The following is a 57,671-nucleotide window of genomic DNA, read 5'->3' as shown; positions in this document are numbered from 1 at the left end:
GATATGAGTCTTGTAGGAACAAGACCGCCGACAATGGATGAGTGGGATAAATATGAGCTTCATCACAGAAGAAGACTGGCAATCAAGCCGGGACTTACCGGTATGTGGCAGGTAAGCGGACGAAGCGAGATTACAGATTTTGAAGAGGTTGTAGAACTGGATACCAAGTACATTGAGCAGTGGTCAATCGGACTGGATATCAAGATTCTGTTTAAGACCGTAACGGTTGTTTTTACAGGGAGCGGAGCAAAATGAGATCCTCTATTTGGAAGAAAGGTCTTATTTGTCTGAGTGCAGTAATGCTTCTGGAATGCCCGGTTGGAGCACTTCCAGGAACTGCATATACAGCGAAGGCCGAAGAAACAGATGACAAGACAGACACCAGCAATATAAAGAGTATTTTGCTGATCGGACAGGACAAACGGGAAGGACAGTCCCGCCAGCGTTCTGATTCCATGATTCTTGCAACACTGGATAAAGATCAGAAGACCATAAGCCTTACTTCTTTTATGAGAGATCTTTATGTGGCAATTCCTGGATATTCCAGCACAAGGATCAATGCAGCTTATGCATACGGCGGCATGGATCTTCTGGATGAGACACTGACTCAGAATTTTGGAGTAGAGATTGACGGAAATGTGGAAGTGGACTTCGAAGTATTCCAGGTTCTGGTAGATAAGGTTGGCGGAATTGATCTGGAGCTTACCCAGGCAGAAGCAGATTACATCTGCGGACGTGACCAGAGTGTCCTTTATCCGCAGCCTCTTCGTACAGACTGGGACCTTCAGGAAGGCATGAACCATCTGGACGGAGAGCAGGCACTGATCCATGCGCGCAACCGTTCCATTGGCAATTCCGATTACCGAAGGACTGAGAGACAGCAGGAAGTGCTGATGGCAGCCTTTGAGAAAGTGAAGGACTTAAGTGCTTTTTCCATTGCAGGTCTTGTGAAGGATGTACTTCCTCTTGTTACTACAGATCTGTCTTTCACAGAGATCATCGGATATGTTATGGATGTGATGAGTATTGGAACTGGTGATATCGCCACCTACCGGATTCCGGAAGATGGTGCATACACCCCGCAGACTATAAGCGGCATGCAGGTTCTGGTACCGGATCTTGAACAAAATCGGAAATACCTTCAGCAGGTTTTGTATCACGCTGAAGCATAACTATGAAATCTTTTGGGCGGTTCGTTGGAACCGCCTTTTATCATAAGGGCACAAAAGGGATGAATTCTTTTGGGTGCGAGATCATAAAGGAGGCAGATGCAGATGGGAATTCTGGAATGGATTCAAAATATAGATGCGCAGATCCTGCTGTTTATCCAGCAATATATCCGGCAGGATATGATGAACTGGTTCTGGAAGGGCATTACATTTCTGGGGGATGGAGGCTGGTTCTGGATTGTGCTTGGTGTGGTCCTTCTGATCCCGAAGAAAACAAGAAAGTCCGGTTTTACCGCCCTTCTTGCACTGATCATCGGATCGGTAATCACCAATCTGGTGCTGAAAACTGCGGTGGCAAGGATTCGCCCCTATGATGCAGTGGAGGGGCTGGTTCCCTTGGTGAAGAAACTGAGAGATTACTCCTTTCCCTCCGGCCACACCTGTGCTTCTTTTTCCTGCGCAGTTGTATATTATAAAATGTATCCGGATATAAAAGGAAAGGGAGCTATGGTACTGGCCGTGCTCATTGCGTTGTCAAGACTTTATGTGGGCGTACATTATCCCACCGATGTTCTGGGCGGCGCCATAGTTGGATGGCTGTCAGCCATTCTGGCACTTAAAATATCTGTATTTACGGAAAAGAAAAAGGCGGCAGTTTAACAGAGATTTTACCTGCGTCAGACGATTGTCCGATATCTGACATGGTATCATTTCGCTGCTGCCTGTGAAGCAGGCAGCCATGACGCTATGAAGGAGAAGCAGATAAAATATGAGGGAACCTAAAAAGGCAGAAGAAAAACCAGCTGCAGTGGAGGAAGCGCAGCTGATTGAAAATATTAGAAAATCCATGGAAAAGGACCAGTATTATCTTCTTTGCCAGTATGCTATCAGCATTGTGGAGGCGAAGGCGAAGATCATAGATGAGCAGCTTTCCATGAAATATGGCAGAGAAATTATGAGAAGCGTAAGCGGCCGGGTAAAATCTCCGGAGAGCATTTATGCCAAGCTCATGCGGAAAGAACTGCCTGCAGATCTGGAAACTGCAGGGAAGAAGCTGAATGATCTTGTAGGCGTGAGGATTGTCTGTCTGTTTCTGGATGATGTGTACGAGATTGCGGAGATTCTGAAGAAACAAAGGGATGTAACCCTGGTAAAAGAGAAAGACTATATTGCGAAGCCGAAGAAAAATGGCTATATGAGTCTGCATCTTATTGTTGACATTCCCATCTATTTCGGGGATAATTTTCAGAGTAAACGAGTGGAAATCCAGATCCGTACTCTTGCCATGGACTTTTGGTCTGTGCTGGAATACCAGCTGATGTACAAGAAGAATCTGTCCGGAGCGGAGAAAATCGGAAAAGAACTGAAGAATTATTCTGAAGAGGTTGCGAATCTGGATCAGAAAATGATGAAACTGAGAAACAAAATAGATAAAATATAAGGAGCATGTATGGAGGAAAAGAAAAACGCACAGAAAGTCTGTCCGTATGCCAAAAAGTGCGGCGGATGCCAGTATCAGGGAATTCCTTACCCCGCACAGCTGAAGAAAAAACACAACCAGGTGCAGAGCCTTCTGAAAAGGTTTGGAACTGTGAAACCGGTAATTGGGATGAAGGATCCCTATTTTTACCGGAATAAGGTTCATGCTGTATTTGACCGGGACAGGAAGGGAAATATTATTTCCGGAATTTATGAGCAGAATTCACATAGAGTGGTTCCCATTGACCAGTGTCTGATCGAGGATGAAAAAAGCCAGGAGATTATCCGCACCATCCGTGGAATGCTGAAGTCTTTCAAGATTAAGACCTATGATGAGGATACCGGATACGGACTGCTGCGTCATGTGCTGGTTCGAAGAGGCTTTACCAGCAATGAAGTGATGGTAGTGCTGGTTGTGGCGTCCCCGATCTTTCCTTCTAAGAACAACTTTGTGAAAGCGCTTCGCAAGGTACACCCGGAAATCAGTACAGTTGTGCTGAACATCAATGACAAGAACACAAGCATGGTTCTCGGAGAACGAGAGATCATTCTCTATGGAAAAGGCTTTATACGGGATACCATCTGCGGCAAATCCTTCCGTATTTCTGCCAAATCCTTTTACCAGGTGAATCCGGTGCAGACAGAGATCCTTTACAAAAAGGCGGTAGAGTTTGCAGGACTTACAGGGAAAGAGAAGGTGATCGATGCTTATTGCGGAATCGGAACCATCGGTATGATCGCATCAGATAAAGCCAAAGAGGTGATCGGGGTAGAGCTGAATAAGGACGCTGTACGGGATGCAAGAATTAATGCCAGAGAGAATAAGGTAGTAAATATTTCCTTCCGCCAGGGGGATGCCGGAGAATTTATGGAAGCGATGGCAGCGGCAGATGAGAAGGCGGATGTGGTATTTATGGATCCGCCCCGTTCGGGAAGCAGTGAAAAATTCCTGAATTCCGTAACCCGCCTGGCACCCAAAAAAATCGTCTATATTTCCTGCAATCCGGAAACACTGGCAAGAGATCTTCTTTTCCTTACAAAGAAAAATTACGTAGTAAAAGAGATCCAGCCTGTGGAAATGTTCTGTTTTACAGACCATACAGAAGTGGTGACCTGGCTTGAGAAAGCTGCCCGTTAGAGCGGGAAAAAGGCTTTTTGCAGGACAGGATGTTCGGCATAGTTTGCAGAAAAGAGGTACTTTAAGATGGCAGAGATAACTGGAACAATGGAATGGATCCTGGAGAATATTGCAGGCCTTGCCATTGTGATCTTTGAATTTATCGGCGTGGCAATTATTATCTGGAGCGGTATTACCGGATTTCTCAAGTGGCTGAAGCACGACAGCAATACCGGCGTGTACCTTGCAAGAGGGCTTGCCATGGGATTGGAATTTAAGATGGGAAGCGAGATCCTGCGTACGGTTGTGGTACGGGAATGGAAGGAAATCGGCATTGTGGCGGGAATCATAGCCCTGCGTGCGGCGCTGACCTTCCTTCTTCACTGGGAAATCAAGGAAGAGGAAAAAAGCAGCGGACACAAGTGATTCTAATCAGGTGAAAAACAATGGAAAAAATTTATTTGTTCTACATGGTCATGGGATTTTGTCTGGGCAGTATTTTGTTTGCCTACGAGATTCCCAGAATGGTAAAGCATGTTGATATCCGCCAGATTTCTGAGGACGGAAACCCTGGAACCTTCAATGCGTTTGCGGCAGCGGGAGTGGGATGGGGAATCCTGGTGCTTCTTGCAGAACTGCTGAAAGGTTTTTTTCCCGTATATTTGTGCAGCAAAAGAGCGGGGCAGGATTCCCTGCTATTTGCGGGAGTGCTGGCTGCGCCTGTGTTTGGCCATGCCTTTTCCATTTTCCATAAGGGAAAAGGCGGTAAGGGAATTGCAGTCAGCTTCGGCGTGCTGCTTGGACTTCTTCCATGGTGGACGCCTGTGCTGACCCTGGCTGGCTTTTATATTTTCTTTTCCCTTGCAGTTCCGGTGAAATCCCATCTGAAAAGAAGCATTATTACCTTTGGCTGTTTCGGCGTGGCTTCCCTGTTTCCACAGTGGGAATTTTCTGTAAGAATGGGAATTCTGCTTTTGTGTATGGTGGTGGTGTATAAGCATGTGGAGGCTGCCAGAGAATTAGAGTTTGCAGACAAAAAGAAATGGAGAATCCAATGAAAGCGTTGATTTTATCCTGCAACACCGGAGGCGGACACAACTCGGCAGGCCGTGCTATTGCAGAGGCTATGACCTGGCGGGGAGATGAAGCCTATGTGCTGGATTATCTTACTCTTGCAGGAGAGGGTGTATCCAGAATTGTAGGGGACGGATACGTCCAGATCGTCAAGAAAACGCCCAGACTTTTTGGAATTGCATATAAGCTTGGAATGGGCGTAAGCCGCATTACCCGGAAATCCCCAGTTTATTATATGAACGGCCGCATGGCCAAATATCTGAACCAGTACATCCAGGAAAATCCAGTGGATGTGATTGTAATGCCCCATCTTTACCCTGCGGAAACCATTACGTATATGAAGCGAAAAGGCATGAAGCTTCCTCTCACTGTGGTAGTGATGACCGATTATACCTGCATTCCCTTCTGGGAAGAGACAGATGCGGATTACTATATCACTCCTCACGAAAACCTGATAAAGCCCTGTGTGAAAAGAGGGCTGAAAGAAGAAAAGCTGATCCCTCTTGGAATCCCTGTGTCCAGAATCTGCAGGCGTGAAATTTCCAAGGAAGCAGCAAGAGAGATACTGGGTCTTAAAAAAGATGAGAAATACATTCTGGCAGCCGGAGGCAGCATGGGCGCCGGAGATTTGAAGAAGCTGGTGGCGTGCATTCTGAAATCAACGAAGGAGGAAAAGCTGATCATTGTCTGCGGAAACAACGCCAAAGTAGAATCTCAGTTGAAAAAAGCCTTTTCCTCCTGTGACAGGGCAAAAATACTTGGCTATACCACACAGATGAATCTGTATATGAAAGCCTGTGATGTCCTTTTTACCAAGCCGGGAGGGCTGACTTCCACAGAAGGGGCAGTTGCGGGGATCCCCATGGTTCACACAGAACCCATTCCGGGATGTGAGACTGCCAACCGCAAATTTTTCGGAAGGCTTGGAATGAGCGTTTCTGCGAAAACGATAAAAGGACAGGTGCAGGCTGGCCTGAAATTGCTTTCTGACAAAGAAGCAGCGGATGAAATGATTCGAAGGCAGCAGAAAAATATCAACAAAATGGCAGCAGAAGATATCTGTGATTTTATAAAAGGAAAATTAACGGATGAAAAGGCACTGCTATAAAGTCCATATAGCAGATACTTGATTCGAGCGTTAAAAAGAACAGGAACCAGAGAATTATGGAAATGAAAGTAATCGCCCACATAAAAAGTGACTTTCCCACCAAGTTTGGGATTCCTCACCAGAGCGGCAGGATAAAGGAACTGAAGGCGGAGATTGTATTCGAGCCGGAATATCAGGTGGCGGAGGCCTTCCGGGGAATTGAGGAGTACACCCACCTGTGGCTGATCTGGGAATTTTCCCAGGCAGTGCGAAAGGACTGGTCGCCTACCGTGAGGCCGCCAAGACTTGGGGGAAATACCCGAAAAGGCGTTTTTGCCACAAGATCCCCTTTTCGGCCCAATCCCATCGGCCTTTCCAGTGTGAAGCTGGAAGGCGTGGAATTCACCAGCCAGGGGCCAGTCCTTCATGTGTCCGGTGCGGATCTGATGGATGGGACGCCGATTTATGACATTAAGCCTTATCTTGCCTATGTGGACAGCCACCCGGAGGCTTCCGGGGGCTTTACAGACCAGATACAGGATCATAAGCTGAAGGTGGATTTTCCTGCGGGGCTTCTGGAGCAGGTTCCAAAAGAGAAAAGGGCGGCACTTCTGGCCGTTCTTGCAAATGATCCAAGACCAGGCTATCAGAAGGATCCTGACCGGGAGTACGGAATGTCCTTTGGAAATCAGGACATTCATTTTAAGGTGGATGGAGAGCTTTTGCGGGTAATTCGTATTGATAATGAAAAAAAACTTGCAAAAAGTCGGATTTTCTCATAAAATGGAGAAAAAGTTTTTCGAGGAGCACAAGGATTATGAAAAAAGTAGTAAAGTTTGGCGGAAGCTCCCTTGCTAATGCGGAGCAGTTTGAGAAAGTGGGAGACATTATCAGAAGTGAGGAGAGCAGACGTTTCGTTGTTCCATCCGCACCTGGCAAGAGATTCGACGGTGATACCAAGGTAACAGACCTTCTGTACAGCTGTTATGATGCAGCTGCAAAGGATGGGGATTTCGAGAAAATTTTAGAGGAGATCAAATCCCGTTACAATGAGATTATTAAAGGTCTTTCCCTTACCTTTTCCCTGGATGAGGATTTCCAGGTGATCAAAGAGAACTTCAAGGCACAGATCGGCAGAGATTATGCAGCATCCAGAGGAGAATATCTGAATGGTAAAGTAATGGCAGCATATCTTGGCTATGAATTTGTAGATGCAGCAGATGTGATCCGCTTTGACAAAAATGGCAATCTGGATTCCGAGAAAACAGACAAGCTTTTGGGCAAGAGACTTTCCAAATGTGAGAATGCAGTAGTACCTGGCTTTTATGGTGCGAAAGAAGACGGAACTGTTACTACCTTCTCAAGAGGCGGTTCTGACGTAACTGGTTCCTTGGTTGCCAAGGCAATAAAAGCTGATATGTATGAGAACTGGACAGATGTATCCGGTTTCCTTGTAACAGACCCAAGAATCGTGAAGGATCCTGCAGTGATCGAGACCATCACCTACCGTGAGCTTCGTGAGCTTTCCTACATGGGAGCCACTGTCCTTCACGAGGATGCAATTTTCCCGGTAAGAAAAGAGGGAATCCCGATCAACATCCGCAATACCAACCGTCCGGACGACAAAGGTACCTTCATTGTAGAGAGCACCTGCCGTAAGCCGAAATACACCATTACCGGTATTGCAGGCAAGAAGGGCTTCTGCTCCATCAACATTGAGAAATCCATGATGAACAGCGAAATCGGTTTTGGCAGAAAGGTACTTCAGGTATTCGAAGATCAGGGAATCAGCTTCGAGCACGTTCCATCCGGAATTGATACTATGACAGTATACGTTCACCAGGATGAATTCGAGGAAAAAGAGCAGCAGGTAATCGCAGGAATCCATCGTCTGGTTCAGCCGGATTTCGTGGAGATGGAATCTGACCTGGCACTGATTGCAGTGGTTGGCCGTGGAATGAAATCCACAAGAGGTACTGCAGGAAGAATCTTCTCTGCACTGGCACATGCCAATGTAAACGTGAAGATGATCGACCAGGGATCCAGTGAGCTGAACATTATCATCGGTGTGGAGAACCGTGATTTTGAGAATGCAGTGAAGGCAATTTATGATATTTTTGTGCTGACACAGATGTAAGGCAGGTACAAAGTTTAAGAAAATAAAACAGGAGTTGTAAGCCTCCTTTCCCATCAGATGTGTGGAAATATTGGCTTATGGCTCCTTTTTTCGGCAGCAACAGGCGCCGGGATCAAAGACAGGAGCATGGGATGGAGAAACCAGTAACACGAATATCAGTGAGAAATCTTGTGGAATTTATATTGCGAAGCGGGGATCTTGACAGCCGCAGGGGAACCATGGACAAAGAGGCCATGCTAAAAGGCAGCAGACTCCACCGCAAGCTTCAGAAGCAGATGGACGGGGATTACCGGGCTGAGGTGGCACTGAAACGCGAGAGCAGCTATGAGGACCTTTCCATCCAGGTGGAAGGCCGGGCCGATGGCATTTTCACAGAGGAGGAAACCACCTGGATCGATGAGATCAAGGGAATCTACGGAAATGTGGAAAAGCTGGAGCAGCCAGTCGCTGTTCACAAGGCACAGGCCATGTGTTACGGTTATATTGTGGCCATGGAGGAGAATCTGTCTTCCATTGGAATTCAGATGACCTACGCCAATCTGGACACCGAAGAGATAAAACGGTTCCGCGAGGTTTTTTCCATAGAAGATTTGAGTGACTGGTACCAAAAACTTCTGGATGAATATCACAAGTGGCTGAGCTACAGCCTGAAATGGAAGAAGGAACGAAACGAATCCCTGCAGAATCTGGAATTTCCGTTCCCGTACAGGGAAGGCCAGCGGAAAATGGTGGGAAGCGTCTACCATTCCATCAGCGCTGGCAGGCAGATCTTCATCCAGGCTCCTACAGGCGTTGGAAAAACTATGTCCACTATTTTCCCGGCTGTCCGCGCTGTGGGCGAGGGAAAAGGGGAGACCATTTTTTACCTTACTGCCAAGACCATCACCAGGACAGTGGCAGAGGAGGCTTTTGCGGTTCTTCAGGAAAAAGGCATGAAATACAAGGTGGTGACCATCACGGCCAAGGATAAGCTCTGTTTTATGGAGGAGACGAAATGTGATCCTGCCCATTGTCCCTATGCCAAAGGCCATTTCGACCGGGTCAATGATGCGGTTTATGAGCTGTGGACCTCCTCTCATGTCTATGACAGGCAGACCATCCTTGGCCAGGCCGAGAAGCGGCAGGTGTGTCCCTTTGAGATGTGTCTGGATCTTGCGCTGTGGGTGGATGCAGTGATCTGCGACTATAATTATGTGTTTGATCCTACGGTGCATCTGAAACGGTTTTTCGGGGAAGGCGTGGGCGGAGACTATATTTTTCTCATTGATGAGGCCCACAATCTGGTAGAGCGTGGCCGTGAAATGTACAGCGCTGCCATCTGCAAGGAGGATGCAGTGCTGGCTCGCCAGAAAATGAAGGACAAGGCACCGAAGCTGTATCGGTCTCTTGGAAAGCTGAACCATCAGCTGAAGGAACTGCAGGAAGAATGCGAAACTTACAGAATCCTTCCGGGAACAGGCACCATTACTATGATGGCTTTGAAAATCCAGGGAGAATTCGATATGTTTCTGGAAGAACATAAAGATGCAGAACTGGAAGACGAGGTACGGCAGTTTTATTTTGATGTGCGGAATTTTCTGAACATTGCAGAGCTGGTGGATGAGAACTACGTGGTTTATGCGGAAAATGGAGCGGACGGGCGTTTCCGGCTGAAGCTGTTCTGTGTGAATCCGGCAGCCAATCTGGGAGAGTACCTGAAAAAAGGCCGCAGCGCTGTGTTCTTTTCCGCAACTCTTCTGCCGATGAGCTATTATCGGAAGCTTTTAAGCTGCAGGGCGGATGACTACGGGATTTACGTGGAATCTCCTTTTTCCCAGGAAAAACGCTGTATCCTGAATGCCTGTGATGTGAGCACCTTATACACCCGCCGCAGCTACGAGGAATACCGCAGAATCGCGGAATATATTGCAAAAACAGTGTGGCAGAAAAAGGGAAACTATATGGTATTTTTCCCATCCTACAAGATGCTGGAAGAGGTTTACCGGATTTTTGACGAAGAATTTTCAGTAAACTGGGTGCGCTGCATCTGCCAGAACAGCTCCATGAAGGAAAGCGAAAGGGAAGAATTTCTGGAAGAGTTCGAGCACAATCAGGATTCCCTTGTGGCCTTTTGCATTATGGGAGGGATTTTTTCAGAGGGGATCGACCTGATGGGAGAGAAGCTGATCGGAGCCATTATGGTGGGAACCGGGCTGCCCCAGCTGGGAAATGAAAGGGAAATCCTGCGTTCTTTTTACAGCGAAAAGGGAGAGAACGGATTCGATTATGCGTATCGCTATCCGGGGATGAACAAGGTACTGCAGGCAGCCGGCCGGGTGATCCGCACAAGAGAGGATAAGGGCGTGATCCTGCTTCTGGACGAGCGTTTCCGGCAAAGAGAGTACAGCAGCCTTTTCCCCGTAGAGTGGAATGACCGGAAAACCTGCACATTGTCCAATGTGGAGGAGCAGCTGAAACGGTTCTGGGAAATGGCAAAATAAAGAAACAGTTGCACTGTGGTGGAAAAACAGTTATACTGCCCTTAACCAAAAAGGAGAACAGAATGAAAAAAGTGCAGTATTTGAAAATTATGGCTGCGGCGATTCTGGGAATATCCGGAATGTTCGCGCCGCAGCCGGGAACTCTGACTGGGGAAAAGCTGACAGCCACGGTCTATGCGAACGGCGAGGATCTGTCTGTTTTTGAGAATAGCGGCAAATATATAAAAAAAGAGGACGACGGGCTTTACTGTGTGGACCAGGATGGTTCCCCGGATGTCCGATGCGCAGTTCATTATTTTGATCATTTTGCAGTAGACGGAAAGGTTTTGGACGGCTATTACTATCACGATGAGAGTGGACGGCTGGCGCTGGAAGGCGGCATTCACTATGTTTCCAGAATGCGGTGCCAGGGGCAGCTGTTTGACGGCTATTATTATTTTGATGAGCAGACCGGAAGCTTATCTTCTGGCGGCGTGACGGTTCAGGGACTGACCGTGGAGACAGATGGAAAAATAAAAGAGCTGGTAAAGCCAGGCACAGACAGTCTGGAAAAAAAGCTGGAAGAGCTGCTAAACGGTTTTGAAGGGCAGTGGAGCGTTTATGTGAAGGATTTAGGCAGCGGCGAACAGTTTTCCATCAACAATCAGTCTATGACCTCAGCGAGCGTGATCAAGGCATTTGTCATGGCAGCCAGCTATGAAAATATGGATCGTCTCCGTGTGCAGGAGGGAACAATCCTGAAAGCAGAACCCCTCAGCGATACCGTTCTGAACAAGCTGTATGCACTGACAGAGAACATGGTAACCTTCAGCGACAATGAATCCTTCAATGAGATGGTAAGGCTTCAGACTCCGTCCATGCAGTTTAATGCAGGGGCAAGGGTGATCAACCGTTTCCTTCGGGGCCAGGGCTATCAGGAAACCGCTGTGCTGCACACTCTTGCGCCTTCCAGTACAGAGCCGGTGGGACTGGGCGGCAGCAACACCACATCTGTGGAGGACTGCGGAAAACTGCTGGAGAGCATTTACCGGGGCGAGTGCGTCAGTGAGGAAGCCTCCAGCCAGATGCTGTCCTTCCTTCTTATGCAGGACACAAGAACCAAGATCCCAGGCGGTCTTACGGATTCCATCACCATAGCCAACAAAACCGGGGAAAACGACAGCAATCAGCATGACATTGCCATTGTATACGGAGACCGGACGGACTATGTTCTGTGCGTGATGTCGGAGAACGGAGGCACGGAAGAGACCGCTGTTTCCAATATCCGGATGATCTCGGCGCTGACGTACTATGCACTGAACTGGTAGTGAAAGAAATGACAGCTGCTATCCAAAAAAATTGCTTGACACTAACAAAATTTTGCGATAGCATGAACATAACAAGAGGCGATTTAGAAAGGAGATTTTTATCATGAAAGTAGTTTACACAGATAAGGCACCAGCAGCAATCGGACCATATTCACAGGCTATGATTTTAAACGGAGTATTATTTACATCCGGACAGATCCCGGTTGATCCTGCAACAGGCGAGATCAGCGGAGACACCATCGAGGTTCAGGCTGAGCAGGTTATGAAGAACCTGGGCGAAGTTCTGAAAGAAGCTGGAAGCAGCTTTGAGAACGCTGTCAAGACTACCTGTTTCCTTGCTGACATGGGAGATTTTGCCAAGTTTAACGAAGTATATGCGAAATACTTTGTAAACAAGCCGGCACGTTCCTGCGTAGCAGTGAAGACACTTCCGAAGAACGTACTCTGCGAGGTAGAGGTAATCGCAGCCGTTGACTGATGATTACATATGACGTTTGTCAGAACCATGCCGTATGATGGAACTTGGTTTTCACTGTACGGTTTAGAACGAGACCTTCCGGATTCACCGGGAGGTCTTTTTCCGTTGCTTTTTAAACGAAAATCATGTATAATAGCCAACGATAGCATGGGGATTTTTTGAACGGTTCAGGCAGCAGCCTGGATCACCAATGAGAAGAATCCTTTTTTATAAAAGAAAGGCAGGGCAAAATAGTGGAAAATCTTATGAGAGTTGGAATGGGATATGATGTACACAGACTGACAGAGGACCGGGACCTGATTCTTGGAGGCGTGAAGATTCCCTGGGAAAAAGGCCTTCTTGGACATTCGGATGCCGATGTTCTGATCCACGCCATTATGGATGCGCTTCTTGGCGCAGCAGCTCTTGGAGATATCGGACAGCATTTTCCAGATACAGACCCGGCATACGAGGGAATTTCCAGTGTGAAGCTTCTGGAGCATGTGGCAGCTCTTCTTGATGAGAAGGGATACGGTGTGGGCAATATTGATGCAGTGATCATCGCCCAGAAGCCTAAGATGGCACCTCATATTCCGCAGATGAGAGCAAACATTGCCAGAGCTCTTCACATGGATGAGGAATGTCTGAACATTAAGGCAACCACAGAGGAGAAGCTTGGCTTTACCGGAAGAGAAGAGGGAATTGCATCCCAGGCTGTCTGCCTTTTGTACAAGAAGAAATAAAGGACCGGAGGGAGAACTACAATGAAGATTTTTAACACACTGACCCGTCAGAAAGAGGAATTCGTACCCCTTGAAGAGGGAAAGGTAAAAATGTATGTTTGCGGACCGACTGTATACAATCTGATCCACATCGGAAATGCACGTCCGATGATCATTTTTGATACTGTTCGCCGTTATCTGGAATATAAGGGATATGAAGTAAACTACGTATCCAACTTTACAGACGTAGATGACAAGATCATCAAGAAAGCAATCGAGGAGGGCGTTTCCGCAGAGGAGGTTTCCACCAGATACATTGCAGAGTGCAAGAAGGATATGGCTGGCATGAATGTAAAGCCGGCTACCACACATCCTCAGGCAACCCAGGAAATCGACGGCATGATCAGCATGATCCAGACCCTTATGGACAAGGGCTACGCTTATGCGGCATCTGACGGAACCGTGTATTTCCGTGTGAAGAAATTTAAAGAATACGGCAAGCTTTCCCATAAGAACCTGGACGATCTTCAGTCCGGATTCCGTGCACTTCAGGTGTCCGGCGAGGACCAGAAGGAAGATCCCCTTGATTTCGTTCTCTGGAAGCCGAAGAAGGAAGGCGAGCCATACTGGACTTCTCCATGGTGTGACGGCCGTCCGGGCTGGCACATTGAGTGCTCTGTAATGTCTAAGAAATATCTTGGAGAGGAGATCGATATTCACGCTGGCGGAGAGGACCTGATCTTCCCGCACCATGAGAATGAGATCGCACAGAGCGAGTGCTGCAACGATAAGATTTTTGCAAGATACTGGATGCACAACGCATTCCTGAACATTGACAACCGCAAGATGTCCAAGTCCCTTGGAAACTTCCGCACTGTCCGTGAGATCAGCGAGCAGTACGATCTTCAGGTACTCCGCTTCTTCATGCTTAATGCACATTACAGAAGCCCGCTGAACTTCAGCGCTGACCTTATGGAATCCTCCAAGAACGCACTGGAGAGAATCACAGATGCAGCAGCAAGCCTGAAGGACCACAAGGACAATGCACAGGCAGCAGACCTGACAGAGCAGGAACAGGCACTTCTTGCAGAGGCATCCGGCTTTGTGAAGAAATTTGAAGAGGCAATGGATGACGATTTCAATACTGCCGATGCACTTGCAGCTGTATTTGAGCTGGTGAAATTTGCCAATACCAATGTAACAGAAGAGAGCAGCAAAGCATTTGCAGCAGGACTTCTTGAACTCCTTGTAAAGCTTTGCGATGTGCTTGGTATTATTGCAGTGAAGAAAGAAGAGATTCTGGACAAAGAGATCGAAGATCTGATCCAGGAGCGCCAGGAAGCAAGAAAGGCAAAGAATTTTGCAAGAGCAGACGAGATCCGCGATGAGCTTCTGGCAAAAGGAATTATTCTGAAGGATACACGCGAAGGAGTAAAATGGAAACGGGCTTAAATGAATTAAAAGAGCTGTTTGGCTTAAAAGACCGGGATCTGCGGACTTACTCCCCGCTGACACTGGCCTATATCGGTGACGGCGTCTATGAGCTGGTGATCCGGACCATCCTTGTAAAAAAAGGCAACTGTCCGGTCAATCAGCTTCATAAGCATGCAAGCAGCCTGGTGAAGGCAGGGGCACAGTCCAAAATGATGGAGACTCTGGAGCCCATTCTTACAGAAGAAGAGCTGGCCGTCTACAAAAGGGGAAGAAATGCACATTCCCCCACAATGGCGAAGCACGCCACAATGGCAGACTACAGAAGAGCCACAGGCTTTGAAGCGCTGATGGGCTATCTGTACCTGAAGGAGGATTATTCCAGAATTGTGGAGCTGGTAAGAAAGGGAATCCCGGAAGAGAGTTTATAGGAAAAACAGGAGGCTGCAAATGAGCGAGCAGATTGAAGGAAGAAATGCGGTACTGGAAGCATTCCGTTCAGGCAAATGCGTGGACAAGCTTTTCGTGCTGGACAGATGCCAGGACGGACCGGTGCGCACCATTATAAGAGAAGCAAGAAAAAAAGATACGATTATAAATTTTGTACAGAAGGAGCGGCTGGACCAGTTAAGCGAGACCGGTGCTCATCAGGGCGTGATCGCACAGGTGGCAGCCTACGAATATTCCACAGTGGAGGACATTCTGGAAAAAGCAAGGGAAAAGGGGGAGGCTCCTTTTGTTTTCCTGCTGGATGACATTGAGGATCCCCACAACCTGGGCGCCATCATCCGTACAGCCAACCTTGCAGGAGCTCACGGGGTGATCATCCCCAAAAGACACGCAGTAGGACTGACATCCACGGTTGCCAAGACATCTGCAGGTGCCCTGAACTACACTCCGGTTGCCAAGGTTTCCAACCTTGGACAGACCATTGAGGAGCTGAAAAAAGAGGGCATGTGGTTCGTATGCGCAGATATGGGCGGAGAACTGATGTACAACCTGAATCTCACAGGTCCTATGGGCGTCGTGATTGGCAATGAAGGAGAGGGCGTCAGCCGTCTTGTAAAAGAAAAATGTGACTTTGCGGCAGCCATTCCCATGAAGGGAGATATCGACTCCCTGAATGCGTCTGTGGCAGCAGGAATCCTTGCCTATGAGGTAGTCCGCCAGAGAATGAAATAAAATCCGGAGGAACTATGGGAAAGTTCGATAATATAAGTGATGAAGAACTGATCGCCCGTCTGCGGGATGGAGAAACCATTATTGAGGATTATCTCATGGAGAAATATAAAGGCCTTGTGCGTCAGAAAGCCAGGGCCATGTTTCTCATAGGCGGAGATACCGATGACCTGATTCAGGAGGGAATGATCGGGCTGTTTAAGGCAGTCCGTGACTTTCAGCCAGGCAGGGAGGCCACCTTTGCCACCTTCGCAAGAATGTGCATTGACCGCCAGATCTACAGCGCCATCCAGAATTCCAACCGCCAGAAGCATCTGCCTTTGAATTCCTATGTTTCGTTGAACCAGGAGGACGAGAGCAGTCCCATCTGGGAGCTTAGCGTGGAAAATCCGGAGGAGATCATCATTGACCAGGAAACCACCCGGGATCTTCAGCAGAAAATTTCTGACTATTTAAGCCCCATGGAGAATAAGGTGCTGGATCTGTACCTGAAGGGGGAAGGCTATGTGGAGATCGGCAGAATCCTGGGAAAATCCCCGAAATCCATTGACAATGCCCTGCAGAGAATACGGGCGAAAATCCGTGAAGTGATAAGTCAGAACAGGAAATAAAAAAGAGAAATGAAAAAGAGTTTATTTTTCTTTTAGATTTCCTGTCTTGACTTTTGAAAAAAATCTGTTATCATATCAAGTAATCAATGCGTCCGGGAAGGACGCGTCAGTAATATCTAAAATTCTAATTTATCAAATTTGTTATAAAATCCAATTTGCTTTTTTATTTAAATCCAGAAGAAATCAATTTATCTATTTTTTATATTCTATCATGTCAGCTTTTCTATTTTTATTCACATGATTTTATTCTCTAATTTATCATTCGAAGTCTGGAGGTGATTCCATTGTGCCAAGCAGCTTTGGGGCAAAAATTTGTCCCGGATATTTGATGTGACAACAGAAAATCCCCAAAGAAAGGAGTTGGCAGAAATTTTTTCTGCCAAAGCGGATCCATGAAGAAAAGATGGATGATTTTTGTACTTGCGTGCTGTCTGACTGCGGGAATTACAGGTTCTGTGGTATATGCCTATCTGATCGACCAAAAAGAAACGGTCAATCAGATTCGGATTTTGGAGAATACCACTCATATTGAGGAAGAATTTGAACCGCCGGATGAGGTAAAGCCCGGGCAGGTGATTAAGAAAAAGCCCTGTATTGCAAATGATTCTGGCTTCCCGGTATTTATCCGGGCCAGGGTGATTTTCAGCAATGACAGGGGAGAAGCACAGTGCCAGCCGCTAGAGATTGCAGACAGCTGGAAAAAAGGAGAAGACGGATACTATTATTATCAGAAAAAAGTGTTGTCTGGACAGCGTACAGATGTAATTTTTGATAAGATTGTTATAAAAAATACAGTGAAAAAAGATGAGTTGGTAAGTTTTGATATTCTGGTTTACGAAGAATCCGTCCAGGCAGAGGGATTTTCTTCCCCGGAAGAAGCCTTTGCCAGACTGTAAGGAGGGACAGATGAAGAAAAAAATCATAGTATGTTTAGCTGCACTGACCTGTCTGGCAGCAGGCGGGGGAACGGCCCTGGCTTATATCAGTGACAGTGCATATGTGTCAAATCAGCTGGCGTTTGCCGGGGAAAACGGGCTGAATGCCAGGCTGACAGAGCCATCCTGGAATCCGCGGAAGGGACTTCTTACAGTGCCGGGAGCGGTGATCCCCAAGGATCCTCAGGTGACCAATACCTCAGAACTGGATATGAATGAGCTGGTGGCGCTGAAATGTGAGTTTGTCTACACAGACAGCTGCCCGGATCCTTCGAAAAAAGGAAAGCTTTTGAGCGCTGCAGATATGAAAAAAGCAGTGGATGTATACCAGATCGATTACAACAGCGATGATCCAAAGAAGAGTGACTGGATTCGCTTTCAGAACCAGAAAGACACGGATCCGGTCCAGTGCTTTTACTATTCCAGAGTCCTGAAACGGAATTTTCCAGGAGAAGGGGAGACAACCGTTCCCTTATTTACCCAGGTATCTGTCGATAAAAGCGTCAATTATGCAAGGCAGAACAAAGTGCTGGAAATGGGCGGTGTCGAAATCCGGATTTCCGGGCACGTCCTGCAGCAGATGCCTGGAGAAGCAAGCTATGGACTGGACAACCCGAAGGCAGCTTATGAAGCCGGTTTGTTCCAGTTTCAGTAAAAATCAGCAAGAAAGGAAGAGAAAAAATGACGAATACAAAGAAAAGAAACTTACTGGCAGCAGGCGTGATCTTGTGCGCACTGCTTTCCGGAATCGGCACTACCATGGCTTATTTTACCGAGAGTGCCCAGGAAACAAATGTTTTTACAACCGGTGATCTGGATATTGGTCTGAAGGAACCGGAATGGGATCCAAAAGACAACGATGGAAAAAACATGTATCCCGGTTATACCGTATACAAAAATCCTACTGTGAAAAATATTACCTCAGACAAAAATGGGGAAGAACCCTGCTATGTGCGGATGATCGTGGACATTCTGGATGGAGACGGCGCAGATGTGACAGACAGCCAGGCGCTGAATCTGATCTACAAAACCATCTATTATGATGAAAGCTTTGATGGCGGATACGACAAAAAGGAAGGAACCTCAACCGGGTTGATCCAGGACCGGATTCCAGGCTACAGCCTTTCAGAGCTGGCGGCATACCCGATGGTGAATCCTCTTTGGGAAAAGGATACGGCAAGATCTACGGCGTCTAAGCTGGTATACAACTATATGGGCAAAAACGGAGATGGGATTCTGAATATCCAGGAGGAATCCACTCTGTTCACCAATGTGGTGATTCCCATCGACTGGAACCAGACGGAAATGAAAAAGGTGGGCAACTATCAGCTGAAGGTAACTGCGCAGGCAATTCAGAGCAAGGGCTTTGCCACACAGGCAGAGGCGTACCGCATGCTGGATGAGGAGATCAAAGGAGGCACTCTGCAGGAGATCAGGAGCGCTGGCGTGAACTGATCAGAAAGGAAGAGATGCTATGAAAAAGCATACGTTTACATGTATGGCCCTTCTTGTGTTTGCAGGAATGCTGTTTGTATGCGGTGCTGTGCTGGCTGCGTGGAATGTATCAGAATATGCCGAAAACCTGCTGTCTATGTCCTCCTACAAAAATTCCATACAGGAGAATTATATAAGACCGGATCATGTAGATCCCGGACAGAAAGTCGTGAAGGAAGTATTTATTAAAAATGAGGGAAATACGGACTCTTTTGTGCGGGTGAAGGTTACCAGCATGTTCGGGAGCGTGGATGAAGAGGGGAGCTTTCAGGAAGAGAAGGATCTGGATCCAGGGCTGATCGAAATTCACTACAATACGGATCTCTGGACGTTGGAGGATGATGGGTACTGGTACTACAAGGATGTTCTGCTGGCAGGAGAAAGTACCAGAAAGCCTCTGATGGACCGATATTATCTGTCCGAAAAAGCGGACAACCGCTACAAAAACAAAGAGGCCAGGATCCTCATCAATATGGAGAGCATTCAGGCTGAAGGCGGTGAGATGGAGACCATCTGGGGAAAAATGGAGCGGGATCTGGGGATTTTCTATCAGCCCTGTACCTGTGAGACTGTAACAAGTGTAATCTTCGGGGAAAACCAGAAGCTGAAAATCGGCGGGGAGACCACAGATCTGTTTGCCAATTTCAAAAACCTGACGCCGGGATGCACAAGAAGCCAGACCATCCGCATCACCAATTCCTCTCAGATTCCGGTTCAGATGTATCTGCGTGCAGAGCTTGCAGAGCAGGAAAAAATGAGTCAGGAAAATCTGGAACTGGTGGAAAAGCTTCTGTCCAGATATGCTGTGGTGGAGATTCGGCAGGACAGCAAAGTTCTTTATCAGGGTGCTGTGGACGGAAACGTGACCGGGGCAGGCTGGAGCATGAAGGAGAATATTTCTCTTGGAGATTTTGCAGCAGGCGAAGGGAAAAGCCTGGTGGTGAAGCTGTCCTTAAGCGAAGAGATGGACAACCAGTATCAGAGCCTTCTTGGCAGAGTAAACTGGGTATTTTCGGCGCAGGGAGCAGGTAAAAGAGAAGAAGATCCGGATGGTTCCGAAAAAGAATACGGTCAGCAGAATTCCAGAGAAGGGAACAGCCAGAATGAAAGGGAAAAAGTTTTTTCATCTGTGGCAGCAAGCCCGAAAACAGGGGATGAGACAAAAGCTGCGGTGAAATGGCTGGCATTGTTTGGTGCCCTGGCAGCAATGGCGGTCAGCAGCTGGCGGCTGTACAGAAAGGAAAGCCAGGATGAATAAAAGATATCCAAAAGCTATGTGCTTGATTATTCTTTCTGGTATGCTGATCTGTTTTTGCTATCCGCAGATTCTGAAAATGAGATGTTATACCGTAGTATCAGGGAGCATGTCACCGGCACTTCCGGTGGGGGCTGCCGTTTATGTGAAAGAGAAGCAGCCCCGGGAAATAAAAAAAGGGGAGATCATCACTTTTTTTGAAGGGGAAACGGTTATCACTCACCGGGTGATGGAAATAGATGAAAACGCCCAGCTGTTTATGACAAAAGGAGATGCAAACGAGAAGCAGGATACCCAACCTGTGAAGTGGGAGAATGTATATGGAACTGTTGTTTTTACAGTTCCCTATGTGGGGTATGTACGGCTGTTTCTTGGCACTTGGAATGGAAAAGCGGCGGTTTTGTCCTGTTTCCTGGCGTTTTCTCTGTGCATGAATATCTGGGAAGGCGTGAAAGCAAAAAGGAGCGTGAAATAAAATGAGGAAAAAACGGTACATACTGGGAGGCGCAGGCCTGCTGCTGGGAATTGCATTTTCCGGGGCTGTTACAATTGCATATCTCACCAGATCAGTGGGCGAGGTGAGAAATGTGATCACAGCAGGCTCTGTAAAAGCCAGGCTGACAGAGGCACATTGGGATGCAGAGAAGGCGTTGAAGGTGTATCCCGGTCAGACCCTGGAGAAGGATCCTGTTGTGCAGAATACAGGAAAGAATGAGGCAAATGTTTTTCTGGAAGTCAGGATCCCGGTGGAAAACATTTTCGTGGTGGATGAAAAAACCGGGAAAAAAACAGAAAAGGAAAGAAGAGAACTGTTTCAGTTTGAGGCAGACACAGGGAAATGGACGCTGCTTTCTAAGGAACAGGACCGGAATGGCCAGAAATATGTTTACGGCTATAAAAAGGTACTAATGCCAGGAGAAAGCACTGCGCCTCTGTTTTCCGAGATTGTGACGGTTCTCTATCTGGAAGGGGAGCTTGATGTGAAAAGAAGCTATGATGTGCCTGTAACTGCAAAGGTGATCCAGATGCAGGATGAAGGAATGACCATGGAGAAAAAGTATGAGAATTATTTAAAACAGTATGAGGCAGACCGCCAGGAGGACGCAGGATGAGGAAAAGATTTTTTAGAAAGGCTGTACTGGCAGCTGTGATCGCTGTGCCTGCGGTATTTTCCCATCCGGATAGCAGGGCATTGGCCCAGGAAGAGGGCAAAGCCATAGAAAGGGAGAAAGAAGCCGCAGGAGCAGAGGAGCAGGAAGCGTGGAACTCTGAAGAGGAAATGGAAAATATTTCGGAAGATACCGGTGAGGAAGAGGATACTGGTTCAGAGGATGCCACAGATTTGGAAAACCAGATGGATGCAGAAGGGGACGAAGGATTTTTTACAGAAAATGATCTATTTTCTGAGATGGAAGAGGATGACCTGCTTTTTTCAGAAGGAGAAGAGGCTGTTCCAGAAGAAAATATGGAGAATCTGATCGACCTGTATGCGGCACATGCTGGTTTTGTGCAGGAGGGTTTGCCTGTACGAAATGGAAACGGCGGCTTTGTTCCGGTTACCAATGGGGAGGCGGTTTTCAGCAGCAAATATACAAGGCTTGGCTGGAATTCCAATTCCGCAGTGTATCCCTGGAGTCAGGCTGGAAGCAGTGTGCTTGCCGGGCAAAAGATACAGGGAGCGGTACAGGGTCCGTATTATCTGCCCCTTGATAACCGTGCAAAAGGAAAATACGGGTTTCGGGTTACAAACGTAGGCTTTAACAAAGAAGCAAATACCAGTCTGGACCTTTTGATGACCTGCACGGATTATCTGGATTATACCTACGACAACAAAGGTGCAAAAATGACGGATCTGATGCCTATTTTTGGGATCAGCGATACGGATGACCTGTGGCTTCTGTTTGCAGATGGTCTTCCAGCCCAGGAAATCAAAATAGATATTGTAAAAAGCGGAACAAGTACGCCTGTACCGGGAAATTACCGCTTCAGATGGCTGGATATTGATCTGTACCAGCGTTTTGGAATCCGGCTGCAGAATGGTTCCATTGGGCACAGATATGCCACAAAGGATTCTGTAGTCAATGTGTTCCAGACGGAGCTTTTTTCCAAAAACTATGAGGTGCTGACAGCTCCTGCCGCCAAGGTAGAAGGAGAAGTTCCAGAGCATACCGTTGTCTATGAAGTGGATCAATCCGCTGGCTTTTATCTTGCAATTCTCAGCCCTGGTTACGGGAATGTATCAAAGAACCCGGCGAAAGCAATCCAAAACCAGTATGAAGAGGCGTTGACTGGAACATGTGTAAGTGTGGCAGGGCTTCAGTGGGATGCAAAAGGATACGGTCCTGTGGAATATCCCAAGCTGACCAAAAAGACAGGAAACACACTGGCAGAACAGGGAGCTTTTAACGATCTGGTGAATATTTCGGATGAGTTTTATTATACCCTTCAGACCGAAATCCCGGAGGAGCATCCGGCATATTACTATGGATCCTGTACCATCACAGATGCACTCCCTGCAGGAGTGGATTTCGCAGAGGATGCGGCTGTCAAGATGCTTCCATCCGGGGAAAATGTGACTTCCTGGTTTCAGCTCACAGCGAAGGATGATGTGGTAAGTTTTCAGGCAACCCAGGCAGCACTGGCTTCCTCGGCATTCTATGGAAAAACATATGAATTCCAGATAAAGGCAAGGATGGACGCATCAGAAATGACGCCCTCCTACAGTGGGAATGTGTGCAGCTATGCGGTAAAAAACAAAGGTTCCATTACCTGCAGACACAAAAACGGGCAGGAGGGGACAAACTGGTCCAATGAGGTTGTTTCCCGGGCAAAGGTTCAGCGGCCGGAACCGGAAAAACCGCAGAAATGGATCATAGACGGAACAGCAAAGGTAAAAGCAAAAGAATATAAGGGCAGAGATTTTGAAACGGTATATGAGATTTCCCAGCAGATTCCCCAAAACACAGAACAGTGGAAAATCGCAGGTCTTCATATCCAGGATGAGCTTGCAGACTGTTTTGAGTTAAAATCCGCAAAGCTTCTGGTTGAGCAGAATGTGCTGGCTTCATTTGGAACTTCTGGAGGAACAGATGGAAACTGGAAATTAAGTGTGAAAAATCAGCTGCTTAAGCTGTCATCTATTGGTTCCCTGCCAGAAAGCAGCTACGGGAAAATCCTCAGACTGCAGCTGTCGGTAAGATTAAAAAAAGGCTGCAGTCTGCAGCTTTATTACGCAGTGAACCAGAATCCGGACATTCTGGAGGCACATGTGTATAATATGGCTTCGGTTATTTTTGAATGGCATCAGGGAACCCCAGCCTCTGTTTTCGGAAATACAGATAAAACAGAAGTGATCATAAAAGAAGACACTCCAAAGGGAACGATAACTGTTCGAAAGAAAGATCCTTCCGGCAGAAACCTGCAGGGAGCTGTATTTGAAGTGAAAGCTGCGGCAGATATCTATTCTGTTGTGGGAACGCTTCTGCTTTCTTCAGGAGAAACAGTGGACAAAGTTACTACGGATGAAAGCGGAACAGCCATTTCGAAGCCTCTTTATATGGGAAAATATACAGTAGAGGAACGGACTCCTCCCAAAGGTTACGTGGTTACGTCAAAAGTCTGTGATGTGGAATTAAAAGAAGGAGATGCACAAAAAACAGCCGTCTTCCAAAATGAGGAAACTCTGGTCTGCATTAAAAAGGTATCCAAAAAGGAAAATGTCAGCGATCCGGATCGGTGTCTTGCTGGCGTAAGCTTTCTTCTGTGGGAGAAAACACAAGGAGCAGACAAAGGGAAGCTTTATACAACAGACGCAAACGGCATGATCCAGATCAAGGGGCTTGTCCCTGGAACCTACGTATTTCAGGAAAAAACAGCGCCGGATGGCTATGTACCGGACGGACGCTCCTATGAATTCACAGTAGACGAAAACGGTCTTGTGGAACAGGAACAGGGACATACCATTACAGTAGAGAACGGATACACCAAAGCAGAATTTCGAAAAACAGACAAGGCCACCCAAAAAACGGTAGCTGGTGCCACCCTGCGGCTTACAGACGCAAAGGGAAAAATCGTGGACACCTGGATATCTGGGACAACACCCCACAGAATCAACCGGCTGGCAGCAGGAGAGTACCTTCTGACAGAATTGGAAGCTCCAAAAGGCTATAAAAAGGGTGCGCCTGTAAAATGCGTGATCCAAAATGAGGAAGCCGTCCAATCCTTTGAGATGACAGATGTGAAGCTGGTGACCATCCAGGTGGACAAAGTAATCCATGGAAAGGAAATTGTATGGGCCCATGGAAATCCTGTTTTTACATTTCGCTTGCAGGGAACGGATCTGGACGGAGAAAAGTACACTTATTATGATACAGTAGAATTCACCAGGGAAAATACAGATACCTCCAAAGACGCAAGACTAAGCCTATCTTTTGAAGTTCCTGCAGGAGTATATACCGTTTCCGAATGCAGGATCATGCGGTATGAACTGGAAAAGATTGACGGCGTATCCGGCGGAAAGATAAATGGAAAAGAAGTGCAGTTTGACCTGTCTATGAATCAAAATGGAACCGCCGTATTTACCAACAAAAAAACAACGGACCGGGAACTGACGGACACCGGATTTGTGAGAAATGTGATCATACCGTAGAAACAACTTTTCATAAAAAATTCCCATAAAGAAAGATTCCATATCATAAAGCCCAGCCTGGCACAGGCTGGGCTTGGGGGAAGAATTTTAATTATTTTATATTTTTTGAAAAAATTTGAAAATAACTGTTGACAATCGCATAACCTTCTGGTAATATAATCAACTGTGAGCGGCAGAAATGCTGAAGCACAAGAGTGCTGATGTGGCTCAGTCGGTAGAGCGTCGCCTTGGTAAGGCGGAGGTCACGGGTTCGATTCCCGTCATCAGCTTAAAGTCCTTGATTCTATTTCAAGGACTTTTTTGTTTATACGATATAAAAAAATCCACTTTTTATTAAGAAAAACTTTTAAAATGAGAGGGATTATGATAAGATAAATCAACTGGAGCCTGTAAAAGAAGGCTTTAAGACTAACTGATAGTATTCATATGCTATAAATAACAGAGGATTTCAGGAGGGAGAAACATGGAGAACGAAACGGTTTCCAAAAATTTTATTGAAAATATCATTGATAAAGACCTGGCAGAAGGAGTTTATGATACCGTTCATACCCGTTTCCCGCCAGAGCCAAACGGCTATCTTCATATAGGACATGCCAAATCCATTCTTTTAAATGCAGGACTGGCAAAAGAATATAACGGTAAATTCAACATGCGTTTTGATGATACAAACCCGACCAAAGAGAAATCTGAGTTTGTAGAATCCATCAAGGAAGATATCAAATGGCTGGGAGCAGACTGGGAGGACAGACTGTTTTTTGCTTCCGATTATTTCGGACAGATGTACGAGGCTGCTGTAAAGCTGATCAAGAAAGGCAAAGCCTATGTCTGCGATTTAAGTGCTGACCAGATCAGGGAATACCGCGGAACCTTAAAGGAGCCAGGGAAAGAGAGCCCATACCGCAACAGAAGCGTAGAAGAGAACCTTCAGCTGTTTGAGGAGATGAAGGACGGCAAGTACGCAGATGGAGAGAAGGTTCTCCGTGCCAAAATCGATATGGCTTCTCCGAACATGAACATGCGTGATCCGGTTATCTACCGTGTGGCACATGTAAGCCACCACAGAACCGGTGATACCTGGTGTATTTATCCGATGTATGACTTTGCACATCCAATTGAGGATGCAATCGAGGGAATTACCCATTCCATCTGTACTTTGGAATTTGAGGACCACAGACCGCTATATGACTGGGTAGTAAGAGAGCTTGAGTATCCGCATCCGCCGAAGCAGATCGAGTTTGCAAAGCTGTATCTGACCAACGTAGTAACCGGTAAGCGTTATATTAAGAAGCTTGTTGAGACCGGAATCGTAGATGGCTGGGATGACCCGAGACTGGTATCCATTTCCGGTCTGCGCCGCCGCGGATATACTCCGGAATCCATTCAGAAGTTTGTAGAGCTTTGCGGTGTTTCCAAGGCTGACAGTTCTGTGGATTATGCAATGCTTGAGTACTGCATCCGTGAGGATCTGAAATTAAAGGCTCCGCGCTACATGGCAGTTCTTGATCCGATCAAACTGGTGATCGATAATTATCCGGAAGGACAGGTAGAGTACCTGGATGCTCCGAACAATATGGAGAATGAGGCACTTGGAACCAGAAAGGTTCCGTTTAGCGGAGAGCTTTATATTGAAAGAGAAGACTTCATGATCGACCCGCCGAAGAAATACAAACGTCTCTTCCTGGGAACAGAAGTGCGTCTGATGAACGCATATTTTGTAACCTGTACAGGTTTTGAGGCAGACGATGACGGAACCGTTCATGTGGTACACTGTACTTATGACCCGGAGACAAAAGGCGGCAACGCACCTGACGGACGTAAGGTAAAGGGAACCATCCACTGGGTAGAGGCAACAAATGCCGGCAAGGTTCCGGTACGCCTTTATGAGAACATTGTTGACGAGGAGAAGGGTGTATACGATAAGGAAACTGGCGAGCTGAACCTGAACCCCAATTCCCTTGTTGAGGTTTCTGCTTATGTAGAGCCAGAGCTTCTTAAGGCAAAAGGCTATGACAGCTATCAGTTCGTAAGAAACGGATTCTACTGTGCCGATATCCACGACTCCAAGGAGGGAGCACCGGTATTTAACCGTATTGTATCCCTTAAGAGTTCCTTCAAATTACCGAAGGCTTAATTGCCGGAGAAGATTAAAAAGTTTGCAGTCTGCATGCTTTACTTTGCAGAATGCCTTTTGAAAAGCGGTATTTAACTGCTGAATCGTGAAACTAAATAATTATTATAACAGTGTGAACTGCCGGTATTCCTATGGGAATTGCCGGCAGTTCTGCGCAGAAGTTTTTTAGTTAGTTTCATCTATTCGGCAGGATAAAACAACTATCATAAATATTACAAAAGCGGAGGAAATCAAAATGAAAAAGCTTAACGTAGCAAAAAAAGATGCATGTATGGCATGCAAGGCATGTGAAATTGCCTGTTCAGAGGCATTTTACAAGAAATTTGACGAGGATCTTTCCTGCATCAAAATTTCTGTACAGAAAGACGGCGTAAGCCCGAAACCAGTTGTATGCGTACAGTGCGGAAAATGCGCAAAAGTCTGTCCGGAGGGTGCCATCACTCAGAATCCAAAGGGCGTATACATGATCAACAAGAAGAAATGTGTAGGCTGCGGAAAATGTAAAGAAGTCTGTCCATTCGGCGTAATGGTAAAAGCAGAAGAAGCAGAGACAGTAAGCAAATGTATCGCCTGCGGCATCTGCGTAAAAGCATGTCCGATGGATGTTCTCGAGATTAAAGAGGCATAATGAGAGAGGGCGCTTTACCCAGCATCCTCACATAAGTATTTGTAAAATTAAAAAGGCCATTGTCCGGAGAAATTACCGGGCAGCGGCCTTTCAATTTTTTATCTGTCAAAATCAGTGACTAAAAATCAGTCGATATGAATGGAAGCTTCTTCCTTGTCCTGCTCTTCTTTTGCTTCTGCAAGATCTTCCTCGAATTCATTCGCAATTTTTTCTGCTTCTTCAAGAGCATTGTCTACGGCTTCCTCATCTGTTTCCTCAGCGTCCGCTGAATCTTCGTCTGAATCCTTTTCGGCAGGATTTTCAGCTGAATCCTCATCTTCCGGTACTTCGGCGGTCTCTTCCTCGGAAGTTGCTTCCCAGGAAATGAAATCCTCATGAACTTCCTTTTTTTCCGGCTGGCTGGAAGTCTCCTGCTCGTCCTCAAAATCATCCTCAGCATCAGCTGCCTGCTCCAAAGCTCTGCGCTTTGCAAAAGCGGCGGCTACAGCACCTGCTGCTGCGGCAGTCACTGCACCAAGGGCAACCATACCCCAATATTTGTTAATTTTTGCCATATTGTATACTCCTTTCGCGGTTCTCCACCTGTCCTGGAAACAAACAGATGGGGCTGACCTTATTGTAATACTTTTGGGACAAAAAGAAAAGAAAAAAATCATTGCGTCGATATACGCACAGGGTTATACTGATAACACAGAAAAGGAGAGATTATGGAAATAATTGTTTTAGCTTCGGGATCCCCTCGAAGAAAGGAATTGCTTGCAAAAACCGGACTGAAATTTTCCGTGGTTGTAAGCGGCGGGGAAGAAAAGGCAGAGACATCAGATCCTGCCGAAACAGTAGAAAAGTTGTCTTTGGATAAGGCATCTGCAGTTGCAGACCTGCTTCAGGCCGAAAAGGAGCCGCAGCTGATCATCGGCGCGGATACAGTGGTTGCCTGTGACGGTGAAATTCTTGGAAAGCCTTCGGATAGGGAAGATGCTTTTCGTATGCTGTGGAAGCTGCAGGGACAGACACATCAGGTTTATACAGGAGTGACGCTCCTGCTTAAGAAAAAACATACCTGGCAGGCTCATACCTTCAGCGAGAAGACAGATGTACAGTTTTATCCTGTTTCCAGGGAAGAACTGCTCGCCTATATTGAAACGGGAGAGCCTATGGATAAAGCTGGCAGCTATGGGATCCAGGGCGGATTTGGAATCTATGTGAAGGGAATTTGCGGGGATTATAATAATGTAGTAGGTCTTCCTGTTGGCAGACTGGTATATGAACTTAAGAAACTTGGAATAGACATAAGAGGTATAAAAAAATGATAAAAGCATGTATTTTTGATTTGGACGGAACACTGGCTTACACTCTGGATTCCATGGCAGCTGTAGGAAATCAGGTAGTGCGGAAGTTTGGACTGAACCCAATGCCAGTGGAGAATTACCGGTATTACTGTGGAAACGGTGCAGATATGCTGGTAAAAAGACTTCTGATCGATGCAGGAGACAAAGAGCTTGTACATTATGAAGAAGCACGTAAGCTTTACAGAACGGAATTTGATAAGGATCCTTTCTATAAAATACAGCATTACCCGGGAATGCCGGAGACTTTGAAAACTTTGAAGCAAAACGGGGTAAAGCTTGGCGTATGCTCCAACAAGCCCCATGAGGCAGCTGTGAAGGTAGTAAAAAGAATGTTTGGAGATCAGGTCTTTGACATGGTGATGGGCCAGAGCGATTCCATTCGAAAGAAACCGGCACCGGATGGTCCTCTGAAGATTGCCGAGGCATTTGGCGTGCTGCCAGAGGAGTGCATGTATCTGGGAGATTCCGGAACGGATATGCAGACAGGCAAGGCAGCAGGCATGTATACTGTAGGTGTTCTGTGGGGCTACCGGGAAAAAGAAGAGCTTTTAAAGAACGGCGCAGATGCCCTGGTGGAATCTCCGGAAGACATCCTGGATCTTTATGAGGAAAAATGCAGCAAATAAAAAAGGAGGTATATAAGATGTATACAGAAGAGTGCATCCAGACATTTTTGGAAAATCAGGAGCAGCTTTTTGATGAGCCTGTAGCAGAGAATTATGAGGAGGCAGAGGCTTTTCTTGAGGACTGCATGGCAGTGGTGGCAGATTCCATCAGCGAGGTGCGTAAATACCTGTCCGGTATGGGCGCGGATGTGGATGGTATGAGCGATGACGAACTGGAGGAAGCCAGCGAGGTATTTGTCCTGCCAGATGGAAAATATCTGATCGTAGAGGGATAAGGACTGCCAGTAATCCTGTTGGATAAATTCATATTACATAGACGTAAAATCAGGTTGCTATAATAACCATAAACAAAGATACAGGTGCAGCATTTTACAAAGCGACCCATAGTTTACAGCATTGTAAAAAGCACTTGTAGAAATGTTTAAAATATGTTACGATAATGTTAAGACTCAGCCAAAAGGGGAATGTAAAGGAGGATGGCATATGAGATCTAGGAAAATTATAGCAATGGTTATGACTTTTCTTATGATGCTTTCCTTGCTTCCGTCACTGGTATTCGCTTCTGCGGTACCGTCCGGAGAATTAGGAGGCAAGCTGAAAATCAAAGGAACTGCAGCTGTAGGATCTGAACTCAGCGCAGATTATACCAAAGTTACACCAGAGGGGCTTAGTGATGACTACGTAAGCTTCAGCTGGTCAAGGAAAACAGGAGACCAGCTTACAGAGGTTGGTACGGAGAAAACTTATAAGCTTACAGCTGATGATCTTGGAAATAAGATCCAGCTGAAGATCACCGGAAAGTCCGAGCTTGGAGTAACTGGTGAGCTGAAAGCAAACACAGTTGAAATCGTGGCAACACCGGAGGAAGCTCCGCAGGAGACTACAGAGGATCCGGATGCTGCAGCTGCACAGGATACAGCAGCTGAGGATTCTGCCGCAGAGGATATCCAGCAGGCAGAAGATGCTCAGCCAGCAGAGGATACTCAGGACGAAGTAATTGATATTGGCGGGGAACCGGAAGCTTCTGCTGATGAAATGCAGCCGGCAGAGAACCAGACAGCAGCAGATACCACAGATACATCTGATTCAGCAGCTGATTCTGCAGATGCTGCACAGCCGGCTGATACCGCAACAGATGACAGCGTAATCGATATTGGAACAGAAGACTATCTGGAAATTCCAGAAGAAGGTCAGAGCAACGATGCATCTGAGGCAGACAATGCGCAGGATGCACAGGCACCGGAGGAAGTTTCTTATGCAGCTGAGGCAGCAGCGGATACTGCATCAGAGGACGGAACTGCAGTTGTAGATTTCGGAACTGTAGATGCCGGATTCACACAGGAGGAATCTAATTCCATAGCAAAGACCGTCACCATTAAGAACACCGGTACAGGTACTCTGAATTTTAACGAGATCAGCCCGGAACACTTTATGGTACAGGATATCAATGAGCCTCTCGCAGCTGGAGAGCAGACATCTGTATGGATCATGCCAAGAGCAGGCGTTGAGGCCGGAGAATACAAGGATACCATTACCTATACCACAGAAGAGGGTACAGAGGTTTCCTTCAATGCGGATATGGTAGTAGCGGCAGCAGATGATCAGACACCAGCTGAGGAGCCGACAACTGACCCAACTCCAACCGAGGAACCATCCGCCGACAATCAGATACCAACTGAGGAACCGGCAGAGCCTACTCCGGAAGTTCCATCAGAACCAGAGGTTCAGAATGATCCGAAGATTGAAGCAGCAGATGAAACAATCACGGACAACACTGTAAACCTTGGCGAGTTTACCGTAGATGCGGATACTGCACCTACACCTGTAAAACTGAAGAATTCCGGTACCGGAACTGTGAAGCTTGCAGTACAGACTGATAAAGATTTTGTAACAGCAGCCTTTGCTTCTGAAGAAATTGAGCTTCCAGCAGATGGAAGTACTACAGCAGCATTAAGCATTACACCAAATGATACCAGCGAGACTGGTGACTTTGAGGATACCGTAACAGTTGTCAATGCAGAGACTGGAGATACCCTGCTTGCTCTTAAAGTTTCCTACTCTGTTAAGGAGACACCAGCTCCGGAGCTGACTGCAGATCCTTCAAAGGTAGAATTTGACAGCAAAGAGGTTGGCTACACAGAAGCACCTGTAGCAGCAACTGTAACTCTTGAGAACACAGGCAATGTGAAACTGACAAACCTTACTGTAAGCATCAGCGGAAGTGAGTTCACTTTAGGCAATCTGCCGGTAGCAGAACTGGATTCCAGTCAGACGGCATCCTTTACCGTAGCACCTGCAGTTGGATTAGCAGCTGGTTCTTACAGCCAGAACATCTCCATCAAAGCAGACCAGATCACAGAAATCGTAATCCCTGTAAGCTTCACTGTAACTGAAGCAGCTGTTAAGCTTACCGCAGTCAGCAAGCCAGCAGACATCACTCTGGCAAACGGCGTGGAGAAATCCGCAGAGGGATTACAGCTCCCATCCACAGTTAAGATTACCACTACAGCAGGCGACATGAACGCTTCCGTAGCATGGGATGTAAATGGATGTGCTTACAACCAGAACAGTGCAGAAGCACAGAAGTTCTCTGTAAATGGTACCGTTACCCTTCCAGATGGCGTGACCAATCCGGATAACCTGAACCTGATCGTATCTGTAAATGTTTCTGTAAGCCGCGGACCGATCGTTTCCGATGCTTCCAAGAACACAATTACAGGAATCAGCTCTGATGGTTCTTACACCACAGAGACCAAGATCACCTTCACAGCAGTTGGAGCAGGAACCGACATTGAGAACCCGATTAAGGGTGATGTAAGATATCTGCCTCTGAACTGGGAAGTTCTGGAATCAAGAAGCTGGGACAAAGCTCCATATTCCGCAACCTTCCGTATGGGCAAGAGTGGTAACTACACCTTAACGGTAACCTACAACCAGCAGAAATTCGATGGAAGCAACTGGGTAAACACAGGCACACAGGATACCAAACAGGTGAACTTCACCGTTGCAGCAGCACCGAATCAGACACTGACACCTGCTGCTGACAAGTCCGATGCAAACCAGAAGAACGCAGTAAAGACTGGTGATAACACACCAATCCTTCCATTCGTAATCATTCTGGTAATTGCAGTGGTACTGATTGCAGGAATTCTTGTTTACCGCAATAAGAAGAAATAATAAGCATTCAGCTTTTTCAAAAATAAAAAAGCATGAATGATGAAAGGGGAGGCTGATAACAGCTTCCCCTTTTTGGCGGCAGAAACCGCAGGAATGTCCGTGTACATCAGACCTTTTTTATAGATCATTCCATCCATTAACAAATATTACTAGCACTCATTTTGAATGAGTGCTAAATTTTTCTTGACTTTTGGGAAATTTGGTATTACTATAGTTTGTATAATTTAGAAGACAAAGGAGAGTGAGCTGCATGGCTGAAAAGCATGGTAGTTTATCAATTAACAGTGAAAATATTTTTCCAATTATAAAGAAATGGTTATATTCTGATCACGACATTTTTGCAAGAGAGCTGATTTCCAATGGCTGTGACGCCATCACCAAGCTGAAGAAGCTGGATGTTATGGGAGAGTATACACTTCCAGATGATTACAAGGCAGAGGTTCATGTAATCGTTAATCCGGAAGAGAAGACCCTGAAATTTATCGATACAGGTCTTGGTATGACAGCAGACGAAGTAGAGGAGTACATTACTCAGATCGCTTTTTCCGGCGCAACTGAGTTCCTTTCCAAATATAAAGACAAGACAACAGATGACCAGATCATCGGACACTTCGGACTTGGATTCTATTCCGCATTTATGGTAGCCGATGAGGTTCAGATCGATACTCTTTCCTATAAAGAGGGAGCAACTCCGGTACACTGGACCTGCGACGGCGGTACAGAGTATGATATGCAGGATGGCAATAAGACCACAGTTGGTACTGAAATCACCCTGTTCCTTAATGATGAGAGCACAGAGTTCTCCAATGAGTATCGTATGAGAGAAGTGATTGAGAAATACTGTTCTTTCATGCCTGTGAATATTTATCTTTCCAAGGAGAATGCTCCTCAGGAATATGAGACCATCGATGAGTCCGAGCTTCGCGAGGATGATGTGGTTGTAGAACATATCCACGAGGATGCCAAGACTGAGGAGAAAGAGAACGACAAAGGGGAGAAAGAAGTAGTAGAAGTTTCTCCTGCCAAGGATAAAGTAAAGATCAACAAGCGTCCGGTATCCTTAAGTGACCCGCAGCCGCTGTGGATGAAGCATCCGAACAGCTGCACAGATGAGGAATACAAGGAATTCTACCGCAAGGTATTCATGGACTACAAGGAGCCTCTGTTCTGGATCCATCTGAACATGGATTACCCGTTCAACCTGAAAGGTATCCTGTATTTCCCGAAGATCAATACAGAGTACGATTCCATTGAGGGAACCATTAAGCTGTACAACAACCAGGTATTTATTGCAGATAATATTAAAGAGGTTATTCCGGAGTTCCTGCTTCTTCTCAAAGGTGTGATCGACTGCCCGGATCTGCCGCTGAACGTATCCAGATCTGCCCTGCAGAATGATGGATTTGTAAAGAAGATTTCCGAGTACATCACCAAGAAGGTTGCAGACAAGCTTACCGGAATGTGCAAGACAGACCGTGAGTCCTATGAGAAATACTGGGATGACATCAGCCCATTTATCAAATATGGCTGCATCAAGGACAGCAAGTTTGCAGACAAGATGAATGACTATATTCTTTTCAAGAACATTGACGGCAAATATCTCACTCTGAAAGACTGCATCGAGGAGAACAAGAAGCCGGAAGAGAATACCGAGACAAAGGCTGAGGAAACCACAGAAGCCAAAGAAGAGAACAAAGAAGACTCCAAGGAGAAAGAGCCTGAGAAGACTACCATCTTCTATGTAACAGATGAGGTTCAGCAGAGCCAGTACATCAATATGTTCCGTGAGGCAGGCAAGGATGCGGTTGTTCTGAAGCACAACATTGACAGCGCATTTATTTCCCACTTAGAGCAGAAAGATCAGACCATCCAGTTCAAGAGAATTGATGCAGACCTTTCCGAGGAACTTCGCGAGGACGGTGCTGCTGATGAAGAGACATCCAAGACACTTACAGAAGTATTCCGCAGCGCCCTGAAAAACGACAAGCTGGAAGTGAAGGTGGAGAACCTGAAGAATGAGAAGGTTGCTGCTATGATGACACTTTCCGAGGAAAGCCGCCGTATGCAGGATATGATGAAGATGTACAATATGTACGGCATGGATCCGTCTATGTTTGGCGGCCAGGAGACTCTGGTGCTCAATGCCAAGCATCCGTTGGTTCAGTTTGTTGCTGGCAACAAGGATTCTGAGAAGACTCCGGTAATCTGTGAGGAACTCTACGATCTTGCAATGTTAAGCCACAAGCAGCTCTCTCCGGAAGAGATGACCAAATTTGTACAGAGAAGCAACGAGATCCTGCTTATGCTTACCAAATAAATTAAGATGTCAGGATTCTAAATAAAAGACAGTCCCGCCAGGACAGGGGAAATCCCTCCTGGCGGGACTGTTTTTTGCATGCGTAAAAACCGCCAGGACGAAAATCCTAAAATTTTTTACATTTTTATAAAAAAATTATCTCAAAAAGCTAAAAAACTGGAAATTAATTCGTATTATATATAGAGGCAAAAATTCGCTAACTGCAGATGCAGGAGTAACTAATTGTGGGAGGGACTTAACATGAAAGAGGTATACGGAACGATACGTAAACTAGGTGCAACATCAAAATACAAAGGATATTATTTTGTGGCAGAAGCTATACGGATGACTATGGAATTTCAGGAAAGACCGATGAAGATCACAAAGGACATTTATCCAAGGCTGGCAAAGAAATTTAAATCCAAACCATCCAATATAGAGCATGATATCCGTACTATTGTAAATGTATGTTGGGAAAATCATCGGGAAAGGCTGGAACAGATCGCCGGATATCCTCTGGAATACAGACCAACGAACAGTGAATTCGTAGACATGATCGCATTTTATCTGGGAACGGATGAGGAGAGCTGAGACTATAAGCTCTCAGCGGAAATCTCATTATGACTGAAAAACTCCGTTACATACTGCTCCCAGAGATGGTCCAGTTCTTTGCCCGGGAAAAAGGTCTTCAGGGAAGTGCCGGTAGTGCAAAGAAGGGTTTTGTTTTTGTACTGAAGGTTCAGATATAGTCCCGCCACCTGTTCCGGGGGAAAAGGAAGGGACGAGTTCTGAAGCAGGGCAGCAGCTTTATTGGGAGAAAACTGAAGCACGATCTTAAAGGAAAGCGGCGAACGCTTCCCGCGGATGATGGAATAGCAGATGGGCTTCACCTCTTTCCACAGTGAGTAGGTGCGATGGCTGGAACTTAAAAATTCCTGCTGGTCATTGTCGAAAAATTCAGTCTGCAGTCTGCCGTCAATGGTAAAGAGATTGCTTGTGGTGATCTCGGCCTGGTTCAGCCAAAAAAGGTCGAAGGTGTCGCCGAGAAAAAGTTTGTTTGTGAAATCTTTCTGATCAGTGATTTTCAGGGCAAGCATAGGTGCCTCCTTTCACGGGAAAAACAAATTCATAAGTATTTACCATTATAAAGCAAATTGCCAAAAAAGGAAAGAAAAAACTCTTTTCAAACATGTAGTAATGTGTTAATATAGATGTGGTATTTAAAACTACATAGCATGGAAAAGAGGACGATATAATTGAGCTATAAAATTGTTATAGATAGTTGCGGAGAACTTCTGGAGCAGTGGAAGCAGGATGAGAGATTTGAATCTGTACCGCTGACGCTTACTGTGGGAAGTGAGAATATAATTGATGACGAGACCTTTGACCAGGCAGATTTCCTTCAGAAGGTTGCAGCCTGCCCGGAATGCCCCAAGTCAGCGTGCCCGTCTCCAGAGAGCTACAGAAAGGCATTTGACTGCGAGGCAGATCATGTGTACTGCGTGACTCTTTCCTCTGAATTAAGCGGTTCCTACAACAGCGCTGTTCTTGGAGCAAGCCTTCTTCATGAGGAGAGGAAGGATAAGCAGGTTCACGTGTTTAATTCCCGCTCTGCTTCCGTAGGACAGACCCTGATCGCCATGAAGATCGCACAGTGCGAGGACGCTGGACTTCCTTTTGAGGATGTCATCAGCGTGGTGAATAAATATATTGAAGAGCAGCATACATTTTTCGTTCTGGAGAATCTGGAGACCCTTCGCAAGAATGGCCGTCTCAGCCGTGTGAAGGCACTTGTGGCAACTGCACTTAAGATCAAGCCGATCATGGGCTCCACACCGGAAGGCAGCATCTGCCAGTTAGACCAGGCCAGAGGCATGAACAAGGCTCTTGTAAAGATGGTGGAGAAGATTATGGAAGCTACGGAGAACAGTGAGAGTAAGGTGCTTGCCATTTCACACTGCAACAGCCCCAAGAAGGCTCAGATGCTCAAGGAAGCCATCCAGGAGAAGATGAAGCTGACCGACATCGTGGTACTTAACACGGCCGGAGTCAGCAGCATGTATGCAAATGACGGTGGAATTATTGTAGCGGTATAATGAATACGCTTCCTTTTTTGAAAAAAGTGTGCTATACTCACTTAAGACGATATTTCATCGCAAAGGAGACGTGCTACTATGAGTCAGAAGAAAGTAGATGCTTACAAAGCAGAGAAAGCAAACCGTGAGAAAATCATGAAAAGAGAGAAACTGATCCTGAATCTTGAGAAGCTTGCAGCACTTGTTGTATGTATTGTTGCTGTATGCTGGATTGGCTACTCTGTCTATGGCAAGGTAACAGAGGGACAGGAGACCGTACAGACAGAGACTGTTATGGATACCTCCGCACTGGATTCCTATCTGAACGGACTGAGCGGAGACGCCGAATAAAATAATTCGGCAGCCTGCCGCCAGACCGAATCTGTCAGGCATTCATTTTTCATAAATTTCAATAAAAGGTTAAAAAAATCCCCCCGGAATCATCCGAGGGGAATTTTTTGCCTCAATTATAACTTAGTAACGTTAGCTGCCTGCATTCCGCGAGCGCCCTCTGTTAAGTCATATGTTACAGCCTGGCCTTCTTCAAGAGATTTGAAGCCTTCACCATTGATTGCAGAAAAGTGTACGAATACATCAGCTCCGTCTTCTCCTGTGATGAAACCATAACCTTTTTCAGCGTTGAACCATTTTACAGTGCCCTTGTTCATTTGAGTTACCTCCATAAAAAATAAAAAAATTATAATACTGTTCTGGCGAAAAAAAATCACCAGATTTTACAGACTATATCATGTAAATATATAATCTCTAAAAACTAGTGATTTTACATTAAATAATCTTCGACATGGATTGATTATATAACCTGCACCAGAAAAAGTCAAGGAGAATTAAATTTGTGTGAAAAAAAAACAATTCTGGCGGCCAAACAGATACTTGTGGAAAAAAAGTCTTTATTAAATGAACGTTTTCGTGTATGATAGTTGTGATATAATCTAACATATGCCAAGTGTATTTTTTGATAGATACCAGAAGGGAGAGAATCAAATGGGTATTCTGATTCAGGGCGGTCGTGTTGTGGATGCGGCGTCCCAGATGGACAAGATTGCAGATGTTTACCTGGACGGCTGCGTGATCCAGGAAATCGGAGAGAAGCTGAAGGTAAAGGATAAGGATGACAGGATCATAGATGCCAGAGGAATGGTGGTAATGCCAGGACTGGTGGATCTGCATGTGCATTTCCGTGATCCGGGACAGACTGAGAAGGAAGACATTGAAAGCGGCTCGAAGGCAGCGGCAAGAGGCGGTGTGACTACAGTTGTGGCAATGCCGAATACCACTCCGGTGATTGACTGTCCGGACCGTGCCAACTATGTGAAAAACAAAGCGGCTCAGGTTTCCCCCATCCATGTGCTTCAGGCAGGAGCCATGACCAAGGGGGAACTTGGATGCGAGCTTTCTGACATTGCAGGAATGGCAGCTGCAGGCGTGCCTGTTCTTTCAGAAGACGGCAAGTCCGTTATGAAAGCAAGCCTTTGCAAGCAGGCCATGGAAGAAGCAGTAAAAGCTGGACTTCCTATTTTTGACCACTGTGAGGATATGACTCTTCGCGGGGACGGCTGCATGAACGATGACGAGAATGCAAAGCGTCTGGGGCTTCCGGGAATCTGCAATTCCACAGAGGATACCATTGCAGCAAGAGATTCTCTTCTTGCCATTGAGACAGGGGCGAAGCTGCATCTGTGCCACTGCTCCACAAGAGGCGTGGCAATTATGATGAAAATGCTGAAGGAAGAGGGCATTCAGAATGTAACCGCAGAGGTTTGCCCCCATCACTTCATTCTTACATCCGATGATATTGAGAGAGACGATCCTAACTACAAGATGAATCCGCCTCTTCGTACCAGAAAGGATGTGGATGCCCTGATCGAAGGCCTGAAGGAAGGCTATATTCAGGTTATCAGCACAGACCATGCTCCTCATACCCAGAAGGACAAGACCGGTTCCATGCGCACCGCAGCATTTGGAATTGTAGGAATTGAGACCAGCTTTGCCCTTAGCTACACCGCACTGGTTGAGACAGGAGTCCTGACTCTTTCCCAGCTGGTGGAGAAGATGAGCTACAATCCGGCCAAGATTCTGAATCTGCCCTGCGGAACCCTGCAGGAGGGTCATCCGGCAGATGTAGTGATCGCAGATATCAAGCATCCATACACCATCCATAAAGCAGACTTTGTTTCCAAAGGAAAGAATACCCCGTTTGAGGGGAAAGAAGTAAAAGGAAAGATCCTGTACACCATCTGCGACGGCAAAGTGGTCTACACAGATCCATCCGCAGTGAAATAATCCTATTTTAAGTGAACAACAGGACCGGCATCCTGGCAGACCATGCCCTGTGGTGCCTGGCTTCCTATAAAATATATCCAGGAGGACAACATCCATGATCAACAAACTTATTGCAAATATCAAGAAAACAGGTGCGCCTATTGTAGTAGGCTTAGACCCAATGCTGAACTACATTCCAAAGCAGATCCAGGAGAATGCATACAAGGAATTCGGCGAGACTTTAGAGGGCGCTGCAGAGGCAATCTGGCAGTTTAACAAAGGAATCGTAGATGCTACATACGATCTGATCCCGGCAGTGAAGCCCCAGATTGCTATGTACGAGCAGTTCGGACTTCCGGGACTTGCAGCTTACAAGCGTACCATTGACTACTGCAAGGAGAAGAACCTGGTGGTGATCGGAGATATTAAGCGAGGCGACATCGGATCCACATCCGCTGCCTATGCAACTGCACATCTTGGAAAGATTCAGATCGGAAGCAAGACCTACGCACCCTTTGATGAGGATTTTGCGACTGTAAACCCATACCTTGGAACTGACGGCGTGAAACCTTTCGTAGATGTGTGCAAAGAAGAGAAAAAGGGAATTTTCGTGCTGGTTAAGACTTCCAATCCGTCCAGCGGCGAGTTCCAAGACAGAATCGCAGAAGGCCGCCCGGTTTATGAGTGGGTTGGTGAGAAGGTAGCAGAGTGGGGCGCTGACTTTATGGGAGACGGCTACAGCTATGTAGGTGCGGTAGTAGGCGCAACCTATCCGGAAATGGGCAAGGTATTAAGAGAACTGATGCCGAAAACCTTCATCCTGGTACCTGGATACGGTGCACAGGGCGGTAAGGGCGCTGACCTTGTACATTTCTTCAACAAGGACGGACTTGGCGCGATTGTAAACTCTTCCAGAGGAATTATTGCAGCCTACAAACAGGAGAAATATGCGGAATTTGGTGAGGCAAACTATGCGGATGCTTCCCGCCAGGCTGTAAAAGACATGGTACAGGATATCAGCGAAGCACTGGAAAACCGCTAGGAGGAAGAAAATGGGCACAAAGGTAAAAGAAACCTGCACTGTGATCAGCCAGGAATGCATTGGCAAAGATATCTACAGCATGTGGCTGCAGACGAAGACCATAGCAGGAAACGCAAAACCGGGACAGTTTGTCTCCGTATATACACAGGATGGGGGCAAGCTGCTTCCCCGTCCTATCAGCCTGTGTGAAATCGATAAGGAGAAGGGCGCACTGCGTCTTGTTTACCGCGTTACAGGCAAACATACAGGTACAGAAGGATTTTCCAGACTTGGCGCAGGCGCACAGCTGGATCTTCTCGGACCTCTTGGAAACGGCTTTCCGTTAGAGGAAGCAGAAGGCAAAAAAGTATTCCTTATGGGCGGCGGCATCGGTGTACCGCCTATGCTTGAGACCATGAAGCAGCTGCATGCACAGAAAATGGCAGTTCTTGGCTACCGCGACGAGCTGTTTCTTGATAAGGAATTTGCCAAAAACGGTGACGTATACATTGCCACAGAGGACGGCTCTGCCGGAACAAAGGGAAATGTAATGGATGCCATCCGTGAGAATGCTCTGGAAGCAGACGTGATCTTTGCCTGCGGACCAAAGCCTATGCTTCGTGCAATCAAGGCGTATGCCCTTGAAAAAGGCATTCCCTGCTGGATCTCCATGGAAGAGCGCATGGCATGCGGAATCGGTGCATGTTTAGGCTGCGTATGCCAGTCCACAGAGGTGGATTCCCACTCCCATGTACACAATAAGCGAGTATGTAAGGATGGTCCGGTATTCCTTAGTACGGAGGTGGAGTTATGAGTAAAATGAGCGTAAATCTTGCCGGAGTTACCCTGAAGAACCCGGTAATGACAGCTTCCGGAACCTTTGGCTCCGGTGCGGAATACAGTGAGTTTGTAGATCTGAACCATCTTGGCGCAGTAGTGACAAAGGGCGTGGCAAATGTGCCGTGGCCGGGCAATCCTACCCCTCGCGTTGCCGAGACCACAGGAGGCATGCTCAATGCCATCGGACTTCAGAATCCGGGAATCGATGTTTTCTGTGAAAGAGACATCCCATTCCTTCTGAAATACGACACAAAGATTATCGTAAATGTGTGCGGAAAGACCACAGAGGATTACTGTGAGGTAGTAGAACGTCTGGCTAATGAGCCTGTGGATATGCTGGAGATCAATGTATCCTGCCCCAATGTAAAAGAGGGAGGAATTGCTTTTGGCCAGAATCCAAAGGCACTTGAGGCAATCACAAAAGAAGTGAAAAAATATGCCAAGCAGCCCGTGATCATGAAGCTGAGCCCTAATGTAACCGACATCACAGAGATGGCCCGTGCTGCAGAGAGCGGCGGAGCAGATGTGGTTTCCCTGATCAATACCATCACAGGAATGAAGATTGATATTAACCGCAGAACCTTTGCCCTTGCCAACAAAACCGGAGGAATGTCCGGTCCGGCTGTGAAGCCTGTTGCAGTGCGCATGGTATACCAGGTTGCAAATGCGGTGAAGATCCCGATCATTGGAATGGGCGGAATCGCAAGCGCAGAGGATGCCCTGGAGTTTATTATGGCAGGTGCCACCGCAGTCTCTGTGGGAACTGCCAACTTCATCAATCCATACACTACCCAGGAGGTTGTGGACGGCATGGAGGCATTCCTTGAGAAACAGAAAGTAGAAGACATTAACCAGCTCATCGGCTGTGTGAAATAATTCAGATAAAACAGGATAAGACCTAAGGAGGACATAAAAATGGAACAGTATAAACAGGAATTTATTGAGTTTATGATCGACTGCAATGTGCTGAAATTCGGAGATTTCGTTACAAAATCAGGAAGAAAGACCCCGTTTTTCGTAAATACAGGATTCTATCGCACAGGAGCACAGCTTCGCAGACTGGGCCAGTATTATGCAAAAGCAATCGAGAGTAAATTCGGACTGGATTTTGATGTGCTTTTCGGACCTGCATACAAGGGAATCCCGCTGACGGTTGCTGCAACTATAGCAATCAGCGAAGAGTATGGCAAGGACATCCGCTACTGCTCCAACCGTAAAGAGGTAAAGGACCATGGCGATAAGGGAATCCTTCTTGGAAGCCCGATCGAGGATGGCGACAAGGTAGTGATCATTGAGGATGTTACCACCGCTGGAACCTCCATTCAGGAGACTCTGCCTATCATCAAGGCACAGGGAGACGTTTCCCCTATCGGTCTTGTAGTATCTGTAGACCGTATGGAGCGCGGCCAGGGAACCAAGAGTGCCCTTAAGGAAATCGAGGAGAAATATGGTCTGAAGACAACAGCCATCGTTACCATGGCAGAGGTGGTAGAGCATCTTTATAACAAAGAATATAAAGGAAAGGTCATCATCGACGACACTTTGAAAGCTGCCATTGATGCATATTACAGCCAGTACGGCGCAGAATAATGGTAAAAGGAGGAAATTGCTGATGAGCGAGAAGCTTTATAAGATCGTATCAGGCGTGGGAGCCGGAAGCATTGCCCTTGGAATCATTACCCTGGTAACCGGCGTCACAACCGGAGTTCTCATGATCGTGAACGGTGCCAGACTTCTGAAGGGCAAATCCGATATGATGATTTAAGGGGATTGTTTTGAAAAAGGAAACGAAAACGATGATTCGCCGTATGGGAATCGTGTTGTTTGCAGTCTATGTGATCCTGCTGATCTACTTTCTCTTCTTTTCAGAGGAGTACGGCAGGGTTGCACAGGCGGAACGGGTGTATCGGTATAATCTGGTGCCTTTTGTGGAAATCAGAAGGTTCTGGGTATATCGGGAACAGCTGGGCGCATTTGCGGTATTTACCAATATTTTCGGAAATGTGATCGGCTTCCTACCTTTCGGGTTTATCCTTCCGGTTATTTTCAGAAGAATGAACAGTGGTTTTCTTATCTGCATATCAGGATTTATATTAAGTCTGACAGTAGAAGTGATCCAGCTTGTCACGAAGGTCGGATGTTTTGATGTAGATGATATGATTCTGAACACCCTTGGGGCAGCCCTTGGATATGTTCTGTTTCTCATCTGCAATCATATTAGGAGAAAATTCCATTATGGCAAGAAGATATAGATATTCATTTACAAAGAAAAAAGAAGCCAAAAAAGGGAAGCTGTCTGCCGGCCTGGCAGCGGCGTCCTTTTTGCTGTTTATAACGGCAGTGGCACTGGCCTATTTTCTGGACACCAGCCTGGGCTTTTTAGTAGGAGGAGTGGGCCTTTTTGCCACTCTTCTTTCTGTGTACGGATTTATTATGGGCCTTCTCAGCTTTTCAGAAGAGGGCAAAAGCCACAAAACCAGTATGATCGGCTCCATCGCAAACGGCCTGATCATGGTGGTATGGCTTGGTATTTACCTGACAGGGCTTTGACTGAGAGCGCGTTTGAAAGGAGTACTATGGACGAACGTTTGAAAAAACAGATGGACTTTATTTTGGAAGTGGATAAGGTGAAAAATATTATGCGGCAGACCTATCTGGCAGACGGGAAACGCAAGGAGAACGATGCGGAGCATTCCTGGCATCTGGCGCTGATGGCAGTGCTTCTGAAGGAGTATGCGCCGAAAGAAGTGGATCTGTCCAAGGTAATTCCCATGGTTCTGATCCACGACCTTGTGGAAATTGATGCCGGGGATACCTATGCCTATGATGATGACGGTGCAAAGACAAAGCGTGCCCGTGAGAAAAAAGGGGCAGACCGTATTTTTGGACTGCTTCCTGAGGATCAGGGCAAATGGCTCTATGATCTCTGGGAGGAATTCGAGGCCTACGAGACACCGGAGGCTAAGTATGCTCACATGCTGGACAACAGCCAGCCGCTTTTCCTCAATGATGCTACAGACGGAATCAGCTGGGTAGAGCATGGGGTAAAGAAAAGCCAGATCTACAAGCGCAACAGCCGCACAGGGGAGGGCGCACCGAAGATCTGGGAATATATGCAGGAACTAATCGACAAGCATGTGGAAAAAGGACATGTGATCGGAGATATATAAAGAGAAAGTGAGGGGAAAATTTGGACGAATTATTAGTGGAGCGATACACCCTTGCCAGCGAGCGGGTTCGTGAAGTGATGGACGAGAAGCTGGTGCCGGAGCCGTACCAGGATTTCTTCCGGAAAACCGCAGCCTTTCTTTCCCAAACCGTACAGGTGATGAACGGAAGCGGGAAAGATTTATCCATGGAGGAATGGAAAAACCTGAATCACCAGCTGTATGAGGACATTCTTCCGGAAAATTACAAAACCAGCTACGGAAATCCGGTTTACGCCTGCGAGAAGCTTGGGGAATATGGAAAGGATCTTACCTTCCTCTATGCAGAGTTAAGAGGTGCAGTTGTTTTTGCCCATGAAAAAAGAATGTGGGATATGACCGTGCTTCTGGAACTGTTTCTGGAAGTATACGGGGCGTTTTCCCAGGAAGAGCTTCCAACAGAAGCAGAGCTTAAGGGAATTCTCTGCTCCTATATCAATGACTACTGCCAGGATATGATCGAGGAGCGCACCCGGGCAAGCGTGGATCCACAGGTGGATTTTGCCGCAAGGATTATTATGGATTCTGACCTTACGGATCTTCGATACCTGTATCAGTTCGGAGAGTATATCACGGAAAATGAGCTTGGAGCAGCCCGTTTCCTGAACGGACTTTCCCAGGAAGAGATTGATGCCTGCGCAAGAACCTACACAGAGGGCTACCGCATGGGATTTGTCAACGGACGCAAGGATCTTAGCAAGAAGAAAACGGTGAACATCCGCTACAACCTTGGCTTTGAGCGCATGGTAAAGGCTGCCATTCTCCAGTTTGAGGAAATGGGATTAAAGCCTGTGATTTTCCGCTATGGAGTTCATGCGGTGAACAGACGTGGAATGCTGAGAATCGGCTACACAGGAGCTGTGGCCAATCCTCAGTTTGACTATGACCACCGCCAGGACAGCGCCCTTTACATGGACGCAGATTTTGTGCAGAGACGTCTTCGTGCGCTTCAGACCTCTTATGAGAAATATAAGGAGCTGGCAGCCGTTCATGCCGGACCTGCATGCATTGATGTATTTGGAGAAGCGCCGTTTAGTCCGGTGAGCGTGAAGGAAGCCTGGGAATATTCTGAGGCACAGCAGAAGCTGGAGATTGAGATGTCAAATGAAGCGGGGCAGATCACCAACCGCTACATCAGAGGCGACGAGAGAAGCTTTACCATTATCGCGTACCCGGTACCGGAGATTGGCGGCAATTATGAGGAGATTTTCCGCGAGATCGTGAAGATCAACACTCTGGATTACCAGCTGTACCAGAAGATCCAGCAGACCATCATTGATACCCTGGATACCTGTGAGTGGGTAGCGGTAAAGGGAAAAGGAAACAATGAGACCAATCTGAAGATTCATCTTCATATGTTAAGTGACCCGAAAAAGGAAAGCAATTTCGAAAACTGCGTGGCAGATGTAAACATTCCGGTAGGAGAAGTGTTCACCTCTCCGGTTCTTGCTGGCACAAACGGACTGCTTCATGTATCCAAGGTATATCTGGAGGGACTGCAGTTTGTTGACCTGAAGCTGGAATTTAAGGACGGCAAGATTGCGTCCTACTCCTGCGGAAACTTTGAGACAGAGGAAGAAAATAAGAAATACATTGAGGATAACATTCTGTTCCACCATCCAACTCTTCCTATGGGTGAATTTGCCATTGGAACCAACACCACAGCTTATGTGGCTGCGGAGAAATACGGCATTGCAGACAAGCTGCCGATTCTGATCGCAGAGAAAATGGGCCCCCATTTTGCAGTAGGTGACACCTGCTACAGCTGGTCCGAGGATACCCTTGTGTTTAACCCGGATGGAAAAGAGATCATCGCAAGGGACAACGAGGTTTCCATTTTGCGTAAGGAAGATATGAGCAAGGCATATTTTGGCTGCCATACAGATATCACCATTCCTTATGATGAGCTGGGAAGCATCCGTGTTCTTGGAAAGAACGGGGAGGAGACTTCTATTATTGAAGATGGAAGATTCGTCCTTCCAGGAACAGAGGAACTGAATAAGCCTTTCGGAAACAAAAATAATTAGCACATCAAAAATTTTTCTTTGCGCCATTCGTATTGACAGAAAATAGGATTCTTAGTAGAATTTACCCGAATGGTCGTTCCATATAAGGGGATTTTTACCCCCTTACATCATTTTATAAAAGAGGAGAATATTATGCCAAAAGTAGGAATTGTAATGGGAAGCGATTCAGATATGCCGGTTATGAGCAAGGCGGCAGACATTCTGGAGAAGCTTGGAATTGATTACGAAATGCGTATTATCTCCGCACACAGAGAGCCGGATGTGTTCTTTGAGTATGCGAAGACAGCTGAGGAAAAAGGCTTTAAGGTGATCATTGCAGGTGCAGGAATGGCAGCACATCTGCCGGGAATGTGCGCAGCGATTTTCCCGATGCCTGTGATCGGAATTCCGATGCACACCACTTCCTTAGGAGGAAGAGATTCCCTGTACTCCATTGTACAGATGCCGTCCGGTATTCCGGTAGCAACGGTTGCCATCAATGGCGGTGCAAATGCAGGCCTTCTTGCAGCTAAGATCCTTGCAACATCCGATCCGGAGCTTCTTGCACGTCTGAAGGCGTACAGCCAGGAGTTAAAGGAACAGGTAGAAGCCAAGGATGCAAGACTGCAGGAAGTTGGACACAAAAATTATAAGTAATCTGGTTTAAACGGATAGGGATTGTCCGATGATTTTACCGAAATGAGGCAGCTGCAAAATAAGAGGCAGCTGTGAAAAACAGAAAAATTCTGGGAGGATAAAGGCATGGATTACAAGAACGCGGGCGTTGATATTGAGGCAGGATACAAATCAGTAGAGTTAATGAAACAGCACATTGCAAAGACAATGAGACCGGAAGTACTTGGAGGAATCGGCGGATTCTCAGGTGCTTTTTCCATGAACAGCTTTAAGGACATGGAGGAGCCAACACTGGTTTCCGGTACAGACGGTGTAGGAACCAAGCTGAAGCTGGCATTTATTATGGACAAGCATGACACTGTGGGAATCGACTGTGTTGCAATGTGTGTAAATGATATTGCATGTGCAGGCGGAGAGCCTCTTTTCTTCCTTGACTATATTGCCTGTGGAAAGAACTATCCGGAGAAGATCGCTGAGATCGTAAAAGGCGTTGCAGAAGGCTGCAGCCAGTCCAGCGCAGCACTGATCGGCGGCGAGACAGCAGAAATGCCTGGATTTTATCCGGTAGACGAGTATGACTTGGCTGGCTTCGCAGTTGGCGTAGTGGATAAGAAGGACCTGATCACAGGAGAGAACCTGAATGCAGGAGATGTTCTCATTGGAATGGCATCCTCCGGCGTACACAGCAACGGTTTCTCCCTTGTCCGCAAGGTTTTTGAGATGACAAAGGAATCTCTTGACACTTATTATGATGAACTTGGAACGACCCTTGGCGAGGCGCTGATCGCACCTACCAAGATTTACGTGAAGGCTCTTAAGAGCATTAAGGATGCAGGGGTGAAGATCCATGCATGCAGCCATATTACAGGCGGCGGCTTCTATGAGAACGTACCCCGTATGCTCAAAGAGGGCACAAGAGCTGTGATCGAGAAAGACAGCTATCCGGTACTTCCAATCTTCAAGCTTCTTGCAAAAACAGGAGACATTGAAGAGAAGATGATGTACAACACTTACAATATGGGGCTTGGAATGGTTCTGGCTGTTGATCCTGCGGATGTGGATAAGACTATGGAAGCAATCAAGGCAGCTGGCGAGACTCCATATGTGGTAGGACACATTGAAGCAGGGGAAAAGGGAGTGACATTATGCTAAAGGTTGCTGTCCTGGTATCAGGAGGCGGTACCAACCTCCAGGCAATTCTGGATGCAGTTGACTCCGGTAAGATCACCAATGCCCAGGTATCCCTGGTAGTCAGCAACAATCCCAATGCCTATGCCCTTACAAGAGCGAAGAATCATGGAATCGAGGCGGTCTGTATTTCCCCTAAGGAATTTGAGAGCCGTGAGAAATTCCATGAGGCACTTCTGAAAAAATTACAGGAAAGCGGCGCAGAGCTGATCGTTCTCGCCGGATATCTTGTGGCAATTCCTCCGATGATCGTGGAGGCATTTCCAAATAAGATCATTAACATCCATCCGTCTTTGATTCCGTCTTTTTGCGGAGTTGGATATTATGGACTTCATGTGCATGAGGCAGCCTTAAAGCGGGGCGTGAAGGTAACCGGCGCCACTGTCCATTTTGTGGATACCGGCACAGATACAGGTCCGATCATTCTGCAAAAAGCAGTGAAGATTGAGCCGGATGATACACCGGAGTCTCTTCAGAGAAGCGTAATGGAAAAGGCTGAATGGAAAATTTTGCCAAAGGCCATCAATCTGATTGCCAATGGAAAGGTTTCTGTGGATGATCACATTGTGACCATCAGCGACTAAGGAGGATATTATGAAAGTACTGATCGTAGGAAGCGGCGGAAGAGAGCATGCCATTGCATGGAGCGTTTCAAGAAGCCCTAAGGTAGATAAAATTTACTGTGCACCAGGCAATGCAGGAATTGCAGAATATGCCCAGTGCGTGAACATCGGTGCCATGGAATTTGAGAAGCTGGCTGATTTTGCACGGGAGAATCAGGTAGATCTTACCATTATCGGTATGGATGATCCTCTGGTTGGCGGCGTTGTAGATGTATTTGAGTCACGGGGACTGCGCGTATTCGGACCCCGCAAAAATGCAGCCATCCTGGAAGGCTCCAAGGCTTTTTCCAAGGATCTGATGAAGAAATACAACATTCCTACTGCTGCATATGAGAACTTTGACGATCCCGAAAAAGCGCTTGCATATCTTCGCACAGAAGCCAAATTCCCGATCGTTCTCAAAGCAGACGGACTTGCACTTGGAAAAGGCGTTCTGATCTGCAAGGATCTTCAGGAAGCTGAGGACGGCGTCAAGGAGATCATGGAGGATAAGAAGTTTGGAAATGCAGGAAACACGATGGTCATTGAGGAGTTTATGACCGGACGCGAGGTTTCTGTTTTGTCCTTTGTAGATGGCAAGACCATCAAGACCATGACCTCCGCACAGGATCACAAGCGTGCCATGGACGGAGACCAGGGTCTGAATACAGGCGGTATGGGAACCTTTTCCCCAAGCCCCTTCTACACTAAGGAAGTGGACGAATTCTGCCAGAAGTATGTGTATCAGCCAACCGTGGATGCTATGGCAGCAGAGGGAAGAGAATTTAAGGGAATTATTTTCTTTGGCCTTATGCTGACCAAGGACGGCCCCAAGGTTCTGGAATACAATGCCCGCTTCGGAGATCCGGAAGCACAGGTAGTTCTTCCGCGTATGAAAAATGACATTGTGGAAGTGATGGAAGCCTGCATCGACGGCACACTTGACCAGATCGACCTGCAGTTTGAGGATAATGCAGCTGTCTGCGTAGTTCTTGCAAGCGAGGGCTATCCGGTGAAATATGAGAAGGAGATCCCTATGTACGGCTTTGAGAATTTCAAGGACAAAGAGGGATACTACTGCTTCCACGCCGGAACTAAATTTAAAGACGGACAGATCGTCACAAACGGCGGCCGCGTAGTGGGAATCACTGCAACCGGAAGCAACCTGAAGGAAGCCAGAAAGAATGCTTATGCGGCAACTGAGTGGATTACTTTTGCAAATAAATATATGCGCCACGATATTGGAAAAGCGATTGACGAAGCATAAATAAGTGGTATAAAATAGGCAGGAGACTATAGATCTGGTTTTCTGCCTTTTTCATCCAGAAAAAGCAAAGGCCATTTTCAAAAGATCATGGCTCAACCGCAAAAGTGCAGTGAAATAAGTTCATAGAAAAAGGAGAGCTTGCTATGTACAATGTAAAGAAAGTAAACGAAGATTTATACTGGATCGGCGCAAGTGACAGAAGACTTGCCCTGTTTGAAAATATTTACCCCATTCCAAGAGGGGTATCCTACAACTCCTATGTGATCCTGGACGAGCAGACCGTGCTTCTGGACACCGTTGACAAGGCTGTAAGCGGACAGTTTTTTGAGAATCTGGAGCATGTCCTTGGGGAAAGGAAACTGGACTACATCATCGTGAACCACATGGAGCCGGACCACTGCGCCATCGTAGAAGAAGTGGTAAGAAGATATCCGGAAGTAAAGGTTGTGGGAAATGCCAAAACCTTCACTATGATGAAGCAGTTCTTTACCTTTGATGTGGATGCACACGCAGTTGTAATTAAAGAGGGAGACACCATCAGCACGGGAAAACATACCCTTGCATTTGCCATGATTCCTATGGTTCACTGGCCGGAGGCAATGGTAACCTACGATGCATATGACAAGGTGCTGTTCAGCGCAGACGCTTTTGGAACCTTTGGCGCATTAAACGGAAATGTGTTTGCGGATGAGGTAAATTTCAAGGAAGAGTGGCTGGATGACGCAAGAAGATATCTGGTAAATATTGTAGGCAAATACGGCGTACAGGTTCAGGCTGCCTTAAAGAAAGCCCTGACTCTTGACATTGCCATGATCTGCCCTCTTCACGGACCAATCTGGAGAGAGGACCTTGGATGGTTTATTGAGAAATACCAGAAATGGAGCACCTATACACCGGAAGACCATAATGTGCTGATCCTTTACGCTTCCATTTACGGAAATACAGAGAACGCAGCAGACGTTCTGGCAGGCAAGCTTGCAGATGCAGGAGAGAAAAATATTGCCGTTTATGATGTATCTGTAACAGATCCTTCCTATCTGGTGGCTGAGGCATTCCGCTGCGACAGAATCGTATTTGCATGCCCCACCTACAATGCAGGCCTTTTCCCGAAAATGGAGACACTGCTTCATGAGCTGGCTGCACACAACCTTCAGAAACGTAAGGTGGCAGTCCTGGAAAACGGTACCTGGGCGTCTACAGCAGGCAAGCAGATGAAGGAAATCCTGTCCTCTATGAAGAATATGGAGATCTGTGAGAATACGGTAACTGTGAAGTCTGCCCTGAAGGAAAACCAGCTGGAGCAGCTTGACCAGATCGTAGACTTTATGACAAAAGAAACAATCGCCTGAGAGTGATGCCCTGTGAAAGTCCGGGATTTTCATAGTAAATTGCATAAAAATACCAAGTCTTATGCTTTACTTTTTTATGATTTTGTTATAAAATAGTTTACATATCAGGTTTTCACGATGAAAATAACGGACTGCAGCCGCAGGCACACAGCAGCCAGCTTTCATCCATTAAGAAAACCAGGACTGAGAGGATAAAGACATGGGAATCAGCGAACAGGACGCAATTAAGGAATTACAGACAAGAGACGCAGTCTTTGTAGCGTATTCACAGGCTACGAAGCTTCCATATGTAATTTGTGACGAAGAAAGCTTTAATGACCAGGTGTGGGTATTTGCCACAGAAGAAGAAATCAAGGCATTCGGCAAGAAGAAGCTGGAGGAGAAGGTTCTTCTCATGGGAATGAAATATGAGAAGAAGGACTACCCAAGATTCTACGGAACTCTGTATGCGATCGGCGTAAACAGTGTAGTATGGGTAGATGGAGAGAACCAGATCGAGGTGGAACTGACCAAGATCGCCAGACAGGCAGACTTCAGCCAGTTAGAGCCGAAGAAGCAGCCTCTTTTCAACTCCACACTTCAGCTTTCCGGTATTTATTTCATGCAGGAGCTGCGCCGTCCGCTTAAGAAAGAAGAGCGCACAGCCAACATGCGTGAGATGGAAGAGGAACTGATCGTAAACCTTAAGAAATCCGAATTCTTAGTAGCAATGGCTACTGATCCGGAAGACCCGAAGAAGGTGAACATTCCATACCTGAAGAACAAGCAAGGCGATATTCTTCAGCCGGCTTTCACCGATGTTATGGAATTTGACAAGTTTGCAAGAGGCAAGAAGCTTCGTGCAGCCAAGGTTCCATTTGCGAAGCTGCCGGGACTGATCATCAGCCAGGCGAAAGCATTTGTGATCAACCCTATGGGATTTAACCTGATCCTTGACAGAGAGCAGCTTGGAAGAATCCTTGGAGTGAAGATTCCGGCAGCCGTTCCGATGCCGGCAGCACAGCCAGAGAAGCCTGAGGAAGCTAAGGCAGAAGAGACACAGAACGCTCCGGCAGCTGAAGAAGCAGCACAGCCAGCTGAGGATGCTGCTAAGAGCGAAGAATAAGCAAGAATTTTATGATAACAAAAGATGCAAAGAGGCCGGGGCCCAAGACTCCGGTCCCTTTGTTTTTACAGTGGCAGATGCCACAGGGAGGGAAATATGGTAATCGAAATAGATTTCCAGAGCGGTGAGGCACTGTACACTCAGCTGATGAATCAGATCATCCTGGGAATTGCCACATCACGGCTGCAGGAAGGAGATCCTCTTCCATCTGTCAGGCAGCTTGCAGATACCATCGGAATCAATATGCATACCGTAAACAAGGCCTACTCATTGCTGCGCCAGGAGGGCTTTGTATCCATTGACAGAAGAAAAGGCGCAGTGATATGCCTAGATGTGGACAAAATAAGAGCCACGGAAGAACTGAAGCAGAATCTTAAGATTGCCCTTGCAAGGGGCTGCTGCAACAATGTGACAAGAGAGGAAGTTCACAGCCTGATCGATGAGATTCTGGATGAGTACGGGCAGTAAGGAGGAACAACTGATTTATGCGCAATAAATTCACGAAGCAGGCTCAGAATGCACTGGCCCTGGCGAAAGCCGCAGCTGTTGACTTTGAGCTTGGCTATATCGGCACAGAGCATCTTCTCCTGGGGCTTTTAAGTGAGACAGAAGGTACAGCAGGAAGAGTGCTGGAGGAATTTCAGGTGGATGGCAAGAAGCTTGTGGAGCTGATCGACAAGCTGGTTACCCCTGTTGATGCCGGGAATGTGGAAGTGATAGACACGCAGCCGGTCTACAGCCCAAGGACCCAGAAGGTTCTGGACAGTGCAGAAGCAGAGGCACAGAGTACAGGCTGCGAGAAGGCAGGAACAGAGCATCTGCTTCTTGCTATGCTAAGAGAGACGGACTGTGTAGGAACCAGGCTTTTGTACACTATGGGTGTGAACATCCAGAAGCTTTATGCCTCTGTTCTTGGTGCTATGGGCTATGACAATGAGTCCATCCAGGAAGAATTTCAGGCAGCCCGGGCAATGCAGCAGGGCCAAAAAGGCAGCGTTACCCCGGCACTTGACCAGTACAGCCGCGACCTTACCCAGATGGCGGCAGAGGGCAGACTGGATCCTGTAGTGGGAAGAGACCGGGAAATCACCAGGCTGATCCAGATCTTAAGCCGCAGAACCAAGAACAATCCCTGTCTGGTGGGAGAGCCAGGCGTGGGCAAAACAGCCATTGCTGAGGGACTGGCACAGAGGATTATCGCAGGCACCGTGCCGGATACCATCCGGGACAAAAGACTGGTTGTGCTGGATCTTTCCGGAATGGTGGCTGGAAGCAAATACAGAGGCGAGTTCGAGGAGCGAATCCGCAAGGTGGTAGATGAAGTAAGGGAGAATCAGGGAATCCTTCTGTTTATTGACGAGCTTCATACCATTATCGGAGCAGGAGGGGCAGAGGGAGCACTGGATGCTTCCAACATTCTGAAGCCATCTCTTTCCAGAGGGGAGCTGCAGATCATTGGAGCTACCACCCTGGAGGAATACCGCAAATATATTGAGAAGGATGCAGCACTTGAGCGCCGTTTCCAGCCGATTACGGTGGAAGAGCCTTCTGAGGAAGAGACTTATGAGATTTTGAAAGGGCTTCGTCCTTATTACGAGCGCCATCATAAGGTGGAGATTCTGGATGAGGCACTGGAAGCCGCAGTGAAAATGTCTGTGCGCTACATTAACGACCGTTTTCTTCCGGACAAGGCCATCGACCTGATCGATGAGGCAGCTTCCAAGGTACAGCTGTCTGGTTATCAGGCATCCACAGATTCAGAAGAACTGAGCAGGGAAATCCAGGAGATCCTTCAGGAGAAAGAGGGCGCGATCAAGAGCGGCAATCTGACTCTTGCAAAAGAATACCAGCAGAAGCAGAAAGAAGCAGAAGCAAAGCTTGAGCAGCTTCATGCAAAGGAAGAAAAGAAGAGCCGCAGAAGATCCGGAAAAGTAGATGAGAAAGCAGTGGCATCCATTGTATCTGACTGGACCAAGATTCCGGTACAGAGGCTGACCGAAGGGGAGACCAGACGTCTTGCCCAGCTGGAGAAAGAGCTTCACAAGCGTGTAATTGGCCAGGAGGAAGCGGTACATGCAGTTTCCCAGGCTGTAAAGCGCGGACGTGTAGGCCTTAAGGATCCCAATCGCCCTATTGGCTCCTTCTTATTCCTTGGCCCCACCGGCGTTGGTAAAACCGAGCTTTCCAAGGCGCTTGCCCAGGCTGTGTTTGGAAGCGAGCAGGCAATGATCCGTGTGGACATGTCTGAATATATGGAGAAGCACAGCGTCTCCAAGCTGATCGGTTCCCCGCCAGGGTATGTTGGCTATGATGAGGGCGGACAGCTCAGTGAGAAGGTGCGCAGGAACCCGTACAGCGTGATCCTTTTTGATGAGATTGAGAAGGCTCACACGGATGTGTTCAATATTTTGCTGCAGGTGCTGGACGACGGCCATATTACAGATGCCCACGGAAGAAAGGTGGACTTCAAGCAGACCATTATCATTATGACCTCCAATGCAGGGGCGCAGGCCATTGTGGAACCCAAACAGCTTGGCTTTATTTCCACAAAGGATGAGAAGAAAGATTACGAAAAAATGAAATCCGGCGTTATGGAAGAAGTCCGCAGGCTTTTCAAGCCGGAATTCCTGAACCGAATCGATGAGATCATGGTATTCCATACTTTGAACAAAGAGGAAATCCGCAAGATCGTCACCCTGCTTTTGAAATCCTTAGAGGAGCGCTGCATGGAACAGATGGACATCCGTTTGAATGTGACGAATTCTGCTGTGGATTATCTGGCTGAAGCCGGATTTGACGCCAAATACGGGGCAAGACCGCTTCGCCGCGCCATCCAGTCCAAGATCGAGGACCGTCTGGCCAATGAGCTTCTGGAGGGCAAGATCAAAAGGGGAGATCAGGTACAGGTTCAGTACCGCAATAAAGAAATCCGGTTTATTGTAAAAGATAAAAAGGAAGATTAAAGATTTCGTAAAATTTGTCAGGTTAATTCTAAAAAACTTATAAATTCATGTAAGGTACTGGCAAAGAAAAAGGTTTTATTATATAATATGTACAACGTCAGGGAAACCTGATGAAGAAGATCCGGCAGCTGTATTTTTGCCGGAGAACATAACGAAAGAGTCTTAGGGAGGACAAGCATCATGGCAGTAGTAAAGGAACTGATCCGTACAGAGGAAAATGGTACTATCAGCTTTGGAGATTATGAGAAGAATCAGAAGTCAAAGGTCTCTGATTATCCGCATCAGGGAGATATGTATAAAGTAAAAACATTCAAGGAGATCACCAAGCTGGAGCGCAACGGCATGTTCGTATATGAGTCTGTACCGGGCACCGCTGTATTTGGTCTTGCACAGGACGGAAGCCAGATGAGCTTTCGCGTAGAAGGACCGGAGGATGCGCAGATTACAGTAGAGCTTGAGGCTGAGGCTGTTTACGAGGTATATCTTGACGGCGCAAGCACAGGCAAAATGGAAACCAATCTGGGCGGTAAGCTTTCTTTCAGCGTAGAGCTTGGAAATGGCTCAGCTGTTGAAGTAAAAATTGTAAAATGCTGAAAAATAAAAAAATAGTCTATTTTTGTCAGGAGTGCGGCTATGAATCCGCCAAGTGGATGGGCCAGTGTCCTGGATGCAAGGCATGGAATTCGTTTGTGGAGGAACCAGTTTCCACAGTGAAAAAATCTGCCGCAGGGGGCAAAGCGTCCATACGACAGCAGTCTGAACCGGTGATTCTGAAGGATATCAGCCTGAAGGAAGACGAGCGTCAGACAACGAAAATAGGTGAACTTGACAGAGTACTCGGGGGCGGCATCGTCCCCGGGTCTTTGGTTCTTGTGGGTGGAGATCCGGGTATTGGAAAGTCCACCCTTCTTTTGCAGGTGTGCCGGAACCTGACAGAGAACGGAAGCTCTGTGCTTTATATATCCGGCGAGGAATCCCTGCGGCAGATCAAGCTGCGGGCAAACCGTATTGGAACTTTCAATGAGAATCTACAGCTTTTGTGTGAGACCAACCTGGATAAGGTACGGGAAGTCATGGAGCGCAAGAAGCCGGATGTGGCGATCATAGACTCTATTCAGACTATGTTTGATGAAGAAATCGGTTCAGCACCTGGAAGTGTGTCCCAGGTAAGAGAGTCTACGAACGTGCTGATGCAGATTGCCAAGGGACTTGGAATTACTATTTTTATAGTGGGCCATGTGACCAAAGAGGGAAATGTAGCCGGACCAAGGGTGCTGGAGCATATGGTGGACACCGTGCTTTATTTTGAGGGAGACAGGCATGCTTCCTACCGGATCCTGCGTGCCGTCAAGAACCGATTTGGCTCCACCAATGAGATTGGTGTTTTTGAAATGCGGGAGTCCGGCCTTGAGGAAGTATCCAATCCTTCCGAGTACCTTCTGGAGGGACGCCCGGAGAATGCTTCCGGGTGTGTTGTGGCGTGTTCTATGGAGGGAACCCGTCCAATCCTTGTGGAAATCCAGGCGCTGGTATGTGAGAGCAATTTTGGCATTCCAAGGCGGACTGCAGTGGGCACAGATTTTAACCGCGTGAACCTTCTGATGGCTGTTCTGGAGAAAAAGGTGGGCCTTCATCTGGCATCTTCCGATGCCTATGTAAACATTGCCGGCGGCATGAAGATGACAGAGCCGGCGATTGACCTTGGAATCTGCCTTGCAATCGCATCCAGCACCAAAGACATTGTGATTCCTGATAAGCTGATGGCCTTCGGGGAAATCGGCCTCAGCGGCGAAGTCCGCGCCGTAAGCATGGCCGGCCAGAGAGTCCAGGAAGCAAAGAAGCTGGGCTTCGAAACCGTAATCCTGCCGGAAGTGTGCCGCGGCTCCGTAGAAAAAGAGAAGTCCCGGGGAATCCAGCTGGTATATGTAAGACAGATTCAGGATGCGATTCGGTATATTATGAAGGGATGAACGTCTACACAAAAGACTTGCACAAAAAATATGTAATTATTTGTAAAAAGTGCTTGACTTCTCCTTGCGGCAGTGGTATATTAAACAAGCTGTCGCAAGGAATTGCTTCTGGAATACTGAAAAAGAAATCAGTTTTCAGAAAATTCAAATTAACTGTTGACAATCGACTGAACTTATGGTAAAGTAATCAAGTCGCTTGAACAGATAAGAAAAATGACGGCGACGAAATCCTTTGGAAAACACTTCGAAAAACTTTTGAAAAAGGTTCTTGACAAGATCTTCCAAATGTGATAATCTAAATAAGCTGTCGCAAAGAGCTGACAGCGAATAACCTTGATAACTAAACAGTGAAACACATACGATTCTCGAAAATT

General features: G+C 46.9%; 58 protein-coding genes and 1 tRNA gene (1 of these 59 running past the window's edge). 56 read left to right on the top strand and 3 right to left on the bottom strand.

Features of this window, described 5'->3' with window-relative positions; translation table 11 throughout:
• From OCV70_RS14170 to OCV70_RS14035, 28 genes are all read left to right on the top strand, one after another.
• A protein-coding gene (locus tag OCV70_RS14170) for a sugar transferase (protein ID WP_117854082.1) crosses the window boundary here: on the top strand, nt 1–255 show its end. 1,164 nt of this gene lie to the left of the window's left edge; 255 of the gene's 1,419 nt are visible here — the last part of the coding sequence; the start codon falls outside the window, past its left edge; it ends in the stop codon at nt 253–255.
• Nucleotides 252–1,172, top strand: coding sequence for an LCP family protein (locus OCV70_RS14165; protein WP_117854079.1), 921 nt, complete (start codon nt 252–254; stop codon nt 1,170–1,172). The genes OCV70_RS14170 and OCV70_RS14165 overlap by 4 nt, the downstream gene beginning before the upstream one ends.
• A gap of 102 nt (nt 1,173–1,274) precedes the next feature.
• Nucleotides 1,275–1,829, top strand: coding sequence for a phosphatase PAP2 family protein (locus OCV70_RS14160; protein ID WP_021924936.1), 555 nt, complete (start codon nt 1,275–1,277; stop codon nt 1,827–1,829).
• A 109-nt stretch (nt 1,830–1,938) separates the two neighbouring features.
• On the top strand, nt 1,939–2,610 hold the full coding sequence (locus OCV70_RS14155; RefSeq protein WP_021924935.1) for a GTP pyrophosphokinase: 672 nt from the start codon (nt 1,939–1,941) through the stop codon (nt 2,608–2,610).
• Nucleotides 2,611–2,619: 9 nt separating this feature from the next.
• Complete coding sequence (gene rlmD / locus OCV70_RS14150) at nt 2,620–3,786, top strand: 23S rRNA (uracil(1939)-C(5))-methyltransferase RlmD (protein WP_117854075.1); 1,167 nt, start codon at nt 2,620–2,622, stop codon at nt 3,784–3,786.
• A 66-nt stretch (nt 3,787–3,852) separates the two neighbouring features.
• On the top strand, nt 3,853–4,191 hold the full coding sequence (locus OCV70_RS14145; RefSeq protein WP_021924933.1) for a DUF1622 domain-containing protein: 339 nt from the start codon (nt 3,853–3,855) through the stop codon (nt 4,189–4,191).
• 20 nt (nt 4,192–4,211) lie between these two features.
• Entirely contained in the window at nt 4,212–4,823 is a 612-nt protein-coding gene (locus tag OCV70_RS14140) for a glycerol-3-phosphate acyltransferase (protein WP_021924932.1), read from the top strand.
• Nucleotides 4,820–5,947 (top strand): MGDG synthase family glycosyltransferase, encoded by a 1,128-nt coding sequence (locus tag OCV70_RS14135; protein ID WP_262579789.1) that lies wholly within the window; start codon nt 4,820–4,822, stop codon nt 5,945–5,947. Before OCV70_RS14140 ends, OCV70_RS14135 begins: the two co-directional genes overlap by 4 nt.
• Nucleotides 5,948–6,003: 56 nt before the next feature.
• The gene (gene tsaA / locus OCV70_RS14130) at nt 6,004–6,708 is read left to right on the top strand and encodes a tRNA (N6-threonylcarbamoyladenosine(37)-N6)-methyltransferase TrmO (RefSeq protein ID WP_021924930.1); all 705 of its coding nucleotides are present in this window, start codon (nt 6,004–6,006) and stop codon (nt 6,706–6,708) included.
• 35 nt (nt 6,709–6,743) lie between these two features.
• The gene (locus OCV70_RS14125) at nt 6,744–8,063 is read left to right on the top strand and encodes an aspartate kinase (RefSeq protein WP_021924929.1); all 1,320 of its coding nucleotides are present in this window, start codon (nt 6,744–6,746) and stop codon (nt 8,061–8,063) included.
• Between the two features lie 131 nt (nt 8,064–8,194).
• The gene (locus OCV70_RS14120) at nt 8,195–10,543 is read left to right on the top strand and encodes an ATP-dependent DNA helicase (RefSeq protein ID WP_262579788.1); all 2,349 of its coding nucleotides are present in this window, start codon (nt 8,195–8,197) and stop codon (nt 10,541–10,543) included.
• A gap of 62 nt (nt 10,544–10,605) precedes the next feature.
• The gene (locus tag OCV70_RS14115; RefSeq protein WP_117854069.1) at nt 10,606–11,850 is read left to right on the top strand and encodes a serine hydrolase; all 1,245 of its coding nucleotides are present in this window, start codon (nt 10,606–10,608) and stop codon (nt 11,848–11,850) included.
• A gap of 103 nt (nt 11,851–11,953) precedes the next feature.
• Nucleotides 11,954–12,328, top strand: a complete 375-nt coding sequence (locus OCV70_RS14110; protein WP_173766700.1) for a RidA family protein — start codon at nt 11,954–11,956, stop codon at nt 12,326–12,328.
• A 245-nt stretch (nt 12,329–12,573) separates the two neighbouring features.
• Nucleotides 12,574–13,050 carry a 2-C-methyl-D-erythritol 2,4-cyclodiphosphate synthase gene (gene ispF, locus OCV70_RS14105; RefSeq protein WP_021924925.1) on the top strand — a complete coding sequence of 159 codons (477 nt, stop codon included), beginning with the start codon at nt 12,574–12,576 and terminating at the stop codon, nt 13,048–13,050.
• A gap of 21 nt (nt 13,051–13,071) precedes the next feature.
• Complete coding sequence (gene cysS, locus OCV70_RS14100) at nt 13,072–14,481, top strand: cysteine--tRNA ligase (protein ID WP_117854065.1); 1,410 nt, start codon at nt 13,072–13,074, stop codon at nt 14,479–14,481.
• Nucleotides 14,466–14,891 (top strand): Mini-ribonuclease 3, encoded by a 426-nt coding sequence (locus OCV70_RS14095; protein ID WP_021924923.1) that lies wholly within the window; start codon nt 14,466–14,468, stop codon nt 14,889–14,891. The genes cysS and OCV70_RS14095 overlap by 16 nt, the downstream gene beginning before the upstream one ends.
• A 19-nt stretch (nt 14,892–14,910) precedes the next feature.
• Nucleotides 14,911–15,642 carry a 23S rRNA (guanosine(2251)-2'-O)-methyltransferase RlmB gene (rlmB, locus tag OCV70_RS14090; RefSeq protein ID WP_117854063.1) on the top strand — a complete coding sequence of 244 codons (732 nt, stop codon included), beginning with the start codon at nt 14,911–14,913 and terminating at the stop codon, nt 15,640–15,642.
• A 14-nt stretch (nt 15,643–15,656) separates the two neighbouring features.
• On the top strand, nt 15,657–16,250 hold the full coding sequence (gene sigH / locus OCV70_RS14085) for an RNA polymerase sporulation sigma factor SigH (protein WP_117854061.1): 594 nt from the start codon (nt 15,657–15,659) through the stop codon (nt 16,248–16,250).
• Between the two features lie 392 nt (nt 16,251–16,642).
• Entirely contained in the window at nt 16,643–17,146 is a 504-nt protein-coding gene (locus OCV70_RS14080; protein WP_021924920.1) for a hypothetical protein, read from the top strand.
• A 10-nt stretch (nt 17,147–17,156) separates the two neighbouring features.
• Entirely contained in the window at nt 17,157–17,840 is a 684-nt protein-coding gene (locus tag OCV70_RS14075) for a hypothetical protein (protein WP_021924919.1), read from the top strand.
• Between the two features lie 26 nt (nt 17,841–17,866).
• Nucleotides 17,867–18,640 (top strand): TasA family protein, encoded by a 774-nt coding sequence (locus OCV70_RS14070; protein ID WP_117854058.1) that lies wholly within the window; start codon nt 17,867–17,869, stop codon nt 18,638–18,640.
• 19 nt (nt 18,641–18,659) lie between these two features.
• Nucleotides 18,660–19,937 (top strand): hypothetical protein, encoded by a 1,278-nt coding sequence (locus OCV70_RS14065; RefSeq protein WP_117854056.1) that lies wholly within the window; start codon nt 18,660–18,662, stop codon nt 19,935–19,937.
• Complete coding sequence (locus OCV70_RS14060) at nt 19,930–20,409, top strand: signal peptidase I (protein WP_117854054.1); 480 nt, start codon at nt 19,930–19,932, stop codon at nt 20,407–20,409. The genes OCV70_RS14065 and OCV70_RS14060 overlap by 8 nt, the downstream gene beginning before the upstream one ends.
• A 1-nt stretch (nt 20,410) precedes the next feature.
• A complete protein-coding gene (locus OCV70_RS14055; RefSeq protein WP_117854051.1) occupies nt 20,411–21,046 on the top strand; it encodes a hypothetical protein in 636 nt (211 codons plus the stop codon).
• Nucleotides 21,043–24,582, top strand: a complete 3,540-nt coding sequence (locus OCV70_RS14050) for an isopeptide-forming domain-containing fimbrial protein (RefSeq protein WP_117854049.1) — start codon at nt 21,043–21,045, stop codon at nt 24,580–24,582. The genes OCV70_RS14055 and OCV70_RS14050 overlap by 4 nt, the downstream gene beginning before the upstream one ends.
• 196 nt (nt 24,583–24,778) lie before the next feature.
• Nucleotides 24,779–24,851, top strand: a tRNA-Thr gene (locus OCV70_RS14045).
• A 194-nt stretch (nt 24,852–25,045) separates the two neighbouring features.
• Complete coding sequence (locus OCV70_RS14040; RefSeq protein ID WP_021925406.1) at nt 25,046–26,713, top strand: glutamine--tRNA ligase/YqeY domain fusion protein; 1,668 nt, start codon at nt 25,046–25,048, stop codon at nt 26,711–26,713.
• A 235-nt stretch (nt 26,714–26,948) separates the two neighbouring features.
• Entirely contained in the window at nt 26,949–27,341 is a 393-nt protein-coding gene (locus OCV70_RS14035; protein ID WP_117854047.1) for a 4Fe-4S binding protein, read from the top strand.
• A 125-nt stretch (nt 27,342–27,466) separates the two neighbouring features.
• Here the strand turns inward: OCV70_RS14035 and OCV70_RS14030 are convergent, their stop codons facing one another.
• Nucleotides 27,467–27,895 (bottom strand): hypothetical protein, encoded by a 429-nt coding sequence (locus tag OCV70_RS14030; RefSeq protein ID WP_117854045.1) that lies wholly within the window; start codon nt 27,893–27,895, stop codon nt 27,467–27,469.
• Between the two features lie 153 nt (nt 27,896–28,048).
• Between OCV70_RS14030 and OCV70_RS14025 the strand changes: the two genes are divergently transcribed.
• From OCV70_RS14025 to OCV70_RS14000, 6 genes are all read left to right on the top strand, one after another.
• Nucleotides 28,049–28,651, top strand: a complete 603-nt coding sequence (locus OCV70_RS14025; RefSeq protein ID WP_117854043.1) for a Maf family protein — start codon at nt 28,049–28,051, stop codon at nt 28,649–28,651.
• Nucleotides 28,648–29,316: an HAD family hydrolase gene (locus tag OCV70_RS14020; protein ID WP_117854040.1), complete on the top strand. Its 669-nt coding sequence runs from the start codon at nt 28,648–28,650 to the stop codon at nt 29,314–29,316. Before OCV70_RS14025 ends, OCV70_RS14020 begins: the two co-directional genes overlap by 4 nt.
• A 17-nt stretch (nt 29,317–29,333) precedes the next feature.
• Nucleotides 29,334–29,591, top strand: a complete 258-nt coding sequence (locus tag OCV70_RS14015; RefSeq protein ID WP_117854038.1) for a glyoxalase — start codon at nt 29,334–29,336, stop codon at nt 29,589–29,591.
• A gap of 208 nt (nt 29,592–29,799) precedes the next feature.
• The gene (locus OCV70_RS14010) at nt 29,800–32,493 is read left to right on the top strand and encodes a COG1470 family protein (RefSeq protein ID WP_243000300.1); all 2,694 of its coding nucleotides are present in this window, start codon (nt 29,800–29,802) and stop codon (nt 32,491–32,493) included.
• 250 nt (nt 32,494–32,743) lie between these two features.
• The gene (gene htpG, locus OCV70_RS14005) at nt 32,744–34,810 is read left to right on the top strand and encodes a molecular chaperone HtpG (RefSeq protein WP_117854036.1); all 2,067 of its coding nucleotides are present in this window, start codon (nt 32,744–32,746) and stop codon (nt 34,808–34,810) included.
• Nucleotides 34,811–35,050: 240 nt separating this feature from the next.
• Nucleotides 35,051–35,380, top strand: coding sequence for a sporulation initiation factor Spo0A C-terminal domain-containing protein (locus OCV70_RS14000; protein ID WP_117854034.1), 330 nt, complete (start codon nt 35,051–35,053; stop codon nt 35,378–35,380).
• Nucleotides 35,381–35,382: 2 nt separating this feature from the next.
• On the opposite strand, the gene OCV70_RS13995 is transcribed toward OCV70_RS14000, so the two are convergent.
• Nucleotides 35,383–35,886, bottom strand: coding sequence for a DUF5721 family protein (locus OCV70_RS13995; protein ID WP_117854031.1), 504 nt, complete (start codon nt 35,884–35,886; stop codon nt 35,383–35,385).
• 159 nt (nt 35,887–36,045) lie between these two features.
• Between OCV70_RS13995 and OCV70_RS13990 the strand changes: the two genes are divergently transcribed.
• Together OCV70_RS13990 and OCV70_RS13985 are read left to right on the top strand one after the other, a co-directional pair.
• Nucleotides 36,046–36,885: a DegV family protein gene (locus OCV70_RS13990; protein WP_021925397.1), complete on the top strand. Its 840-nt coding sequence runs from the start codon at nt 36,046–36,048 to the stop codon at nt 36,883–36,885.
• Between the two features lie 78 nt (nt 36,886–36,963).
• A complete protein-coding gene (locus tag OCV70_RS13985) occupies nt 36,964–37,215 on the top strand; it encodes a hypothetical protein (protein ID WP_117854029.1) in 252 nt (83 codons plus the stop codon).
• A gap of 116 nt (nt 37,216–37,331) precedes the next feature.
• On the opposite strand, the gene OCV70_RS13980 is transcribed toward OCV70_RS13985, so the two are convergent.
• Nucleotides 37,332–37,532, bottom strand: a complete 201-nt coding sequence (locus tag OCV70_RS13980; RefSeq protein WP_008705499.1) for a cold-shock protein — start codon at nt 37,530–37,532, stop codon at nt 37,332–37,334.
• A gap of 334 nt (nt 37,533–37,866) precedes the next feature.
• Here OCV70_RS13980 and OCV70_RS13975 point away from each other — a divergent pair, with 334 nt between their 5' ends.
• The 20 genes from OCV70_RS13975 (at nt 37,867) to radA (ending at nt 57,297) form a co-directional block, all read left to right on the top strand.
• Entirely contained in the window at nt 37,867–39,165 is a 1,299-nt protein-coding gene (locus tag OCV70_RS13975) for a dihydroorotase (protein WP_021925395.1), read from the top strand.
• A gap of 94 nt (nt 39,166–39,259) precedes the next feature.
• Nucleotides 39,260–40,186, top strand: coding sequence for an orotidine-5'-phosphate decarboxylase (gene pyrF / locus OCV70_RS13970; RefSeq protein WP_021925394.1), 927 nt, complete (start codon nt 39,260–39,262; stop codon nt 40,184–40,186).
• A gap of 10 nt (nt 40,187–40,196) precedes the next feature.
• Nucleotides 40,197–40,979 carry a dihydroorotate dehydrogenase electron transfer subunit gene (locus tag OCV70_RS13965; protein ID WP_021925393.1) on the top strand — a complete coding sequence of 261 codons (783 nt, stop codon included), beginning with the start codon at nt 40,197–40,199 and terminating at the stop codon, nt 40,977–40,979.
• Nucleotides 40,976–41,881, top strand: coding sequence for a dihydroorotate dehydrogenase (locus tag OCV70_RS13960; protein WP_117854024.1), 906 nt, complete (start codon nt 40,976–40,978; stop codon nt 41,879–41,881). The genes OCV70_RS13965 and OCV70_RS13960 overlap by 4 nt, the downstream gene beginning before the upstream one ends.
• A 39-nt stretch (nt 41,882–41,920) precedes the next feature.
• Complete coding sequence (pyrE, locus tag OCV70_RS13955) at nt 41,921–42,595, top strand: orotate phosphoribosyltransferase (protein ID WP_117854022.1); 675 nt, start codon at nt 41,921–41,923, stop codon at nt 42,593–42,595.
• Nucleotides 42,596–42,617: 22 nt separating this feature from the next.
• Nucleotides 42,618–42,770, top strand: coding sequence for a hypothetical protein (locus tag OCV70_RS13950; RefSeq protein WP_021925390.1), 153 nt, complete (start codon nt 42,618–42,620; stop codon nt 42,768–42,770).
• 10 nt (nt 42,771–42,780) lie between these two features.
• A complete protein-coding gene (locus tag OCV70_RS13945) occupies nt 42,781–43,257 on the top strand; it encodes a VanZ family protein (RefSeq protein ID WP_243176802.1) in 477 nt (158 codons plus the stop codon).
• Nucleotides 43,241–43,555 carry a DUF6142 family protein gene (locus OCV70_RS13940; protein WP_021925388.1) on the top strand — a complete coding sequence of 105 codons (315 nt, stop codon included), beginning with the start codon at nt 43,241–43,243 and terminating at the stop codon, nt 43,553–43,555. The genes OCV70_RS13945 and OCV70_RS13940 overlap by 17 nt, the downstream gene beginning before the upstream one ends.
• 26 nt (nt 43,556–43,581) lie before the next feature.
• The gene (locus tag OCV70_RS13935; RefSeq protein ID WP_243000298.1) at nt 43,582–44,175 is read left to right on the top strand and encodes an HD domain-containing protein; all 594 of its coding nucleotides are present in this window, start codon (nt 43,582–43,584) and stop codon (nt 44,173–44,175) included.
• A 77-nt stretch (nt 44,176–44,252) separates the two neighbouring features.
• Nucleotides 44,253–46,238 (top strand): aminopeptidase, encoded by a 1,986-nt coding sequence (locus OCV70_RS13930; protein ID WP_117854141.1) that lies wholly within the window; start codon nt 44,253–44,255, stop codon nt 46,236–46,238.
• 132 nt (nt 46,239–46,370) lie between these two features.
• On the top strand, nt 46,371–46,874 hold the full coding sequence (gene purE, locus OCV70_RS13925; protein WP_021925385.1) for a 5-(carboxyamino)imidazole ribonucleotide mutase: 504 nt from the start codon (nt 46,371–46,373) through the stop codon (nt 46,872–46,874).
• A gap of 105 nt (nt 46,875–46,979) precedes the next feature.
• Nucleotides 46,980–48,005 (top strand): phosphoribosylformylglycinamidine cyclo-ligase, encoded by a 1,026-nt coding sequence (purM, locus tag OCV70_RS13920; RefSeq protein WP_117854017.1) that lies wholly within the window; start codon nt 46,980–46,982, stop codon nt 48,003–48,005.
• Nucleotides 47,999–48,625, top strand: coding sequence for a phosphoribosylglycinamide formyltransferase (purN, locus tag OCV70_RS13915; RefSeq protein WP_021925383.1), 627 nt, complete (start codon nt 47,999–48,001; stop codon nt 48,623–48,625). Before purM ends, purN begins: the two co-directional genes overlap by 7 nt.
• Nucleotides 48,626–48,635: 10 nt before the next feature.
• Nucleotides 48,636–49,910: a phosphoribosylamine--glycine ligase gene (gene purD, locus OCV70_RS13910; protein ID WP_117854015.1), complete on the top strand. Its 1,275-nt coding sequence runs from the start codon at nt 48,636–48,638 to the stop codon at nt 49,908–49,910.
• A gap of 143 nt (nt 49,911–50,053) precedes the next feature.
• Nucleotides 50,054–51,259, top strand: a complete 1,206-nt coding sequence (locus OCV70_RS13905; protein ID WP_021925381.1) for an FprA family A-type flavoprotein — start codon at nt 50,054–50,056, stop codon at nt 51,257–51,259.
• Nucleotides 51,260–51,458: 199 nt separating this feature from the next.
• On the top strand, nt 51,459–52,364 hold the full coding sequence (locus OCV70_RS13900; RefSeq protein WP_195588062.1) for an SseB family protein: 906 nt from the start codon (nt 51,459–51,461) through the stop codon (nt 52,362–52,364).
• A 96-nt stretch (nt 52,365–52,460) separates the two neighbouring features.
• Nucleotides 52,461–52,832 carry a GntR family transcriptional regulator gene (locus OCV70_RS13895; protein ID WP_021925379.1) on the top strand — a complete coding sequence of 124 codons (372 nt, stop codon included), beginning with the start codon at nt 52,461–52,463 and terminating at the stop codon, nt 52,830–52,832.
• A gap of 17 nt (nt 52,833–52,849) precedes the next feature.
• Nucleotides 52,850–55,327, top strand: coding sequence for an ATP-dependent Clp protease ATP-binding subunit (locus OCV70_RS13890; protein ID WP_117854010.1), 2,478 nt, complete (start codon nt 52,850–52,852; stop codon nt 55,325–55,327).
• A gap of 180 nt (nt 55,328–55,507) precedes the next feature.
• Nucleotides 55,508–55,921 (top strand): endosialidase, encoded by a 414-nt coding sequence (locus tag OCV70_RS13885; RefSeq protein ID WP_117854007.1) that lies wholly within the window; start codon nt 55,508–55,510, stop codon nt 55,919–55,921.
• Nucleotides 55,915–57,297: a DNA repair protein RadA gene (gene radA / locus OCV70_RS13880; RefSeq protein ID WP_117854005.1), complete on the top strand. Its 1,383-nt coding sequence runs from the start codon at nt 55,915–55,917 to the stop codon at nt 57,295–57,297. The genes OCV70_RS13885 and radA overlap by 7 nt, the downstream gene beginning before the upstream one ends.
• The last annotated feature ends 374 nt before the right edge of the window (nt 57,298–57,671 follow it).

Origin of the sequence: Blautia acetigignens (assembly GCF_025566865.1) — a bacterium.
GTDB lineage: Bacteria > Bacillota > Clostridia > Lachnospirales > Lachnospiraceae > Blautia_A > Blautia_A acetigignens.
This window is presented reverse-complemented; position numbering and strand designations above follow the sequence as displayed.

Coding starts and splice junctions, on each gene's coding strand:
- OCV70_RS14120 (WP_262579788.1), top strand. CDS start 8,195: ATGGAGAAACCAGTAACACGAATATCAGTGAGAAATCTTGTGGAATTT.
- OCV70_RS14030 (WP_117854045.1), bottom strand. CDS start 27,895: ATGGCAAAAATTAACAAATATTGGGGTATGGTTGCCCTTGGTGCAGTG.
- sigH (WP_117854061.1), top strand. CDS start 15,657: ATGGGAAAGTTCGATAATATAAGTGATGAAGAACTGATCGCCCGTCTG.
- OCV70_RS14145 (WP_021924933.1), top strand. CDS start 3,853: ATGGCAGAGATAACTGGAACAATGGAATGGATCCTGGAGAATATTGCA.
- purM (WP_117854017.1), top strand. CDS start 46,980: ATGGATTACAAGAACGCGGGCGTTGATATTGAGGCAGGATACAAATCA.
- OCV70_RS14065 (WP_117854056.1), top strand. CDS start 18,660: ATGAAAAAGCATACGTTTACATGTATGGCCCTTCTTGTGTTTGCAGGA.
- OCV70_RS14025 (WP_117854043.1), top strand. CDS start 28,049: ATGGAAATAATTGTTTTAGCTTCGGGATCCCCTCGAAGAAAGGAATTG.
- OCV70_RS14095 (WP_021924923.1), top strand. CDS start 14,466: ATGGAAACGGGCTTAAATGAATTAAAAGAGCTGTTTGGCTTAAAAGAC.
- OCV70_RS14160 (WP_021924936.1), top strand. CDS start 1,275: ATGGGAATTCTGGAATGGATTCAAAATATAGATGCGCAGATCCTGCTG.
- purN (WP_021925383.1), top strand. CDS start 47,999: ATGCTAAAGGTTGCTGTCCTGGTATCAGGAGGCGGTACCAACCTCCAG.
- cysS (WP_117854065.1), top strand. CDS start 13,072: ATGAAGATTTTTAACACACTGACCCGTCAGAAAGAGGAATTCGTACCC.
- OCV70_RS14125 (WP_021924929.1), top strand. CDS start 6,744: ATGAAAAAAGTAGTAAAGTTTGGCGGAAGCTCCCTTGCTAATGCGGAG.
- OCV70_RS14010 (WP_243000300.1), top strand. CDS start 29,800: ATGAGATCTAGGAAAATTATAGCAATGGTTATGACTTTTCTTATGATG.
- OCV70_RS13950 (WP_021925390.1), top strand. CDS start 42,618: ATGAGCGAGAAGCTTTATAAGATCGTATCAGGCGTGGGAGCCGGAAGC.
- OCV70_RS13960 (WP_117854024.1), top strand. CDS start 40,976: ATGAGTAAAATGAGCGTAAATCTTGCCGGAGTTACCCTGAAGAACCCG.
- OCV70_RS14140 (WP_021924932.1), top strand. CDS start 4,212: ATGGAAAAAATTTATTTGTTCTACATGGTCATGGGATTTTGTCTGGGC.
- OCV70_RS14050 (WP_117854049.1), top strand. CDS start 21,043: ATGAGGAAAAGATTTTTTAGAAAGGCTGTACTGGCAGCTGTGATCGCT.
- OCV70_RS13890 (WP_117854010.1), top strand. CDS start 52,850: ATGCGCAATAAATTCACGAAGCAGGCTCAGAATGCACTGGCCCTGGCG.
- OCV70_RS14075 (WP_021924919.1), top strand. CDS start 17,157: ATGAAGAAAAAAATCATAGTATGTTTAGCTGCACTGACCTGTCTGGCA.
- htpG (WP_117854036.1), top strand. CDS start 32,744: ATGGCTGAAAAGCATGGTAGTTTATCAATTAACAGTGAAAATATTTTT.
- purD (WP_117854015.1), top strand. CDS start 48,636: ATGAAAGTACTGATCGTAGGAAGCGGCGGAAGAGAGCATGCCATTGCA.
- OCV70_RS13975 (WP_021925395.1), top strand. CDS start 37,867: ATGGGTATTCTGATTCAGGGCGGTCGTGTTGTGGATGCGGCGTCCCAG.
- pyrF (WP_021925394.1), top strand. CDS start 39,260: ATGATCAACAAACTTATTGCAAATATCAAGAAAACAGGTGCGCCTATT.
- purE (WP_021925385.1), top strand. CDS start 46,371: ATGCCAAAAGTAGGAATTGTAATGGGAAGCGATTCAGATATGCCGGTT.
- OCV70_RS13995 (WP_117854031.1), bottom strand. CDS start 35,886: ATGCTTGCCCTGAAAATCACTGATCAGAAAGATTTCACAAACAAACTT.
- OCV70_RS14040 (WP_021925406.1), top strand. CDS start 25,046: ATGGAGAACGAAACGGTTTCCAAAAATTTTATTGAAAATATCATTGAT.
- OCV70_RS14035 (WP_117854047.1), top strand. CDS start 26,949: ATGAAAAAGCTTAACGTAGCAAAAAAAGATGCATGTATGGCATGCAAG.
- OCV70_RS13930 (WP_117854141.1), top strand. CDS start 44,253: ATGGACGAGAAGCTGGTGCCGGAGCCGTACCAGGATTTCTTCCGGAAA.
- pyrE (WP_117854022.1), top strand. CDS start 41,921: ATGGAACAGTATAAACAGGAATTTATTGAGTTTATGATCGACTGCAAT.
- radA (WP_117854005.1), top strand. CDS start 55,915: ATGCTGAAAAATAAAAAAATAGTCTATTTTTGTCAGGAGTGCGGCTAT.
- OCV70_RS14070 (WP_117854058.1), top strand. CDS start 17,867: ATGACGAATACAAAGAAAAGAAACTTACTGGCAGCAGGCGTGATCTTG.
- OCV70_RS14165 (WP_117854079.1), top strand. CDS start 252: ATGAGATCCTCTATTTGGAAGAAAGGTCTTATTTGTCTGAGTGCAGTA.
- OCV70_RS14110 (WP_173766700.1), top strand. CDS start 11,954: ATGAAAGTAGTTTACACAGATAAGGCACCAGCAGCAATCGGACCATAT.
- OCV70_RS14080 (WP_021924920.1), top strand. CDS start 16,643: ATGAAGAAAAGATGGATGATTTTTGTACTTGCGTGCTGTCTGACTGCG.
- OCV70_RS14055 (WP_117854051.1), top strand. CDS start 20,411: ATGAGGAAAAAACGGTACATACTGGGAGGCGCAGGCCTGCTGCTGGGA.
- OCV70_RS13905 (WP_021925381.1), top strand. CDS start 50,054: ATGTACAATGTAAAGAAAGTAAACGAAGATTTATACTGGATCGGCGCA.
- OCV70_RS14000 (WP_117854034.1), top strand. CDS start 35,051: ATGAAAGAGGTATACGGAACGATACGTAAACTAGGTGCAACATCAAAA.
- tsaA (WP_021924930.1), top strand. CDS start 6,004: ATGGAAATGAAAGTAATCGCCCACATAAAAAGTGACTTTCCCACCAAG.
- OCV70_RS14115 (WP_117854069.1), top strand. CDS start 10,606: ATGAAAAAAGTGCAGTATTTGAAAATTATGGCTGCGGCGATTCTGGGA.
- ispF (WP_021924925.1), top strand. CDS start 12,574: ATGAGAGTTGGAATGGGATATGATGTACACAGACTGACAGAGGACCGG.
- OCV70_RS13895 (WP_021925379.1), top strand. CDS start 52,461: ATGGTAATCGAAATAGATTTCCAGAGCGGTGAGGCACTGTACACTCAG.
- OCV70_RS14060 (WP_117854054.1), top strand. CDS start 19,930: ATGAATAAAAGATATCCAAAAGCTATGTGCTTGATTATTCTTTCTGGT.
- OCV70_RS14135 (WP_262579789.1), top strand. CDS start 4,820: ATGAAAGCGTTGATTTTATCCTGCAACACCGGAGGCGGACACAACTCG.
- rlmB (WP_117854063.1), top strand. CDS start 14,911: ATGAGCGAGCAGATTGAAGGAAGAAATGCGGTACTGGAAGCATTCCGT.
- OCV70_RS13935 (WP_243000298.1), top strand. CDS start 43,582: ATGGACGAACGTTTGAAAAAACAGATGGACTTTATTTTGGAAGTGGAT.
- OCV70_RS14020 (WP_117854040.1), top strand. CDS start 28,648: ATGATAAAAGCATGTATTTTTGATTTGGACGGAACACTGGCTTACACT.
- OCV70_RS13965 (WP_021925393.1), top strand. CDS start 40,197: ATGGGCACAAAGGTAAAAGAAACCTGCACTGTGATCAGCCAGGAATGC.
- OCV70_RS13900 (WP_195588062.1), top strand. CDS start 51,459: ATGGGAATCAGCGAACAGGACGCAATTAAGGAATTACAGACAAGAGAC.
- OCV70_RS13885 (WP_117854007.1), top strand. CDS start 55,508: ATGGCAGTAGTAAAGGAACTGATCCGTACAGAGGAAAATGGTACTATC.
- OCV70_RS13980 (WP_008705499.1), bottom strand. CDS start 37,532: ATGAACAAGGGCACTGTAAAATGGTTCAACGCTGAAAAAGGTTATGGT.
- OCV70_RS14155 (WP_021924935.1), top strand. CDS start 1,939: ATGAGGGAACCTAAAAAGGCAGAAGAAAAACCAGCTGCAGTGGAGGAA.
- OCV70_RS14015 (WP_117854038.1), top strand. CDS start 29,334: ATGTATACAGAAGAGTGCATCCAGACATTTTTGGAAAATCAGGAGCAG.
- OCV70_RS13985 (WP_117854029.1), top strand. CDS start 36,964: ATGAGTCAGAAGAAAGTAGATGCTTACAAAGCAGAGAAAGCAAACCGT.
- OCV70_RS13940 (WP_021925388.1), top strand. CDS start 43,241: ATGGCAAGAAGATATAGATATTCATTTACAAAGAAAAAAGAAGCCAAA.
- rlmD (WP_117854075.1), top strand. CDS start 2,620: ATGGAGGAAAAGAAAAACGCACAGAAAGTCTGTCCGTATGCCAAAAAG.